We start from the raw sequence: 56,003 nt of genomic DNA on the forward strand, positions 1-56,003 counted from the left end.
AAACTGCAATCGGTCAGTATCCCGGCTTCACCGCTCCACTTATCCGTTCGAGTGGCGCAAAGCCCGCACGTCGATAGATGCGATGAGCGGGGCTGTCCGGATCTGCGGCGATCAGCACACTGACGCCGGGCGCACGGGACACGGCCCACTCATTGGCGATTGCCAGAAGCGAAGTGCAGATACCGCGACGACGGTATTCCATTCGAGTTTCGACCGCTTGGTATCGCGCGACACGGTCGTCATGAAAGATTCCCATGTCAGCCACCAAGCGGGTGTCGTCGAAAACGCCGAACCAGCAGCCCAAGCCAGTTTCGACCAAGCGCCGGTACCCGGCGACACGACGTGTTATGAACGCGCGGTGGTCGGAGCCGCTGTAACCGTCCTCCAGGCTGGTTTCGTATTGAAGGGCGGCAACCTGCGCCCAAGCGGAGGCGGTGTCTACGATGCCAAAACGTAGTCCCGCAGGCAGCGGGGGTGCGGCAATCGGTGCCTTCAGGACGAGGAATTCGACCGCATCCAGATCGAAACCTTGCGAAAGTAGATAATCTCCTGCCGAGCCGAGAGCGAGGCCGGGTATGTCCCATTCGAGACAGATATGCGCGCTGTCCGGAAATGCCCGCCTGGACAGCGCCACATGCGCTACCGGGTCATCCGGTCGGTCTCGGAGGATCACCCGATTTCCATACCAATAGCTGGGTTGGCTCGGCGTGCGTAGCACGAGATGATTGCCGCGATCCTCAAGCTGCGACAAGTCGCGCATGATCAGCAGATCGGTGGCGATACCGTAAGAGCGGACCGGAATATCAGGACCCATAGGCACCTCGCAGGCTTCTATTCTACCAGAAGGTAGTCGGAAGCATTCCTCCAAGCGCAATGACTGCTTTGAATTTGGAGGTGACGTTCGCTGCGGCGAGCACCTAGGTCCAGTTTGGCCGTTCCCGTTGCCACGCCTACCTACATTTGCCAAATGCTGCTCATCATGGTCTCCCTGCCTCAAATTTGTGGAAGAAGGCGTCCACGAGACACGGGGCTGTTCATCTCCAAGTTTGATCGGCGGCTAGGAAGGGCACATGATGGGCGGTGCCAACGGCTCCATGTGAAGGCGCTCGACATGTCATGTCACTCTCTGTCCGTCCGCCGGCTGGGCCTGGTGGTCATGGCGCTCGGCCTGACTTCCGCTGCGGCGTCGGCCGACGAGGACGTTCTACGCTGGCGCATGAACAGCCTGCTCTATCCGAAGCTATTCGGCGAAGCCGGGTCCTACTTCGCCGCCGAGGTCGAGCGCCTGACAGCGGGCCACTTTGTCATCGAGGTGCGGGACCGGATGGTCCTCGATCAGGATAGCTTCGGCGCGCTCGAAGCCGGTCTGATCGACGCGGTCTGGGGGTCGGCCGGTCATCACCACCGCGAGGACCCGGCGTTCGCGATCTTCAGTGGCTTCCCTTTCGGACCGGGCCCCGAGGGCTTCACGGCCTGGATGCGCGAGGGCGGTGGAGCCGAGGCGCTCGACGCGATCTATGCGCGCCATGGTCTCAGGAGTTTCTATTGCGGAGTCCTGCCGGCCGAGGGTGGCGGCTGGTTCCGCGCACCTGTCGAAACGGTCGCCGATCTCGACGGGCTGCCCATGCGTGCCTTCGGCTACGGCGCGCTGACGCTGAGGGCGCTCGGCGTCGTGCCCTACGAGTTACCAGCGGCCGACATCCGCCCGGCGCTGGAGACCGGGCTGATCGCGGCGGCGGAGTTCTCGTTGCCGTCGATCGACGCCGATCTCGGCCTGCACGAGGCGGCGGGGCATCTTTACATGCCCGGCTGGCAGCAGCCGGCGACCTCGCTTGAGCTGCTGATGCCCGAGCGCAGCTGGGTGGCGCTCTCGGATGACCGTCGGTCCGCGATCGAGGCGGCCTGCGAGGCGACGCTGACATGGTCGCTCGAGACGGCGCAGATGCGGCAGGTGGCGGCACTGGAGCGGTTCCGCGCCGAAGGGGTCGAGGTCCATGATTGGCCCGAGGAGATCCTTGCAGGGCTGCGACGGGCCTGGGCGAAGGTGATCGCCGAGGAGACCGCCCGCGATCCGCTGCTTGCCGCGGCCTGGGAAAGTTATCTGAACCATGCCGAAGGCCGAGGCGCTGCCTCGGCGCAGGGCCATATCGATTAGGGCGCATCAGTCAGGCAGCCCGGCCCGTCGCAGCCCGTCGAGGAACCGCTCCCGGCTGTCGCGATCGGACCAGCCGTCGAGCGACTGCGCCACCGCGGCGATGCTGCTTTCCGGGCGGCGGCCCTCGGCGGCCTGAATGATCGCGGCCGCCTCATCGGTGCGGCCTGCCTGCGCGAGGCTCGATGCCAGCAGCCAGCCGGGCCACCAGCGCGTGCCGGTGAATGTGCCGGCGCCATGCAGCGCACCGAAGGCTTCCGCCGCACGGGCCGGCTCCTGCGAGACGAGATAGCTCAGCCCGGCCACCTGCCGATACCACCCCGGCGGGGTCGGATCGAGACGCAATGCCTGCTCGATATGGCCCACGGCTTCAGCGCCATGGCCGGTCAGCGCCAGCACATGTGCCAGCACGGCGAGGTTATCGGCCTCATCGGGCTCGATCGTCACCGCCGCCCGCGCATTGGCCAGCGCATCGACCGGAGAGCGCATCTCGGGAAAGGGGGAGAGCAGCCGCATTTCGGCCAGCAACCGATGCGCGTCGGAACCGCCTCCTCGGGCCACTGCACGCTTCACCATCTCGATGGCCCGCGCCATCTCGCGGCGGCCTCCGCCCCATGCGAGATGCTGGACTTCGAGCCAGTAGGTCAGGCCAAGGTCAGCCCAAGCCACCGCGTCGTCGGGATCGTCCGCGACCGCTGCCTCGAGCAACGCGCGCGCCTGCTCGTTGTCCTCTCGTCTCTGCCAGTTCCGCCCGTCGAGCAGCGTCTCGGCGGCAATGGCCCGGCCCTGCATCACAGGCGAAGCGTCCGGTTCGGCAGGCTTCGTCAGCCATCCCAGACCCACCAAGACGACGGCCACGACGACGGCCGCGCCGAGCCGAACCGTGCGCTGCGGTCGGTTGTCGGGCGGCGCATTCCCTGTCTCTTTCTCGAGCACGTAGCCACGCCGGGGCACCGTGCGCAGCAGCGCTGCACCGCGCGGTCCCAGCGCGCGCCTGATGTCGCTTATGCATTGCGCCAGAGAGTCGTCGGACACGATGACGTCCGGCCATGCGTCGCGCAGGAGATCGTCCTTGGCCACCAGTTCCCCGCGCCGCGCCAGCAGGAGTTCGAGCACGCGAAAGGATTTGGCGCGCAGAACCCGCTCGGCGCCGGTCTCATCCACGAGCCGACCGCGCTTGGGGTTCAGCACGATGTCGCCAATCCGGATGGTCTCACATGCCTCCACGACGATGACCCGGTGCTGGACCTGCCGATTTTAGCACAATTTCAAGCGCCCTTCAGGCCGTTTTCAGGACTTGGGCCCCGCTTGGCCGCAGCTTCAGAAGACACCGTCACGGCCTTGGGAGGATCATCATGTTCCGCACTGCCCCTTACATCGCGACGCTTGCCTTGTGCTTCTCAACCATCACCGCAGCGCCGTTTCCCGCTTCCGCAGAGGAGGGCCAGATGCGCGACGCACCGCCGCTTCTCGACACCCTCGCGCTGTGGCTTGAAGTCAATTTCGACCTGCCACCCGCCGAGCGCGAGCCGCGTCTCGTCACCTTGCCCGGCCCGGAGCTGGTCGCGATGCGCTATGGCGACGGGGCACGCGTCGCCCCGGACCGGGTGGTCGCGCTCTATGACGAAGCCACCGGCACCATCTACCTCTCCGAGGGTTGGACTGGCCGCAGCCCGGCGGAGCTGTCGGTCCTGGTTCACGAATTGGTCCACCACATGCAAGCCATGGCCGCGCACCGCTTTGCCTGCCCGGCCGCGCGCGAGCGGCTGGCTTACCAGGCGCAGGACGCCTGGCTCGCCCTGTTCGGCGAGGATCTGGAAACCGCCTTCGACCTTGATCCGGCGATGCTGCTGGTCGGCACGGTCTGCATCCATTGACGGTCCCGGCATTGCCGGAGGTGAAACCCGACCTGCAATCGCGAAAGGAAACGATGTGTCCGCATACTGTGTTGGCGCGCGTCACGGCAGAGGGTCATGATCTCGACCTCATCAGCCTGAACCTCCGAGATTTCTTCAGTGAGGCGGCGCATATCCGCACCCTCGCCCATGGTCGGGAACCACCTGCGCCATATCGATGGCGGCTTGACCATGAGCGATCATCCCGCAGGCAAAGGCGCTCTGCCGCCGACGAGGAACCTCGCTTGGCCCAGCCGGTCCATCAGACGCCACGCGATCCATGTCGCGAGGAAGACGAAAGCCGAGACGAGACCGAATTCGATCCACCATGGCGCTGGAAACTGTGCGACCACTGCCAGCCCGACCAAGGTCAGTGGAAAGTGGAGCACGTAGAGCGGAAACACCGCACGGTTCAATTCGGACAGCACCGGGCTTGGCCTGTGGAGATACCGCGCCGCCAGCCCGAGAGCGGCGATACACCAGCACCAGGCCGTCGCCGCTTCGACCACCGAAAAGGCGGTCGCGTTCGGAGGAGCCAGCCCTGCCGGCCGCCAACCGCCGGCCGCGAGGGCTTGGCCCGCAGCGGCATCCTCCAGCAACGCGATCGCGAGAAGCGTCACCTTGCCTCCGAACAACAGGACCGCGCCGGCCAGCAGCCACCATGCCCGTCTGCCTGCCCACTTCAGGAAACGGTCGTGGTCGGCTCCGATGAGATAGCCACCCGAAAAGAAGAGAAGGTAGAGCGCGAACTGATAATTGTCACCGGTGAGCGCTGCCGCATGCGGCTTCAGTAGAACGACGGTTCCCGCCGACAGAAGGATCAGGATTGTGCACAGGATGCCCGGCTGCGGCATGGAAGTTCCGAGGCGTTCCCGAAACCGGAAGACCGGCCAGCACAGCATGGTGTAGAGCGCGAGATTGATCAGGAACCACAGATGCTGAACCTGCTGAAGCTCTGGGGTTGTCGTCCACGTCCACCAAAAGGCGGAGAAACCGGCTGCGTCGCCAGTCATGACGGCGATCGCATAGCCGCCAAAGACATTGATGAAGATGGTGCCGAACAGAAGCGGCCCTCCGAGCCGCAGAAGCCGCCGGCCAATGAACCGCGGTCCTGCGCCCCTCGAGGTCAGGAACCACGTGCCGATCCCGGCTATCATGAAGAGCGAGGGGAGCCGCCAGCTGTGGCTCCAGTAGATGAACAGGGTCAGTCCGTCGCCGGCCAACCGGTCGTTCACGAACCGGTAGATGTCGACGCCCCAATCCACGAACCCAACAGCGACATGATGCGGAACCAGCAAGGCAAAGAGAATGATCCGCAACCAGTCGAGTTCATGCCTTCGGGTCATGGGAAAACTCGCATCAGCCGGGTGGGTCGGCCTGTCTTCATGAGCAACCCAATCGGGCGCTCTCGCATGGCCGATGCACCACCATTCGCAGCCTCACCCCTTGCGCTGGCTTGGCCAGCAAGTTCGCGGCCCTACTTGGCCAAGGGTAGCATACGCCGGTATCAATACGTCAGCTGCGGGCTCGAAGCTGACTTGCGGCAGCGAGGCGACGCCCAAGGCAGCGGCATGCCCGCCGGGCGCAACGGCTCTTACGCGAAACAGAGCGGTCGTTTGCCGCAAGTGACGATCCCCAATTGCCAATTCGAGTCTATCGGAGATCGTGTTGCGCCGGGCGCCGACGAGCAATCTTCTCGGTCATTCCAGCTTTGCCAAGCTGCGGGCGCGATTGGGCGAGAGGGCGAGGGTTGCGCGATAGGCTTCAAGCGCGTCGTCGGGGCGCCCCAATGCGCTCAGCATGTCGCCGAAAAGTTCACGCGCCGGCAGGACATGACCGGGGGTCACGGGGCTCTTGCCGGCCTCGTCTTCCAGATCCGCCGCCGCCCGCTGCTTGGTCAGCGCCGCGTCACCATTGCCCTCGGCCAGTTCGACCCAGGCCTCGACCGTGAGGATCTGACCCTCGGTGAGACGCGCCCAATAGTCCTGCCCATCCTCTCGCATGGCGTCCCGCAGACTGCCCAGTTTCTCGACGGCGGCGCGCGCCGTCTCGACGTCGTCGGTGCGCGCGGCTCCCAAACCCTTGGCGAACCAGCGCATCGCGACGGTCTGGGGGAAGTTTTCCCACGGAATCGCGCCGTGCATGTCGGGCGACAGCGCCGCGGCCTCGGCCCAATTCTCCTGCTCCAGCAGCAGACGGACCGGCGCCGCCGCCAGGGCATAGGCGCCGCCGAAGCTGGCCTGGTGGTTGTCGATGGCGAGCATCTCGTCCACCAGCCGCGCCGCCTCCTCGGCCTGTCCCATTTGCAGGTGGCCATAGACCATGTAGTCGACCGCATGGGCGTAATGGGACTGGATCACGTCACCGGAGGTGTCGAGAGCGGCTTCCGCCGACCGGCGATTGAGGTCGATCGATTTCGCCCAGTCCCCCGTCCGCGTGTAGATATGCGCCGGCATGTGCAGCGCGTGAGCCGCCTCCGGGGCCGCCTTGTCGTAGATCTCGGCATAGGGGAGACCGCGCTCCTTGAGCGGCGGGTTGTCGTAGGCATGGATCGCGTAATGGATCACGCCGGGATGTTCGGGCGCGGTTTCGTGCAGGGCGTCGAGCGCGTCGCCCACGCGCGCGTTCACCTCGAACCGCTCCGCCCCGCCGGGCGCCGTCGCCAAGCGGGCGAGCGCGGCAAGGGCGGCGGCGTCGATATTGTCGGGATTGCGCTCGTGGGCGGTCTGCTGCGCCTCGGCCCAGGCCGCGAGGCGGGCGGGGTAGCCATCGTGGTCGGGCGCGTAGAAGGCAGCTGCCGCATCGACCAGCGCCTGTTCGAGATCGCTGCCTGGCGTCATGGTGGCCAGCCGCCCGGCGGCATCATTGCCGCGTGCCGTTTCGGCTTCGGACGGTGTCCCGGGCCAGAGGGGATGAAAGTTGGCCATGGCGATCCCCCACTGCGCCATGGCGCAGTCGGGATCGGCCTCGGCAGCCTGCCCAAAGGCCGCCTCGGCTTCGATATACATCATGTTGTGCAGCAGGGTCAGGCCCCTGTCGACCGCAGCATCGGCCTCGCTGGCACATGTGGTTGGAAGATCGACCCCCTGCGCGGCAGGCGAGGTGGGAATGGTGAGTGCGCTGGAAAGTGCGACAACGGCGGTTCCGGTCATGTTCGAGAAGCGTAGCATTTCAGACCCTCCAGGAAATCGATTTGGTCAATTTTCCACTCTGACTGCGAGGGGTTCATCGATCACCGCCGTCGGCATGAATCCTCGAAAGGATGGGCGCAGGCCCGAGAGCCGCCGGGGCCTGTGATGTTTCCAGTCGGAAATCTCGAACCGAACGCACCAATGACGGCGACAATTCGGCCTGCAATGATGATGCGACAACCCTACGATCGGGCGCTATTGACGTAAGGTAACACAGGAGGTGGGGTCATGTCCCGTGGCGTGGTGTAGCTGAGGCGGCCGTCGGGTTTCTCGGTAGGGTCGGTTTGCGAAAGCCAACCTGAACCGAGGGATGCCCCCGATGACCAAACCCATGATGGACCTGAGAGAGCTCGTCGAGAAGAGCGGTGAGGCGGATCTTCTGCGGGAGATGATCGGCTTTGCGGCCGAGCGCCTGATGGAGCTCGAGGTAGGTGGCCAGACCGGCGCCGCCTACGGCGAGAAGAGTCCTGAACTGCCTGCGCGGCCGCGGCCATGCGGTCGTGAACTGAGGGAGGAAGCCATGCATGATGTCCGCACCCGCATGGAGGGCCTGCACCACCTGCTGACCGGGGGGACGGGCCACCCGACAGGGCGCCGCGCGTCTCCGCCCCGGCACCTGTGGGGCGATCTCGGCCTGCCCGAGGGGAGGCCGCGCAGCCCGCGGCGGTCGCTTCCGGCGCGCTTGCTGCGGTGGTGAGGGTCCCGTCCATGACCCAGATCCTCGCCTTCGCCTATGCCGGGCTGACTGCACTGCCCATCCTGATGCACTTGGGCGTCGCCGCCGGTGCCCCGCTCGGCCGCCTGACGGTCGGCGGTCGCTTTCCCGGCCGCCTGCCGCCGGCCTGGCGGGCGCTGGCGCTGGTCCAGGCCGCGCTGCTTGCAACCATGGCCGGGGCGGTGCTCGCCAGGGCCGGCATCGGCGCGTCGCCTTTGGCGCTCCTGTTCTGGCCCGCCCTCGCGCTCACGCTGCTGTCGCTCGCCGCGAACGCTGCCAGCCCCTCGCGCCCGGAGCGCCTGCTCTGGACGCCGGTCCTCTTTCTCATGGCCGCCGCCGCGCTCGGCGTCGGCCTGTCATGAACACCGGAGACGACCCATGAACGTTCTCGTTGCCGGCGCGACCGGCTATCTCGGGCGCTTTCTCTGCGCCGAATACCTGCGACGCGGGCACCACGTCACCGCGCTGGTCCGCGACACCACGCGGGCCGGGGATCTTGCCGATCTGTCGATCGAGGCCGAGGCCACCCGGCCCGAGACGCTCGAGGGGATCATGGACGGCGTGGACCTCGTCGTCTCGTCGCTTGGCATCACCCGGCAGGCAGACGGGCCCGGCTACCGGGAGGTCGACTTCCAGGCGAACCTGAACCTGCTGCGCGAGGCCGAGGCCGCGGGCGTCGGACGCTTCGCCTATGTGCATGTCCTGAATGCCGACGCCATGAAGGGCGTGCCGCTTGTCGATGCCAAGAGCGCCTTCGTGGACGCGCTCCACGCCTCCGACATGCCCGCGACCGTGATCGCGCCCAACGGCTTCTTCTCGGACATGGGCGAAATGTTCGCGATGGCGCGCAAGGGCCGCGTCTGGCTGTTCGGGGACGGGGCGCAGCGCCTCAACCCCATTCATGGCGCCGATCTGGCGGTGGCCATCGCCGACGCGACCGACGCCGGCCGGGGCTGGGCCGAGATCGGCGGCCCCGACGTGATGACTCAGGGCGAGATCGCCCGCGCCGCCTTCGACGCACTCGGGACCGCGCCGCGCATCACCTGTCTGCCGGACGCCCTGCGCCGGACCGCGCTCGCCGTCCTGCCGCTCCTGCCGCGCCGCGTGAGCGGCCCCGCGCGCTTCTTCCTGACCGCGCTCGGAATGGACATGGTCGCGCCCCGCTTCGGGACGCGGCGCCTCACCGACCACTTCGAAACCCTCGCCGCGGAAGCGGCGCGCCAACCGAAAGGAACTCGCTCATGACCCTCCGCAAAGCCGGCGGCCTCGCCGCCCTGACCTGCGCCGCCACCTATCTGTTTGGCTTCGCCTTGCTTGTCACCGTGCTCGCGCCGCTGGGTTTCGGCTCGGACGAGATCGACGTCGCCGCCGTCGTGGCCTTCATCGCGGACCGCCCGGGCGTGCTGATCGTCTGGAACACCCTGATCTACGTCGTGAACGCGCTGGCGCTCGCGGTTCTCGTCGTTGCGCTCCGCCGGCAGATCGCCAATTCGCGGCCCGACGCCGCCGCCCTGACCGGGGCGATCGGGCTGATCTGGGCCACCCTCGTCCTCGGCGCCGGCATGATCGCGAATGTCGCCGTCGAACGGACACATGCGCTCGCCGCGGACCCGGCGGCCGCGGCCTCCCTCTGGCAGACGCTGCACGCGGTCGAACTGGGCTTGGGCGGCGGCAACGAGATCGCCGGCGGCGCATGGATCCTGGCGGTCAGCCTCGCAGGGCTTGCGAGCGGCCTTCTCGGCCGCGTCACGGCCGGGATCGGCGCGATCAGCGGCTTCGCCGGGCTCGTGACCATCCTGCCGCCGCTCGGGGAGACCGCCGGCGCCGTCTTCGGCCTTGGCGCTATCGCGTGGTTCGTTGCCGTGGGGATCGTGCTTCTGCGGGGCGGCCAGACGGCGTTGGGGAAGGAGGTCGCCGCCTGACATCGCTTCGAATTCTGATCGTCGCCAGTCTCAGGGCTGTGCCCCGGCCCATGACCCGACCAGCCCTGCCGAGTGACAGGGCTGGTCACCGGGTCGCCAAGGGTGGCCGATCGGCCTCGTTTCCTCGCTGCAAAGGCCGAAGACCCGTGGTTCTCGCAGGCGGATGATCACAGTTCCGGGATGGCGGCCGAGCTTGGTGGCGAGGGTGGACTTGCCTGAAGCGATCCGACCGTAGAGCAGGACGAGGGTCGTTTGTCCGGCCATGTCTCGCCCCCTTTGCGTCACGCAGGCTGCGACTGGGACAGCGTCGTCAATCCGACGAGCAGAAGCGCCGCCATGGCTGCTGGTGAGCAACAGCGAATGCATGATGAAATCGGAAAAGGCGAGGGAGACGCCACCGACCAGCGCGTAGGCGAGAACGGCGAAGGGGCGAGGTAGAAGACGAGGGGCGACATCGGTCTGGACTCCTTCGGCTGAAGGGGCGGCGCGGCGAGAAGAGCCGCGCCGCGCGCGTGGTTAGCGCATGGGGTATGCCGCGAAGGGCGGGGACGCTGGCTGCCGGAGTCGGCGTCGGAACGCGGCGATAGCGATCTCGACGATGAGAGCGGCGATCACGCTGCCGGACGGCATGCCGTCGAGGACCAGGCCGACCAGTCGCACCGCCGGAAAGGCGAGGAAGGCCGTCAGGGCCACTGCGACCGAGATTGGCAGGATCGCGCGCCGCCAGATGCCGAGCAGCATGAAGATGTCGAAGCCGGCGAGTCCCGTGCCGGGCACGCGAGGCTCGCCGAGCAGGGACGCATCCTGCCTGAGCGCAATGCCGTAGCTCGCGTAGAACGCATGCGGCGCGCTGACGATGAAGCTGCCGATGGCGAGCGTGGTGAGGCCGGAGGCCCCGAGCGCGACCTTTTCGAAGAGGGTGGTGGACATGTCGTGGTCCTCTCTAGAGTTGGCGATCAGGCGGCGCTGGTCCCTGCGCCGCTCGCATCACGCCATCGGTCATGTGCGCGTTCCGTCCATCGAGCAGGATTTCGGTTCGCGGCGAGAGGCACAGAAAAAGGTTGGATCCCTGGTTTGGGGCGGACTGAGGGAGCCGTTTTGGGAAGTAGAAGACCCGCCCCCGGCGCAGCAGATAGGGCCCGGCATGGTGCTTGGCTCTACGACGACCGGAAGGGCGGGAAGATCGGGGCAGTGTCACATCATGTGTCACACGCTGTGTCACAGTCGCAAACGGCTGTAGCACATGAGTCGATCCAGAGCGCTTGGAGGCTCTGATTCCGTTAGGTTTTGGGAAAAACCTGGCTGGGGTGGTAGGAGCCCCAGTAAGATTTCGAGTTTTCCTAAGTCCCTGATGGATCGAGGGAAAGTCCGGCAACCACCTGCGTGTATGACATCGCAGTAGGGTAGCTCGGTGTTTATCCTATGCAAGAGATTTTGGTGCTGTAGAAGCGATCGGCTGGATCGCGCTCTTGATAGAATCCGCAGGACGATGCCCGGACCCGCATCTTCATTTTAGGGAACCGGTCGAGGACCGCTCAGTGGTGATGTCGGAACGCTGATCAATCCGCATCATCAGACAGCCGCACCTTTGTTTCACGGCCTGCTGAAGGCGTCTCCTTGAGCTTGGGGCAGGGCTGCTGCCAGGTCGTTCACGCTATCGATCAGAAGTTGCGCCGCATAATGGGGATTGTGGGCATGGCTGCCCCCGTCTTTCGCGACGAACTGGTAGTTGTAGGCTGCACGCAGTAATCGCGGTGTCCAGTTGGCATAGCGGTTGTCGCGCATTGTTTCCTCCGCGCTGGCCTGACCATCGTCGTCGAGATCGGTAAAGAAGTAGGGATAGCTGTCCGGCGCGTAGAGAATGGCCGCGTCAGGGATGGTTTCGGCGTAGAGCCGGATCATCATGTGCAGATGTTCGTGCAGGGTTGCGATCTCCGAGGCGATGCCTTCGGCGGTATCACCGTCGCCGTCTAGATCCGCCGAAGTCGTTCGGATCGCGCGCGAGTCCGTCACACCTGCGTGACAGCTCGTGCAGTCCGCGATTTCGATCGCCGTGTCATGTGCGCCGTGGCAGCCTGCGCAGTCGTCGAATCCCGGGACATGCGCGAAACGTCCCGAATAGCTCTGACCCGGGTACTCGTAGCCGCCACCGACCTCGGCACCCAGCAATGTTGCCGCAGCCGCGGAATAATGGACATTGATGAAACTCAGCCGGTCAGACACCTCGTCGTCGTCGAGATCCGAAACGGCCGTTTCGACAGCCTCCCCGGACGCGCGGCCCTGATGGCAGACCGCGCATACCGCCATGCCCGACCCGAGAGAAACCGCCGCGCCTGAGGGGAAGGGTACTGTGGCGAGCGACGCCGCTTCGGGAGCATGACAGGAGGTGCATTCGACTAGCTCCCCGGTGGGAACGGGATGGTCGATGGCGCCGACGGTGGTCATCGGCGAGGCGAGGTAGTCTGCGAAACCCGTTGTGGAATGGCAGGCCGCGCAGGCGCCGGGGATTTCGCCCTCCTCGTCCCAGTGGCGGAACGCCTCTGCCATGGCATCGGCGTGACCCGAGGCCATCCAGTCCTCGACGATCTCCTCGGGCGTGGGTTCGGTGCCCTGCGCCTGTGACCAGATCGGAACGAGGCTGCCGGTCAGCAGCGCGGGCAGGAGGAAAGCAGGATGGCGCATGGCGTCTCTCCACGGCTCTGGAACCACATGCCCCGATGATGCGCGGCATGATCGAGGCGATCCTTGATGCAGATCAAGGTCGCGGGCCGGCTTCTGGCGGAAGCAGGGAAAAGACGCCGCCACGGAGGTCATCATGTCCTGTCTCGAGCCGGATCGCCAAGACCCCTTCGGCACGCCAGCCCGCACCCCTCGCATGGTCAGGCTGGAGGCAAGCGATCTGCCGGGCCTGCGCCCGGTGGCCTGTATCGAGGAGGGGGCGGAGGTCGTGCCCGGTACGCCGGTCATGCATGACAGGGCGCGGCCCGAGATCCGGGTGGTGGCGACGGTGGCGGGCCGTGTGGAGCGGGTCGAGACCGGGCTCGGCCGCCGCGCCGTCCGGGTCGTGATCCGGCCCGAAGGTCGGGCGATGGCGGTCCCGGCGACGGCTGCGGGAGATACCCGTGACGTGATGCTGGCGCATGGGATCTGGCCGGACCTGCGCACCCGGCCCTTCGGCCGCGTGCCTGATCCGGAGGCGCGACCCAAGGCGATCCTCGTGAACGCGCTGGATGGCGCGGGGGTCGCAGCGGCGCAGGGCGCCCCTCGCGCGCTGGGACACGGCTTGCGCGCGCTGTGCGATCTGACCGAGGGGCCGGTGATCCTGTGCCAACATGGCGGGGTCGCGTTGATCCCGGCGGAGGGGCGGATCGAGATCGACACGGCCGCGCCGCGCCATGACGGCATGGCCTTCAGGCTGCGGAGGCGATGCAGCGTGGCCCATGGGGGCGAGGTCTGGATTCTCGACGTGCAGTCGGCGATCGCGCTCGGGCGGCTCCGTGGCGAGGGCCTGTTCGACACCACGCGTCTCGTCGAGATCGTCGCAGCTTCGGGCGAGGTTGTAGGGCTGCACCGGATGGCTCTGGGCGCCGACCTTGCGGACGCGATTGAGGAGGCTGGCTGGCCACGCCCTGTGTCCCGTTCGCTCAGGCGCAACGAATCGCGGATCGACCCGCGCCATGAGCCCGGCCCACCATCCGAACAGGTGCTCGGGCCGATCGTGCCGGTGCCTGCCTTGACCGCGACGCTTCCGATGCGGCTGCGCGCGATCCCGCTGCTCAGGGCGCTGCAAATCGGCGATGCCGAGGCGGCCCGCAGGCATGGTTGTCTCGATCTGGTGGAGGAGGACATGCGCGCGGCGAGCGCGATCTGCGCCAGCGGCGCGAATTACGGCGCGCTGCTGCGCCGAGTCCTTGATGAGCTGGAGGCCGGAGGATGAGGGGCGGCCCCGTCATGCGGCTGAGGCGGCGGGCCGCCCGCGACGCCGTGGCGCTCCGACTGATCGCTCTCGCGCCGCCCATGGCGCTCCTGTTCCTGCAGGCACCGGGTGCGGTCTGGCCGCGCGCCCTTGCGGTGGTCACGGCGGCCTTGGCCTGCGCCTTCGTCTTTGCCGAGATCCGGGGCCGCGGGCCGATCCTCGAGGTGCTGGTGCCGGCGCTGCTCGTGATGCTGTTCGCTCCGCCCGAGGCGGCGTCCTGGCAGCTCGCGCTGGCCTTGTCCCTGGCGATCGTGCTGGGCGCACTCGTCTTCGGCGGCGCGGGCTTCGGGTTCCTCAGCATCGCCGCGCTGGCTTTGGTGCTCCTTGCCTTCTCGTTCCCGCCGCTCGCACCCGTCATGCCATCACAGTCAGTCATATGGTTCGCCTTGCCCGGTGGTCTGCTGCTCATGTTGGCGGGGCTCGCGCCGTGGCGGGTCGTGTTGGCCGGGGCCGTGGGCGTTGTGCTGGCGACAGGGCCGAGCGAACTCGATCCCGCGCTGGCCGCGCCGTTCGCCATTCTCCTGATACATTTCGCGGCGGATCCCTTCGGCGCGCCTGTCACCGGGCCGGGGCAATGGCTGTCGGGCCTGATGGTGGGCGGGCTGATCGTGCTTCTGGGCGCGCCGGAGACACGCGGTCTCGACATGTCGGCCGGCGTTTTCGCGGTGCTCCTCGCGGGCCTTTTCGCGCCGCTGGTCGATGCGGGCGTGATCGCGATCGCCGATTGGCGCGATGGGTTGCGCCATGGCTGAGGTGCGGAACCCATGGGCACGGTTTCTGGCGCGGTCCAACGAGGACCCGGTCAAGGCCCTGGGCATGGCCGGACTGGTGGCGCTGGGTGCGGCGCTTACCGTGTCGACCACGGCGATGCTGCTGGAGCCACGGCAGGCCGCCAATCTCGAGGCCGCCCGCGCCGCCCGGATGCAGGCCATGGTCGACGCTCTGCCGGGGCTGCGCATGGTGATGGAGGAGGCGGGGGTGACAGAGCTGCAAAGCCACCTCGTCGATCTGGAGACGGGCCGGGTGCTGCCCGGCGCGACATCCGGTCTCGATCCCGTGCAGGCGGCGCGTGGTCCCGACACCGGGGTCGAATTGCCGCCCGAAGCCGACATCGCCGGGCTCGGGCGACGCGAGAAGGTGGCCGCGATCCACCTGCTCGAACGTGATGGCGTGCCGGTGCTGCTGGTGCTGCCGATGCGTGGCACGGGCTACCAGTCGACCATCCACGCGCTGCTCGCGCTCGAAGCCGATCTGGATACGGTCGCGGCGCTGACCGTGACCGAGCAAGGCGAGACGCCAGGCCTCGGCGCGCAGATCGAACGCCCCGACTGGCAGGCGCTCTGGCCCGGCCGCCGCATCACCGACGACAGCGGCGCGATCCGCATCGAGGTGGTGCGCGGCGCGGCCACCACGCCCTTCGAGGTCGACGGTATCTCGGGCGCCACCCGCACCGGCAACGGCATCACCGCCATGCTGCGCTTCTGGATGGGGCCATGGGGCTATGGCCCGTTTCTCGACCGACTGGCAGAGGAGGGGATGGGATGATGCGGCTGTCGCACCACCTGACGGACCCGCTGATCCGGTCGAACCCGGTGACGCTGCAGATCCTCGGCATCTGCTCGGCGCTTGCGGTGACCACGGCGCTGGCGACGGCTTTGACCATGGCGGCAGCGCTGATCTTCGTGCTCTGCGCCTCGGCCGCGATCATCAGCGCGATCCGGCGCCATATCCCGCAGGCGATCCGGTTGATCCTGCAGATCACCATCATCGCCACGCTGGTCATCGTCACCGACGAGGTGCTGCGCGCCTATGCCTTCGAGATCAGCCAGAGGCTGTCGATCTTCGTCGGGCTGATCGTGACCAACTGTATCGTTCTGGGCCGGGCCGAAAGCTTCGCCATGCATCATCCCGTCAGGGCTTCGGTGCTCGACGCGCTGGGCAATGCCTTGGGCTACGGCTTGGTGCTGGTCATCGTCGCGACGATCCGCGAGCTTCTCGGTACCGGCAGGCTCGCGGGCATTCCGGTGCTGCCGCTGGCGGATCAGGGGGGATGGTTCGAGCCGCTGCGGCTGATGCAGCTCGCGCCCTCGGCCTTTTTCATCATCGGGCTGCTCGTCTGGGCGATCCGCGCGGCGCGTCCCGAGCAGATCGAACGACCGGATCATCGCCTTCTCCTGCGGCAGGACGGGACGTGGCCATGACCGAGATCCTGTTCGCCGCGATCCTCACCGACAACCTCGCGCTGTCCTTCTTTCTCGGCATCTGCACCTTCCTCGCGGTGTCGCAGCGGCTCTCGACGGCGCTGGGCCTCGGCATCGCGGTGATCGTGGTCCAGGGCGTGACGGTGCCGGTCAACGCGCTGATCCATGCCGTCCTGCTCGCCCCCGGCGCCCTGCACTGGATCGGACTGCCGGAGATCGATCTGAGCTTTCTGCGGATCATCGTCTTCATCGGCGTCATCGCCGCGATGGTGCAGCTGATGGAGCTTCTGCTCGACCGTTTCGTGCCGGCACTGCACCGCGCGCTGGGGGTGTTCCTGCCGCTGATCACCGTGAACTGCGCGATCCTCGGCGGCAGCCTGTTCATGGTGGAGCGGCGCTACGATCCGCTCGAAGCGGTGGTCTGGGGGATCGGCAGCGGTATCGGCTGGGCCCTCGCGATCATCGCCTTCGCCGCGATCCGCGAACGGCTGCGCTATGCCGACATGCCAGAGGGGCTGCGCGGGCTCGGCGGCGCCTTCATCGTCACCGGTCTGATGTCGCTCGGGTTTTCGGGGTTCGGAGGGCTGGCCCAATGACCGGGGTTCTGGCAGGCGTCGTGTTGCTGGTGACACTGGTGCTGGCGCTCAGCACCGCCTTGCTGATCGCAAGGCGGCGGCTGGTGCCCGACCTGCCCGTCGCCGTCACGGTGAACGACCGCGCGCCATTCGAAAGCCGCTTCGGCACCGACCTGTTGGGCGCCTTGGCCGCGCAGGACATCCTGTTGCCGGCCGCCTGCGGCGGGGCAGGGACCTGTGGCCAGTGCCGTGTGCGGGTCCGCGGAGAGATCGTGGCACCGATGCCGGCGGAGCGGGCCCGGCTGTCGCGGGCGGAGCGACGCCAAGGCATGCACCTCGCCTGCCAGATCCGGCTGCGTGCGCCGCTCACGATCGAGCTGCCGGAAGCGATCCTTGGGGCGCGTGGCTTCGAAGGCACCGTTCTGCGCACACGCTTCCTGACGCCGCTGATCCGCGAAATCGTGCTCGACGCGCCGCCCGATGTGACGGCTTCGGTGAAGGCCGGGGCCTTCGTGTCGCTGACCGCGCCGCCGCATGATCTCGGCTTCGACGCGATCGAGGTGCCGGAGCGATTTTCGGAGGACTGGGCCGAGCTCAGGGCATTGCGCGCCATCGTGACGGCACCGGTCACCCGCGCCTATTCCATCGCCAGCACCCCCGCCGATCGCAGGCAGGGTCAACTCGTACTCCTTATCCGCCTCGCCCTGCCGCCGCCCGACCGGCCTCGCCTGCCGCCGGGCGCGGTGTCGTCCTGGCTCTTTCATGTGAAGGAGGGCGCCCGGATCGCGGCGAGTGGCCCGCATGGCGATTTCCGTGCGCAGCAGGGAACGCGCGAGATGGTGTTGGTCGGCGGTGGCGTCGGTATGGCACCGCTTCGGGCGATCATCCATGAGCGGCTCGACCAAGGCGCGCCGCAGCCGATCAGCTTCTGGTACGGCGCGCGCCGCCGCGACGACCTGTTCTACGCAGAAGAGTTCACGGCGCTGACCCGGCACCATCCGAATTTCCGCTTCGAGGTCGCGCTTTCGGATCCGCGTCCCGATGACGGCTGGGAAGGACGGACGGGCTTCGTCCATGTGGCCTTGCGCGAAGGCTTCCTGCGCGATCACCCGGAGCCCGAGGCGTGCGACTACTACCTCTGCGGGCCGCCGCTGATGATCGCGGCGGTGATGGGTGTCCTGAACGAGGCGGGCGTGCCGCCGGGCCGGATTTTTTTCGACGATTTCGGGAGTTGAGCCATGCGGATCGGACGGCGGGGATTTCTGGCAGGCGCGGGGGCGGCGCTCTTCGCCTCGCCCGCATGGGCCGCGACGATGAGCCTCGGCGGCCCGGCCTTCGGCAGCTACTGGCGCTGCCTCGTACCCGCCGGGATGGACCGGGCGGCGCTCATGGCGGCGGCGACCGGCCTGATCGCCGAACTGACCGCGGAACTGTCCCCTTGGCAGGAGGACAGCGCTCTCGTCGCGCTCAATCGCGCCCCGGCGGGGCGGTGGATCCCTATCGGGCATGCGACCCGGACCTGCCTGCAGGAGGCCGAAGCCCTGCATGGGCTGACCGTGGGGGGATTCGACGCACGGGTCGGGCCGTTGGTGGCGCGCTATGGTTTCGGTCGGATCGCGGGGGGCGTTCCGAGGGACGGGCGCTTCGAACTGAAGGGCCGCGCTGTCCGCAAGAGCCACGACACGCTGACCTTCGATCCCTGCGGCTTGGCCAAGGGGCACGCAGTGGATCTGCTGGCCGCACGGATCGCGGGTCTGGGCGCGAGGGAGGCGCTGGTCGAGATCGGCGGTGAAGTCAGGGCTCTCGGTCGCCATCCCTCGGGCCGGGCATGGAGGTTGGCGGTCGAACGCCCCGGGGAAGACGGGCCGCAGGCGCAGCGGGTGATCCGGCCGGGATCGCTGGTTCTGGCGACCTCTGCTCATGTCCCGCAGGGTCATGCGGGGCCCGCGACGACCAGCCATGTCATCGATCCGGCCAGCGCCCGCCCCGCCGCGCAGACGCTCCTGCAGGTCTCCGTATTGGCCCAGACCGGCCTGCGCGCCGATGCCTTGGCCACGGGCCTTCTGGCGCTCGGACCCGAGCGGGGACCCGCACTCGCGCGCAGGGCCGGGATCGCGGCCCTGTTCCTGCGCCGTGGACCTCAGGGGCCGGTCGAGGCGATGACCGGCGGCTTCGATTCCCGCCTCATGACATGATGGGAGGCCTTGGATGACGCTTCTGTTCGTTCTCATTCTGGTGTCGCTGTCGATGGCGGGGCTGGCTCTCGGGCTTCTGCTCGGGCGCGGCCCGCTGCGCGGTGGATGCGGCGCCGCCTGCGACACGTGTTCCAAGCGCTGCGCGCGCCGCTCTGCGCCATGAAGCCGTTGCCCGATATCGCGCGGATCATGACCCGGGAGGTGATCACCGTGACGCCGGGCACGGACTTGCTGCGCGCCATGCAACTCATGGCTTTGCACGGCATTTCGGGCCTGCCGGTCATCGACGCCGAGGACCGTCTCGTCGGAATGCTGTCGCAACGGGACTGCCTGAAGGCGGCGTTGCACGCGTCCTATCACGACGCACAACCGGGCCGGGCCGCCGAGGCGATGCATGCGCCGGTCGAGAGCCTGCCCGCCGATCTGGATATCCTCTCGGCGATCGAGAAATTCCTCGACAGCCGCTACCGCCGCTTTCCGGTCCTCGAAGAGGGAAGGATCATCGGCATTCTGACACGCGGCGATCTCGTCAGGGCCTTGGCGGAGCTGGGCGGCCTCTCCGATCCCTGATGCGGCGATCCGCGGTGTCAGGATTGCAGAAGGTCGGCCGTGGCGGTTCTGCCTGCGTATGAAGGAGAGAATGGTGGGCCGCATCTCCTGAAGCTGCGCGGCACTGGCGGCCAAAATTTTCAGCGATCCTTTATGTGTCGCGAGGCTGATCTGGCCCGGCGGGAAGTGGTGCAGTGCTATCTTTGACAGGAGATCGCCTGTCCCGATGACAAACGAAAGATCGCCCACGGTCGAGACCGATGACGCTCAGCCCGCGTTTCGAGTGCCGAGGCCCCATGAGAACCGATGGCAGGATTGGCGACGGACAGAGTCCTGTTCGGCCTCAGCGGGCGAGAATGAGCGCGACACGCGCGTCGGTCAGCATCTCGCGTGTCGTGCCACCGAACAGTTGTTCGCGCAGCCGTGAATGGCCGTAGGCGCCCATCACCACGGCCTCGGCCCCCGTGTCGAAAGCATGGCGCCTCAGGATCTCCGAAACGCGGAACCGGCTGCGCGCCAGGACCGATACCTCGACCCGCGCCCCATTGCGCGCCAGGAACAGCGCGAGGTCGCCGCCCGGGTCGGAGCGATCACCTGTCTGCACCTCGGGATCGACGATCACCACGTCGACGCAACCCGCCCGACGCAGCATCGGCAGGGCGGCGCGCACCGCCACCATCGCCTCGCGGCTGTCGTCCCATGCCACCATCAGCCGGGCCGGGCGGGCCGCGATCTCGGCGCCGCCATCGGGAACGACGATCACCGGCAATCCGCCGGTGAACAACGCCGCCTCCAGCGTCGCGACTTGCAGAGGGCGCGCGTCGTGGCCGTAGGGCGCTGCGGCCACGATCCGATCGGCGAGCCGGGCAATGCGACCCACGTCGTGACCGATGAGCCCCTCGCGGATGTGGTGGCGATGCAGTTGCACGTTGCCGCGATGCGCGGGGATCAGCGGACGGATCTCGGTTTCAAGTTCGCGGGCGCGTTCCCGCGCGGCCTCGGAGTCGGGCATGGTCAGCATCAGCGTCGGGCCCGCCATGAAGGCATCGGGCGGCGTGCTCTCGATCCCGAGACAATGAATGTCGAGATGCGCCTCATCGGCTTCGGTGAGCGCGAGCGCTGTGGCAATGGCGCCGCGATCCACGGTGGCGTCGGTGGCCAGAACGGCAACGGTTCCTCGGGGCATCGGTCCCTCCTGTCTTCGAGATGCCCCAAAGCTGCCGCGCATCAGGCGGTTGCGCCTTGATCGGGATCAAGAAACCAGATGCCCGCGCTTGATCCAGATCAAGGCGCCCTCGAGAGCAAGCGGCGAGTGCTGGGGGCAGGGGCCGGGACAGGCTCGGAGGCATTGATGGAGCAGCACATGAAACGGATCATCGCCGCAGCGGCATTTACGGGAGCGGCGCTACTGGCCGCCTGCGCCGTAACGGAGCCGGAGCCGGAATTGCCGAGCGGCCGCGCGCTTTTCATGGAGAACTGCGCCGCATGTCATGGCGCGGGCGGGCGCGGCGACGGGCCGCTGGCTGCCGGGCTGCCTCGGGCTCCGGCCGACCTGACGCAATTGCGACCGGCCGGCGAACCCTTTCCGATGGTCCATGTCATGTCCTATATCGACGGCTATTTTCGGCAGGACGACCCGGCGCAGGTGATGCCCGAGTATTCTCAGCTCTTCACCGGCCCGACCCTGTATGTCGACACCAGTGACGGCATTCTCACGCCGACGCCGCATCCACTGGTCGCGCTGTCCGACTATCTCGAAACCTTGCAGGAGGGATGACCCGGAAGGTGATGCGGGCCTCTTTGCGCCTGCGATGTGGCGAGGCGCAGGGACAATCCTCACGCTATAGCAAGATGACACGAGTGGCCCGGCCCTGTTTCCACCCCACGACCCCGGTGCCGGTGACGTCGGCTCCCAAGGCAAAGGCCATTCCGGTCGGGGTGTCGTGCCACGCCGCTGCATATCGGCGTCGCCAACTGCATGCATTTGGTGGCGGATCGGCCGGTTCGTCATTGCATCCAGCCGATGACGCCCCCGGCTTCGCGCCCCGCGCTGCAAAGGCAACGCGGCGTGCTGCTCGGCCGGAGGGGGCGCCGCGCCTGTTTCAGCGGCCCAGCAATTCACCCTGCCATCGCGGCACGGCCCCCTTCTGGCAAAAACCCTTGCCGATCGAGCCGTTCGCTAGGCAATGGTCGGACACACCAGCAGGTCGCATGGCGGCGTTCTGATGAAACTGTCCTTCAGATCCAGTACCGCCCCTGCATTGACGAAGACGATCAGTTCGGTCCGGTCGGACGAGACTTTTTGACGTATCTTGATGCGAGGATCGCCCTTGAGGTCAGGCATCTCGGTGTTCAAGGCGAGGCCCATCTTCTCGCGAAGATCTTCGATCGCCCTTGTATCCTGCTCCGGCGTGACGCTTGTGGCGGCGCCGGAGGCGCTGCCGCACAAAGTTTCGGCGTCCCGATCGAGCGGCACGACCTGTATCAACTCGATGGCCGAATGCGGCGCGATCGCGCGAATGACCGGAATGGCCGTTTCGCTCGCCGGACCGGGGGCCACCGCTACCAGCACGCGACGATAGGGCGTTTCCGGGGCGGAGAGCGAGACGAGGACCGGCACGGGGCAGTCGGCGGTCAGGCGCTCCACGAATGTCCCGTGAAACATGTCGATCCCGTTCGGATGGACATGCTGGCCTGCCACGAGCAGGTTGGCCTTCTTCCGCTTCAAGATCGCGTAGATATCCTGCCAATCTCCCGAATAGGTGTGGCTGACCTGCAGTGACGATCCGTAGCGGCATTGGATCCGGGCCCGCAGCGTATCGAAGTAGCCTTCCACGAGCGCATTGAAATGCGCTTTCTGCTCGGCTGCGATCCGGAAGTTCGCGGCATGAAAAATATGCAGCCGTCCACCCGTATGGGCGGCGATGGCCGCGCCCCGCAGGACCGCCTGATTGCCTGCCTTGGAGAAGTCCGTCGCAGCGACGATCGTTTTCATGTGCTTCACCCGTCGGTCGGTTGCGATGCGTGCTAGCTTCCCCGGATTTCGCTCTTCGCGCCTTGCGCCAGATCAATCGTGGCTACGTCCAGCCGGGGCGCCTCGGGGTTAGGGGCGAATCCGGAGGCCTTCGATCTCATTCGACCCCATGATCTGCGCGGGCCGATCGACAGGTGTTTCGGACGGAAGGCAGGGCAGGCGCCTCCGGTTCGGCCCATTTACATTTGCCGATCGGGAACGGGGTGGAGAGCGGCGCCGTCGCACTCAAAGGCGGTGATGTTCGCGAGGGTGGTTTCGGCGATGGCGGTGAGCGCTTCGGTCGTGAAGAACCCTTGATGGCCGGTGATCAGCACGTTGGGAAAGGTCAGCAGCCGTGCGAAGACGTCGTCGGGGATGATCCGGTCCGACAGGTCTTCGAAGAAAAGCTCCCCTTCTTCCTCGTAGACGTCGAGGCCGAGGCTTCCGATCCTGCCGCTCTTGAGTCCACGGATGACCGCGCTTGTGTCGATCACGGCGCCGCGGCTGGTGTTGATCAACATGACCCCGGTCTTCATCCGGGCAACCGCCCGGTCATCGACGAGGTGATGCGTCCGTTCGGTCAGCGGGCATTGAAGCGTGATGATGTCACTGGCCGAGAGAAGAGGCGCGATGTCGAGATACGCGACGCCACGGGCGAGGCAATCCGGATCGGGCTTCGGGTCATGCGCGATGACCCGGCAACCGAAGCCCAGCAGGATCTGCGCGAGGACCGATCCGATCCGCCCAGTGCCTATGACACCGACCGTCTTGCCGTACAGATCGAAGCCCATCAGCCCGTCGAGCTCGAAATTGCCCTCCCGCACCCGGGCCCAAGCGCGGTGCGTCTTGCGATTCAGGGTTAGGATCAATGCGAGGGTATGCTCGGCGACCGCGTGCGGGGAGTAGGAGGGCACGAAGCATACCTCGATGCCGACGGATCTGGCCGCCGCGAGATCGACGTGATTATAGCCGGCGCTGCGAAGCGCCACCAGCCGCACACCGGCTGCCGCGAGACCCTCGAGCACCGGCCGGCCGAGCCTGTCATTCACGAAGGCGCAGATCGCCTCCGCGCCTTGCGCGAGAGCCATGGTACCGGTGGCGAGCCTCGCCGCATGGAAATGCAGGTGGTGCCCGGCCTGCGCCGTGTTGGCCCTCGTCAGGAACGAGATGTCATACGGCTTGGCCGAAAAGATGGCGACATGCACGATCTGCTCTCCTTGCCCGGACATCTTGATGAAGGCCGTCGGTAGTGGATCTGACCTAGCATAGCATGAGCCCTTCATTCGGATGGAGGGCACGGGCCGGGCCGCTCTCGGGATGCCGCGTGCCGAGGGAGGATGGGTAAATGGCGCCGCATGCGGGATGCCGGGCTGAGTAGCCTCGCGCTACTTCTCTTCGCCATTCGGTGGTAACCTTGAGCTGCCAACAAGGAGACCCGGAATGACTCCTCTATTGAACCTGCGCTGCGCCGATTGCGGGATCCGTCACCGGGCCGTCTGCGCGCGGTGCGACGAGGCCGAGTTGGCTCGGCTTGAGGAGATGAAATACTATCGCCGCTACGAAGCCGGGCAGATGATCGTCTGGGCCGGCGACGAGCTGAGCTTCGTGGGGTCGGTGGTTTCGGGCATCGCTACCATGTCGCAGACGCTCGAGGATGGGCGGGTGCAGATGGTAGGGCTGCTGCTGCCATCGGACTTCATCGGTCGGCCGGGCCGCGATACGGCGCCCTACGACGTGACCGCCGCGAGCGACATGACCCTGTGCTGCTTTCGCCGCGTGCCGTTCGAGCGGCTGCTCGCCGAGATGCCGCATGTCGCGGGACGGCTCCTTGAGATGACGCTCGACGAGCTGGATGCCGCGCGGGACTGGATGATGGTGCTGGGTCGCAAGACCGCGCGCGAGCGGATCGCCAGCCTGCTCGTGTCGGTCGCCCGGCGCGAGGCGAGCTTCGATCTCGTACCGCGCACCCGCGACATCCGACTCGACCTGCCGCTGACGCGCGAGGCGATGTCGGAATATCTCGGCCTCACCATCGAGACGGTGAGCCGCCAGATCAGCCAGCTTGGCCGCGAAGGGGTGATCGTGCTCGATGACAAGCGGCGCATCCTGATCCCGGATCTCGACCGGCTCCTTGCCGAGACGGGGAACGACGCGAACGTGGCCTAGCGCGACCTGCGATCATATGGCCTTGCGGCAGAGGAACGCTCATGACCGTTCGAATGCGTGCGATGGTTCTGGAGCGGCAGAGCGCGCCGCTCGAATGGCGCGAGGTGGAGCGGCCCCGGCCCGGGGCGGGCGAGATCGGCCTTAAGGTCGAGGCCTGCGGCGTCTGCCGGACCGATTTGCACATTCTCGACGGTGAACTGGCGGACCCGGTCCTGCCCCTCATTCCGGGCATGAGATCGTCGGGCAGGTCGATGCGCTGGGTCCGGGTGTGACGGCCCCTGAAATCGGACAAAGGGTCGGGGTCGGCTGGCTCGGGCGCAGCTGCGGACGCTGTAGCTATTGCGAGGCGGATCGCGAGAACCTCTGCGATGCCCCGGTCTTCACCGGCTATACGCGCGACGGCGGCTATGCCGAGCATTGCGTGGCCGATGCCCGCTTCGTGTTTTCGCTGCCGAACGAGGCCGATCCCGTGGCGCTTGCGCCGCTGCTCTGTGCCGGTCTGATCGGCTACAGAACGCTGCGGCTGGCCGGCCCCGCCCGGCGGATCGGGATCTACGGCTTCGGCGCGGCGGCGCATCTGTTGTGCCAGCTCTGCACGTCGCAAGGGCAGGAGGTCTACGCCTTCACCCGGCCAAGCGACACGCAGGCGCAGGCCTTCGCGCGCGAACTCGGTGCGGTCTGGGCCGGGGAATCCGGTAGCTCGCCTCCGGTGCCGCTCGACGTGGCGCTGATCTTCGCCCCGGTGGGGGCCTTGGTGCCACTGGCGCTCAGGGCGCTGCGCAAGGGGGGCACGGTGGTTTGCGGCGGCATCCACATGAGCGACATTCCCGCCTTTCCCTATGCCGATCTGTGGGAGGAGCGGGTGATCCGGTCTGTCGCCAACTTGACGCGCGCCGACGGACGCGAATTCCTCGAACGCGCCGCCACCGCGGGTATTGAGACCCGCGCCATTGCCTACCCGCTGCGATCTGCGAACGAGGCGCTGGAGGATCTGCGGTCCGGGCGGCTGCAAGGGGCGGCGGTGCTCGTGCCCTGAGCCGGGCTTGGTTCGGACAGATCGACCATGGATCAACCCTGCGCCGCGCGCGAGCGAAGCCCTGCCCAGCGTCGACGCAGCAGCTTCTCGGCTTCGAGCACGAGCAGAAGCGTGACGCCGATCCCGAAGACAACAACGCCGTCTGCGAAGGTCACAGGCTGGCTGCCGAACACGGCCTGCAATGGCGGGGCGTAGGTGAAGAGAAGCTGCGCCGCGATCGCCAAGGCCACGCCGAACCAGACGGCGCGGGTGCCAAGGAGCCCGGTCCGGGTCATCGACGCCATATGCAGGTAGCGCACCGAGAAGAGGTAGAAGATCTCCATCACCACCAGCAGGTCGACGGAGAGCGTCCGGGCATAGGCGAGGCTTTCGCCGCGTGAAGCGATCCAGGCGGAAAGGCCGAACACGGCGAGGCCGAACAGCACCGAGACCAGCACCACGCGCCAGATCATCTCGCCGTCGAGCAGCGCCGCGCCGGGGCGGCGCGGCGGGCGGCGCATGACGCCCTGCTCGGGCGGCTCGAAGGCCAGCGTCAGTCCCAACGCCACGGCCGTCACCATGTTGATCCACAGGATCTGGATCGGGGTGATCGGCAGCGGCAGTCCGATCAGGATCGCGAGGATGATGACCAGCGCCTCGCCACCATTGGTGGGCAGGTTCCATGCGATCACCTTGCGGATGTTGTCATGGATGGTCCGGCCCTCGCGCACGGCGGCAACGATCGAGGCGAAGTTGTCGTCGGTCAGCACGACGCGCGCGGCCTCCTTGGCGGCTTCGGTGCCCTTGATCCCCATGGCGATCCCGGCATCGGCGCGCTTCAGCGCGGGCGCATCGTTCACGCCGTCGCCGGTCATCGCCACGACATGGGCCTCGGCCTGCAGCGCCTTGACCAGCCGCAGCTTGTGCTCGGGAGCGGCGCGGGCAAAGACGTTGGTGTCGCGCGCCATGCGACGGAGTTCGGTATCGTCCGCGGCCTCGATCTCGCGCCCGGTCACGGCCCCGCCGCGGGTGTCGAGGCCCAGCTCCTGCGCCACCGCCAGCGCGGTCAGGGCGTGATCCCCGGTGATCATCTTCACAGCGATGCCGGCGCGATGGCAATCCGCCGCCGCCGACACGGCTTCGGGCCGGGCGGGGTCGATGAACCCCGCGAGACCGAGCAGCGTCAGCCCGGTGACGTCGGCATGGCCGATCTCGCGTAGGTCGGAGGTGGGTTTGGTCGCGAAGGCGAGCACGCGGTACCCGCTGGCCGCGAGCGCCTCGATCCGCCCCGCCCAAGCTGCGTGGTCGATCGGCGCCGGACCCGAAGGCCCGACCTGTTTCGTGCAATGCGGCAACAGCCGGTCGGGCGCGCCCTTGACGTGAAGCATGGCTTCGTCAGCCTCGCCGACCAGCACGGCCATGTAGCTCCAAGCGGCATCGAAAGGGATCTCATGCCTGCGGTGATGCGCGGCGCGTTCGGCCTCCGCATCGAGACCCGCCTTGACCGCGAGCGCCAGCAGCGCGCCCTCCATCGGATCGCCCTCGATCCGCCAGCCGGAGCCGTCCTCGCGCAGATGCGCATCGTTGCAGAGCAGACCGGTGCGCGCCAGCGCAGTGACGGCCGCTTGGTCGCCCTCGACCTTGCCGAAGGGCGCGTAGCCCTCGCCGCCGATCTGCGCTGCGGCGGCGACTGGGTCGGTCACGACACGCCGCACCACCATCTCGTTGAGGGTCAGCGTGCCGGTCTTGTCGGTGCAGATCACCGTCACGGCGCCCAGCGTCTCGACCGCCGGGAGCCGCCGCACGATGGCGCGCCGCGCCGCCATGCGCTGCACGCCCAGCGCCAGCGCGATGGTGATTACCGCAGGCAAACCTTCCGGAATTGCGGCCACGGCCATGCCGACCATGGCGAGGAACGCGTCTTCCCGGGAGTATCCGCCGAAGCCGACCGCGTAGCCGAAGACAAGCAGGCAGACTCCAAGAATGACCGTCGTCAGTCGCCGCGCGAAGCGGTCGATCTGGCGCAGCAGCGGCGTCGCCGTCGTCTCGACCCCACCGAGCAGCGCACCGATCCGGCCGATCTCGCTGCGTGACCCGGTGGCGAAAACCACGCCGGTGCCGCGCCCGGCGGCCACTAGAGTTCCGGAGAAGGCCACGGAACGACGATCGCCGAGCGAGGCGTCCGGCGCGACCGGATCGATGCCCTTGTCGACGGCGGCGGATTCTCCGGTGAGCGCGGCCTCCTGCGTTCGCAGCCCACGCGCCTCGATCAATCGCAGATCGGCCGGGACCCGGTCGCCGGGTTCCAGAAGCACGATGTCGCCCGGCACCAGCTCGGCGGCGTGAATGCTGTCTCGTCGGCCCTCGCGGCGCACCGATGCGGTCTCCGACAGCAGCCGGCGCACCCCGGCCAGAGCGTTTTCGGCGCGGCCTTCCTGCCAGAAGCCGATCGCCGCATTCAGTATCACCACGGCGAGGATGACGCCCGAGTCGGTCCAGTGGCCGAGCAGTGCGGTGATTGCGCCCGCGGCGACCAGCACGAGGATCAGCAGGTTCTCGAACTGCCCGCGCAACCGGGCGAGCAGGCTCCGACCGGGTGGTTCGGGCAGGCGGTTCGGGCCGTGCCGCTGCAATCGCAGCGCCGCCTCCGATTGCGACAGCCCGTCCGGTCCCACATCGGCCTGTGCCAGAGCCTGTTCGGCATCCAGCGCATGCCAGAGGGCCGTTGCGTTCGCCGCGTCCTGCGGGGGCATGGAAGTCATCGCGTCCTGCATCCTGACGGGCCGCCGATCCGGCCGACGGCAGTGGCAGGATATGCGGGTCCGGGCCGCGTGTCGCTTGCGCCAGATCAAGGCGGGGGACCGAAAACGGGTCTTCCATGCAGGCGCGCGTGTCGCTCTTGCACGCTGCAACACCGGGAGAACGAACATGGCGACCAAGAACCAGAAAGTCGAAGTCAACAAGGATCCGGCAAAGCAGACGGTGGAGCCGGGTGCGATGGTGCAGAAGAAGCCCTCGGATTCATGGGAGCCCTTCGCATCGCTGCGCGAGGAGATGGACCGGCTGTTCGATGAGTTCAGCCCGGCCTTCTGGCGGATGCCGCTGGCCCGGCAGGCCTTCGGACCGATCCGGGAGGCGCGCGGTCACGTGCAGGTGAGCCCGGCCGTCGATTTCGTCGAGCGCGAGGACGCCTTCGAGATGCAGGCCGAGCTGCCGGGCCTGACCGCCGAGGATGTCGAGGTCAAGCTCTCGGACGGCAAGGTGACCATCCGGGGCCAGAAGAGCGCCAGCCGGGATGAGAGAAACAACGAGTATCATCTCAGCGAACGCAGCTATGGGGCCTTCATGCGCAGCTTCGGACTGCCCAAGGGGATCGACGAGGACAAGGTCGAAGCCCGCTTTGCCAACGGGGTGCTGACGGTCCGGCTGCCGAAAAGCCAAGACGCGATGCGCCATGAGAAGCGCGTGTCGATCAAGACCTCCTGAGCCCATGACCCGCAGGGCCGGTCGGAGCGCCGAGGCCGAACCGACCGGCCCGATGGCTGAACCGTGCCGCGAAGGGTGTTAGGATACGGATCATCCCGCCCCGCCGCGGGGCTGCCCCGATGGGGGGACGGCCTGACGAAGAGCTACTGATGCGCCCGATCCTGACGCTGACCCTGAACCCCGCGCTCGATCTCGCGACCGAGACCGGGGCGCTGCTGCCCGGCCGCAAGCTGCGTTGCACCGCGCCGAGGCTCGACCCCGGCGGTGGCGGCGTGAACGTGTCGCGCGCGATCGCCCGGCTCGGCCGGGCTTCGACCGCCATGATCGCGCTAGGCGGCGCGACCGGCGACACGATCGCGGCGCTTCTCGCGGCCGAAGGCATCGAGATCGCGGTGCTGCCGCTGCCGGGCCTGACCCGGCAATCCGTCGCCGTCACCGCCCGCGACACCGGGGCGCAATACCGCCTCGTGATGCCCGGACCGGATTGGCCGGCCGAGGCGACCGTCCGGCTGTTCGGGGAGCTTTCGAACCGGATTGGCTCCGACCATGTCGTCGTAGTGTCCGGCAGCCTGCCGCCGGGATTGCCGGGAGCCACGCTCGTGCAGCTGGCGGGATTGTGCCACGAGCGCGACGCGGAGATGTTTCTCGATACGTCCGGACCGGCATTGTCCGAAGCATTGAGGGGGACAGATGGCCCGCCCTTCGACCTGCTTCGGACCGATGGGGAGGAGGCCGGGCAGCTCGCGGGGCGCGACTTCGAAGATCCAGGAGACTTGGCTAGCTTCGGTCGCCACCTGATCGACACCGGCCGGGCTCGGCAGGTGGTCATGGCGCTCGGGGCGCGCGGCACGGTGGGCGTGACCGCGACGGAGGCGTTCTTCTGTCACGCGCCCGAGGTCGAGCTGGTCAGCGCGGTCGGGGCGGGGGACAGCCTGCTGGGCGCCGTCGCGCTGGCGCTGGCGCAAGGACAGACCTTCCGAACCAGCGTCCGCGCTGGAACCGCCGCCGCGGCGGCGGCCGTGACCACGCCCGCCACCCAGCTTTGCGACGGCGCGCTGGCGCGGCGGCTGGTGGGCGAGGTGGAGGTCTCCGATCTGGCCTGATCGGAGGCCGCAAGGGTTCGATTTTCGTATACCGGCCTTTTCCCGTGACGGTGCCAGTATCGCCCGGGCCGGCCTGCGGGGCCTTGATTTGCAACCAGCCCGCGCCGGTGGGGCCGCGTGCATCGGTTTGACCTGTGTCAAGGTCGGGGAAGCGGTCATCCGGTAGGCCTGCCCCGTAACCTCATGCGCAGGGAGACCCGCGATGACCGACAAGGGCGAGCGCTCTCCGGACACCGGCCCGGGCTGGCCCCCCGGCAATCAGTGGCTATGGATCGGGGCCTTCTGGGCGCTGCTGATACTCGGCTCGATCTGGTTCCTGCCAGACACGGCGCCCGAAGAGATCTCCTACAGCGAGGTCAAGCGCATGATCCAGGCCGGCGACGTCACCAGCGCCGAACTGCAGGAGCATGGCATCACCGTTGCGATCACCCAGACCACGGGCGACGGCGAGACGCTGTATCGGGCCGTGACGCCGACGCAGGGAGATCCCGAGCTCCTTCCCCTGCTTGAGCGTCAGCGTGTCGAAGTGAGCGCCAAGGCGCCACGGGACATCTCGTTGCTGGGCCTGTTGTTGCCATGGGTCGTCATCCTCGGGGTGTATTTCTGGCTGCAGCGCCGACTGATCGGGCGCATGGCCGGCGGCCTCGGCCCGGGGGCGGGGGGCTTCGGCCCGGGCGGGCTGCTGGGCGGCCGATTTACCAAGCCGAGCCAACCGGCGCAGAAGGTCACGTTCGACGACGTGGCCGGGCAGGATCAGGCCAAGCGCGAGGTGGCCGAGCTGGTCGAGTTCCTGCGCGACACGGACCGGTTCCAGCGCTTGGGGGCGGAGGTGCCGCATGGCGTCCTGCTGGTCGGGCCGCCGGGCACCGGCAAGACGCTTCTGGCCAAGGCGCTGGCCGGTGAGGCCGACGTGCCCTTCTTCTCGACCTCGGGCTCCGAGTTCATCGAGATCTTCGTCGGCGTGGGCGCAGGCCGGGTGCGCAAGATGTTCGAGGCCGCAAGGGCCGCCGCGCCTGCGGTGATCTTCATCGACGAACTCGACAGCATCGGCCGGACCCGCGGCACCGGGCTGGGCGGCGGGCATGACGAACGCGAGCAGACGCTGAACCAGATCCTCGCCGAACTCGACGGCTTCGGCGGGCGCGAGGCGGTCGTGGTCTTGGCGGCCACCAACAGGCCGGACGTGCTCGACCCGGCGCTGTTGCGGCCGGGCCGCTTCGATCGGCATGTCACGCTCGAACTGCCGGACCGGGCCGCGCGGCGCGCGATCCTCGCCATCCATGCCAAGCGCCTGCCCTTGACGAACGAGGGTGATCTCGACGCGATCGCGGCCGGCACGCCGGGCTTCTCGGGCGCGGATCTCAAGAACCTGCTCAACGAAGCGGCGATCATGGCGGCGCGGCGCAGCGGGACCGGTATCACCCGGGCCGATCTGGACGAGGCGCGCGACAAGGTGATGATGGGCACGGTGCGCTCGCTGGCGATCCGCCCGGAGGAGCGGCACAGGCTCGCGGTCCACGAGGCCGGGCACACCGCCGTGGCCTTCTACACGCCCGGCGCCGATCCGCTGTTCAAGGTGACGATCATCCCGCGCGGCCGCGCGCTGGGCGGCACACATATGCTGCCCGAGGCTGAGCGGCACACGCTCGACGAAGCCTATCTGCGCGGGCAGCTCGTCACCATGCTCGGGGGACGGGCCGCCGAGCGGACCTTGCTCGGCTCGGTCAGCTCCGGAGCCGACGACGACATCCGCCGGGCCACCGGGCTGGCCCGCGCCATGATCGCGCGTTGGGGTATGGACGAGGCGCTCGGGCCAATCGATCTGAAGCAGAGCGAGGATCATCCCTTCATCGGCCAGTCCATCGCGCAGCCGCGCAGCCATGCCGACGAGACGGCGGCCCGGGTCGACCGGGCGGTGATGGCGCTGCTCAAGGACGCGGAGCGACAGGCAACGGCGATCCTCGAGGCGCACCGCCCGGACATCGACGCTCTGGTCGAAGCTCTGGAGGCGCGGGAAACCTTGGACGCCGACGAAATCCGACGCTGTCTCGACCCGGACGCCAAGTCGGCCGGCATCGACCCGGTCTCCGCCAACCCGGACAGCGTCCCTGAGGTGAAGCGCAACGTCGCCGCGGCCGGAAGGAGCGGCGCCGCTTGAGCGGCCCCTCCGGGGATCGATCGGTGGAGGCTTGATCCGGATCAAGGCCCGACCCGCCTTCGAGGAGGATGCTGGGAGTCATCCAGACATCGAGGGGAGGTTGTCATGACCACGACGGGAATTACGGCGCTGGATCACGGGCCGCAGGTGGTGGCCGAGTGGTTGAACGAGATCTGCCGGGAGCTCGACTGGGCCGGCCGGAAGCCGCGCGCCTACATGCTGCTCCGCGCGACGCTGCACACGCTACGAGATTTCCTGCCACTCGACGAGGCGGTCGATCTCTCGGCTCAGCTCCCGGTTATGGTGCGAGGCATCTACTTCGAGGGCTGGGACCCTTCGAAGACCGTGCCACGCCCACGCGACAAGACCGAATTTCTCGACAGGATCGAGGCGCACTTTACCAAGGAGGCTCTGGACGATCCGGAAGCGGCGGTCTGCGCCGTCTTCGGATTGCTAAGACGCCGGACATCTACCGGCGAGATCGAGGATGTCGCCCATGCCATGCACAAGTCATTGCGCGAGTTGTGGGAGATGTCGAACCACCGGGTCGCGATGGGCGGGGTCTAGATCGCCGTCGGACGGACCTGAACGGTGCAGGGCGGAAGGCCGGTAGCTGCAAGCCCATGCTGTTCCGCACCGCCGAACGCGAGAGGATGCTTCGCGGTACGATCGCGATCCGTCCTGATCCGGAAGACATTCGGCCCGCCGATCGCCTACGACGACGGCGTGACCATCGCGCGCGAGGTCGAACTTCCGGACCCGGAGGAAAACCTCGGCGCTCAGCTCCCGAAGCAGGCGGCCATCAAGACCGGAGAAGCGGTCGGTGACGGCGCCAGCATTGCCACGATCTTCGCACAGGCCATCTTGGCCGACGGCATCCACCGAAAGCCATGATGACAGACGTCTCGACACCCGCATCCAAGAAGCGGCCGCCTGCCGCGTTCGGGCTGCGACAGGCCCGGCGTCTCGATCAGACGGCGCGAAACATCGCGCCGACGACATACGCGATCAAAGCCGCCATCCCGCCGATCAGCAACGTCTCGGCAGCCGAGCGCCACCATGGCGCAAGCGACCAGCGGCTCTTGAGCGCACCGATCGAGAAGAAGGTCGCGGCGGTCATGCCGATCGACAGGCCGAAGGCCGTGTCAAAGCCCAGCGCAAAGGGGGCGAGGGGCACCAGGCCGGCCATCAGGAACGCCGTGAAGGTCACCAACGCGGCGGGCAGGGGCGCCGGGATCTTGGGGCTGAGCCCGTATTCATCGACCAGCATCAGTTCGATCCACGCGCGACGGTTGCCCGAGATGGCGGTCACGGCGCGTTCCAGAACCGATCCGTCGAGACCCTTGGCGGCGAGGATCTGGCGGATCTCCTCGCGTTCGCCTTCGGGGTAGAGATCGATATGGCGCTCCTCGATGGCCCTGAGCCGGGCCGCGTCGTCGCGCTCGGCCTTGGTGCCGGAGTAGTTGCCCGCCGCCATCGAGAATCCGTCGGCCAACAGATTGGCGGCGCCCAGCGCGAGTATGATCGCGGGCGACAGCCCGGCGCCCTGCACCCCCGCGACGATGGCGAAGGTGGTCACCGCCCCGTCCATTGCCCCGTAGATCGCATCCTTCAGGTGCCCGCCATGCCTGGAGCGCGCCAGACGTTGCGCGATTTCGGCGCTGCCGTGGCCGTGGTCGGCCGGGGGGCTGCCGAAACCCAGCACGGTCAGCCCGTGACCTGGATGGTCTCGAGCCAGTGGATCAGGTCGGTGATCGACTGGCTGGTCAGCACCGGCTGGCCGGACTGGGTCGAAAGCGTGCCGAAATCGGTGTCGAAGACCGGCCCGAAGACCGGCATGTCTCCGCCATGGCCGGGCAGGGGATCGCGGCCATCGATCTGCCGCGTGGCGCTCGCGATCGGAAAGCTGCCGCCGTTTTGTTCGGACAGCCGTGTCAGGTCCGGCGGCGCGCGCTTGAGCATCTCCGCGAAGGGTCCGTCGCCGCGTGCCTCCGGGCCGTGGCAGGATTGGCAGAACACCATGTAGAGATCGTGACCGGCCTCGATCGAGAGCGGGTCCTCCACGTCCTGGGCCTGCGCCGCCCCGGCGATGAGCAGGATGATGGGAAGAAACGGTCGCATGTTCGGCTCCTGTGTTGCGGACCCAGCTTCGCCGGGGACCGCGCCGTTCACCTTGACCTGCATCAAGGCCGTTTGAGGGGGTTCGAACCAGAGTGGGCGGCAGCAGGGACGATGTTCGTCGCCTCAGGGAGGTCTCCGGAATGGAACGGATACTGGTCGCGACGGATCTGACGGCGCAGGGCGCCCGCGCCGTGCGCCGGGCGGCGATGCTCGCCGAGGCGCTGGGCGCAGAGTTGGAAATCCTGCATGTCCTGCGCGACGACCTGCCGGCCGACCTGCGGATCGAGTTCGAGCGCGTGGCAGGTGGACGGCTCGCGGCGGATGTGGGCGCCTTGCGCCTCAGGCTGGAGGACCGTGTCCGGAGCCGCCTCGAGTTCGGCACGCCTTGGATGGCGATCCTCGACGCCGCCTCTGACGCGGACCTGCTGGTCATGGGGGCGCATCGTCACGCCGGGATCGCGGACCTGTTCCGCGGGACCACCGTGGAACGCGTGGCCAAGGCCTGTGACACGCCGCTGCTTGTCGTTCGGGGCGATCCGGTGACGCCATACGCTTCGCTGCTGGCGGCCACCGATTTCTCGCTTGCCGCACGCGCCGCGCTCGAGGAAGCGCTACGTCTCGCCCCGAATGCGGCGACCTGTCTGCTGCATGCCTATGGTGTGCCGTTCCGCTTCCTGCTCGGGGGCGAAAGCCGACGTTCGTTGCTGCAGGCCGAGCGCCAACGCCAACGCAAGGCCGCGGAGCGCGACATGGAGACCTTTCTCGGCGGTCTGGAGGCGCGGCTGGCAGATGCGGAGCATGCCTTCGTCGATGACACGCCCGAGGCCGCGATCCGCACCGCGCTCGCGCGCGCGCCTGCGGGCCTGCTGGCCGTCGGCACTCATGCCCGGCCAAGGCTGTCAGAGGCGCTCTTGGGCAGCGTGGCGCGCGGCCTGATGGCGGACCCGCCCTGCGACCTGCTTGCCGTGCCGCCGCCGTTCCGGACCACCGGCTAGAAGGAGACCCAGCTATGACCATCAGGACCATCGCCCTGTGCTTCACCGACCCCGCCCAGGCCGAGACGCTCGCGCAGGCAGGGGCGGCGCTGGCCCGCGAAAAGGGCGCGCATCTGCTCGGGCTCTACGTGTTGCCCGATCCGCAGATATATCCGGCGGTGTCGCTGCACATCACGGGGGAGATCCTATCCCAGATCCGGGACCGCCAGCGCGCCGCCGCCCTCGAGGTGCAGGCCCGGTTCGAGGCGCGCCTCGACGCCGAAGGGGTCGTCGGCGAATGGCGCTGTCTCGAGGCGAAATACATTCCGCCCGTCGAGCGGATGGTCGAAAGCGTGCGCGCCGCCGATCTTGTGATGGTCGGGCGCCCCGATGGCGATCGTGCCGGCCACGGCGAGGAGGAGATCATCCGCGCCTCTGGCCGGCCGGTGCTGATGATCCCGCCGGGCTGGGAACCCGCGCCGCTGGGCCGGGCCGCGGTGATCGGCTGGAGCGAGACTCGCGAGGCCGCGCGCGCGGCGCATGACGCCGTGGATCTGCTTGAGGATGGCGCGGAGGTGACGCTGCTCAGCATCGCCAAGCAGCCCGAAAACGACGAGCACCACTACCCGGCTCAGGACATGGCCACGATGCTGAGCCGACACGGCCTGTCCGCGACGGTCGTGCATCGCGCCGCCGGGCAATCGAAGATCAGCGAGATCCTCGAGCGCGAGGCGTTCCGGACCGGGGCGGGCGTGATCGTCACCGGGGCCTTCGGCCATTCGCGCGCCTATGACTTCGTGCTCGGCACCGTGACATGGAGCCTGCTGCGGGGCGCCAAGAGGCCTGTGCTGTTTTCCAAGTGATGTCAGCTTCCGGGGCGGATCGCACCCAAGATCCAACTGGTGAACTCTTTCAGGGCATTGCGCGTGGCCCTGTCGAACGCCGCCGCAAGCGTCGGGGTGTCGGTCGAGGTCACCTCGACCGTGGCTTCGATCCGGCGCGTGGCGACGACCATCGCATCGCTTTCGCGAACGAGCCGGACCAGCATGCCGATCTCGACCTGCGCTTCATCCGGAGCGAAGGACTCGGCGTGGAAGTTCACGATCTCGGTCAGCACCGCGTAGTCGCCGCCGATCCCGAGCGGCCGGCGCCCGGCATAGCGCAGGGCGCCGCTGTCGTTCAGGCTGCGGACCATGAGAGTCTGCATAATCTCGGGCACCGGGTCGGCCCACCGCGCGTCGGGCAGGTACTGGGCCCTGAGCGGGTCCGGGCGGACCATGATCCGGTCGGTCGTGAGGCTTCCGCTGGCCTCGGGTCGCTCGACGATCACGTCGAGCGGCAGCGGGGCGGCGGCGGTGGCCACGATCTCGGGCGGGCGGAGATCGTAGACCTCGAGCGGCGTCGAGGCCCGGTCCAAGACATCCAGCGCACCGCAGCCCGAGAGCAGCAATACCAGCCCCAAGCCGGGCACGTCATGACCCCACCGCATCGCATGTCCTTCATCTGCGGAAGGCGGGGGCCCGGTCGTCCAGCAGGAAACGGGCGGGATCCCGATCCATCCGGCCGACCATGCGGTCGATGTTCCCGACGAGGCTGCGCGCTTCCTGTGCCAGCCGAGCATAGCCCGGCAGCGCCTCGTTCGTGAAGCCGTCCAACGCGGCCCCCGAGCGCGCCACCGTTGCGCCGAGCGTCTCGAACGCAGTGGCCGCGGCCCGGCTCGCGAGACGAAGGTCCTGGCCGATCCCCGGCAGTTCGGCGGCCACGGTGCCGACCGCGATCTCGAGCTCCGTCGCGGTGCGCCGGATATCCGCGACCAGGGGCGCGATCTCCTGCTCGGCGATCCTTGCCGTTTCCGCGAAGGTGCGGTCGACCGAGGCGAAGGCGGCTTCGCCTTGCTGCATGGCGGCCTCGAAGGAGCGCATGGCCTCCTGTGCGGTCGCGAGCCCGTCCGCCGCCCCTGTGACGAGGGTTTCAGCCGAACGGGCAAGCCGCCCGGCGCTGGCCGCGGTCTCTGCGATGTTGGGGCCCAGCCGGGTCGCGAGGTCGTTCACCGCGCGCCCGGTGCCGCGCAGTTCCGACAGGGCAGGCGCAAGCTCCTCCTCGACCAGACGATCAAGCCGCGCGACGAGGTCGGCGGAATTGCGGGACAGGAGCGCGATCTCGCTGTCGGCAACGATCTCGAATGCCTTGGCGGCGCGCTCGACAGCGCCCGTCGCGGCGCCGAACCGGGCCAGCACGTCCTCCGCGCCTGCCAACAGGTCTGCGGTCTCGTCGATCCGGGCGCGCGCCGCGTCCCCGGCGGCGGCGAGCGTCTCGATCATGCGCCGCGCCTCGGGCCCCAGTATCGCGATTTCCGCGCGAAGCGCCTCCAGCGTCGACTGCAAGGCCGCGCCGGCATTGCGTACCTCCCCGGTCATGAAGCGGTTGGCCTCTACGGCGAGTTCTTCGGCGGCCTGCAATGTCGCGGAGCCCTGCCGCATCGTTTCCGCGGTGTTGCCCGCCAATACATCGATCTCGTCCAAGGTGGCGTTGGCTCGGTCGGACAGGCGTGACAGCCGCGTCGCAAGGTCCTCCCAGGCATCGTTGAAGCGCCGGGCCTCGGCCGTGATGCCGGTGATCGCCCCGGTCGTGCCGGACAGGTCTTCGAGCGAGTCCGCAAGCGCGGCCGTCGCACGATCGCTGTTCTCGAGGATCCGCGCAACGCGGTCACGGTTCGCGTCATCGAGCAGCGCATCGAGCCGCTGCATGACCGAGAGCGCCTCCTCCAGCAGCTCCGGCGCACCGCGCGTGAGCGATTGCAGCATCGAGGGTCCGGCAGCGATGCGGGGGAGCAGGGCGCCCTGATCGGCTGTGAGCAACGGCGCATCGGGCGAACCCGCTTCGATCGCGACATAGGACACGCCGGTCACGCCCAGAGCCTCGATCCGGGCGATGCTGTCTTGCCGGACCGGCGTATCGGCCTGCACCTGCACCACAACGAGAATGGTGCCCGATCGGTCAGGTGCGAGCGCGAGATCGGTGACCTGCCCGACCAACAGCCCGCCGAAACGGACCTCCGAGGCGCGGCCGAGCCCGGAGACGCTTTCGAACTCGATCTCGTAGGTTGCGAATTGCCGGTCCAGCTCGATCCGGGCGAACCAAAGCAGGAAGGCGAGAATGCCGAGCAGGCCCGCGAGGGTGAAGGCGCCGACGAGCACGTAGTTGGCCTTGGTTTCCATGTGTCACCTCGCTTGCGGCGCGTTCGGGCTGGTCTTGCGGGCGGCTCGTCCCCGAGGCCCGTGGAAATAGTCGCGCACCCAAGGGTGCTCGACCGCCAGCATCTCATCGAGTGTGCCCGTCGCGAGAACGCGCCGCTCGGCCAGCACGGCGACGCGGTCGCACAGGGCGTAGAGCGTATCGAGATCGTGGGTCACGAGGAACACGCTGAGCCCGAGCGCCTGCACGAGGTCGCGCATCAGCCGGTCGAAGGCCGAGGCACCGATCGGGTCGAGCCCTGCGGTCGGCTCGTCGAGAAAGACGATCTCGGGGTCGAGCGCGAGCGCGCGCGCGAGGCCCGCGCGCTTGCGCATCCCGCCCGAAAGCGCGGCCGGATAGGTCTCGGCCGCGTCGAGCGGCAGCCCGACCATGGCGATCTTGAGATCGGCCAGAGCACGGCGTGTGTCCGGGTCGAGCCCCTCGACGCCGCGCAGCGGCACCTCAACATTCTCGCGCAGAGTCAGGGAGGAGAACAGCGCCCCGTCCTGAAACATGACCCCCCATCGCGCCGCGAGCCCGGCGCGGCGATGCTCGTCGATCCCGGTCATCTCCTCGCCGAACACCGCGATCCGCCCGGCGTCGGGCCGCCGCAGGCCGACGATGCTGCGCAGCAGCACCGATTTACCCGTGCCGGAGCCGCCGACCACGCCCAGCACCTCGCCGCGTCGCATGTCGAGATCGAGCCCCTCATGCACGACATGGGATCCGAACCGGTTCTCCAGCCCGCGAATGCGGATCACCATGTCCTCGGCCCCGTTCACAGGCCGACCTGTGCGAAGAGGATCGAGAACAGCGCGTCGGTCACGATGACCGCGAAGATCGCGGTGACGACGGCGCTGGAGGTCATCCGTCCGAGCGATTCCGCGCTATGGCCGACCTGCATGCCGGCGCGGCAGCCAACGATGCCGATGATCAGCGCGAAGATCGGCGCCTTGACCAGCCCGACCACGACATGGATCGGCTCCACGCCCTCGATCAGGCGGGTGCGGAACATCGCGGGCGAGATGCCGAGCTCGGCCCATGACATGAGCGCACCGCCCAGCAGCCCGCTCAGATCCGCCACCAGCCCGAGGATCGGCAGCGTGATCACCAGCGCAAGGATGCGCGGCAGGATCAGCGCGTTCGCCGGGTCGATGCGCAGGGTCTGCATCGCGTCGATCTCCTCGCGCATCTTCATCGAGCCAATCGCGGCGGTAAAGGCCGAGGCGGTGCGCCCAGCGACGATGATCGCCGTGAGAAGGATGCCGAGTTCGCGCAGAATCGAGATAGCGATCAGCTCGACCACGAAGATCTCCGCGCCGAAAGGGCGCAGCTGCGTGGCCCCCTGATAGGCGAGCACGACGCCGATCAGGAACGCCATCAGCGCCACGATCGGCACCGCGCGTAGCCCGACTTCCTCGCAATGATGCACGAGCGAGGTCAGGTGAAACCCGCGCGGCCGCCTGAGTGCTCCGAGCAGCCGTGCTGTGAACACCCCGAGATAGTGCAGCAGGTCGCGCAGGAAGGCACCGGCGCTGACCATTCTTCTGCCCAGCCGCTCGAGCAATTCGTGCGCGGTAAGCAGGGGCCGGGTCGTCGTCTCGGTACGGGCGCGCTTCGCCCGCACCGTCTCGATGAGCGGCACGGCATGCGGAGGTATCGAGGCGAAGGTCAGCTCGACCCCTTCGGATCGGAGCCTGTCCTGCTCGGTCAACAACAGCCATGCTCCCGCGGTGTCGAGACGCTGCAGCCCCGACAGGTCCAGCCTCGTCTGGCGACCGAAGGTCATATTCCCGAAACGGCGGCGCGCCTGATCCAGTTCGGTGAGCCCGAGCGTGCCCAAGATCGCGATCTCCGACTGCCCGGCCACAGGTGTGATCTCAAGGCTCATCGCTGCGCGCATCGCAACCTAGGCGCGACCGTCGACATGATGATTGGAGGCTGCTTGCTGGCCGCGCCGTCCACGAAGAAGGGGACGTGTATGGCTGGAAGCGTGGTCCCGAGCATGGAGGTGCCTCTGAACAAAGAATGTGGTGAGCATCACCGTTCGTTCGAGGCGTTGCCCTGATCTGGATCAAGGCAAGGGAGACACGAGCCGATATGATGCTGCCCCGCGGCGGCGCTCTGCCTAGCGGGTCGGTGGCCATGGGGTCATTCACGGTCCGCTGCCCGGACCGCGACGCCCTCGGCGATCTTCTCGCCGGGATGCGCGATGACCACGTCACCGACCTTCAGCCCGTCGAGCACCTGCGCGGCCGTGTCGTTGCGCTGGCCGATCTCCAGCATGGCGCGGCGAGCGCGACCGTCCTCGACCACGAAGCTCGCCCAATCAGGACCGTGGCGGAACAGCGCGGCGATCGGCACCTGCAACTCGTCCGGCGACTGCCACAGCACGATGCGCAGGCGCAGGGCATAGCCGTCCCCGAGCCCGACGGGCGGTGCGTCGGGCGTGGTGAAGTCGAAGATCGCCTCGACCCGCTGCTCTTCGAGCCCGAGCGCCGAGACCTCTGTGCGCGCCGACGGCTCGATCCGGCGCAAGTGGGCAGGCGGCTCGCCCGCGCCACCCCAGCGCGCGACACGGGCGAGGGCGTCCTCGGGAAGGCGGACGGCATCGCGCGACAGCAGGTCCGCGACGATCTCCAGGTCGTTCGGATCGCCGATGTCGAGCAGCCGCTGGCCGGCGGCGACCGGCCGCGCGCTGAGCTGGTCGATGGCGAGGACGACGCCGCTGGCCGGGGCGCGGATCTCGACGCAGCAGCTGTCGCCATCGCCGGACCCGTCGCCGGGACCGATCAACGCGGCGCGGCTCCGGTCGAGCGCGCCCTGTGCCATGATGCGCGTCGACAGCGCCGTGTCGCGGGCGGCCTGCGCCACCCTGAGCGCCTGCGTCGCCTCCTCCAGCCGGTCGGCCGGGGCGGCGCCGCGCTCGACCAGCGTCCGGGCCTGGTCGTGGCGCGACTTGGCGTAGCTGAGCTCCTGCAGGGCCTGCTGCAGCTGGCTTTCGGCGGCGGCGAAGGCGGCTTGTGCCTCCTGCGTGGCGGCCTCGGCCTCGACCCGGCTGCGCCGGTCGAGCAGGCTGGGTTCGATCGGCTCGACCACGGCGACCAGAGTCTCGCCGGCCACCACCGCATCGCCGACCCGAACGGGCAGGCGCCGGGCGGTCCCCGCGATTGGCGCCGAGACCTCCCAGACCTCGCGGATCCGCGCCTTTCCTTCGACCTCGAGCGTGACCTCCATCGGGCCGCGCGCGATCGGCACCAGCTCGGCGGTGACGGGCAGCGGTCGAAACGCGACCCAAAGAAGGCTCGCGACGATCAGCGCCGGGATGGCGAACAGGACGATCAGGCGGATAGGGCGGGCCATGGTCTCATTCCCTCGTCTTGAGGACGTCCAGAAGATCCAGTTGGTCAAAACGCCGCCGGACCAGCAGCGCGGCGGCCAGGATCGCGGTCAGCGTCAGCAGGCTCGCGCGCGCGAAATTGGCCGGGGTCAGCACCAGCGGAACCCGGTAGAGGTCGCTGTCGAAGCCCGAGACCATGCCCTGCGCGATCAGCGCGCCGATCCCCCAGCCCAGCGGCTGCGCCAGCAGCGCCAGTACGGCGGTCTCGCCGAGCAGAATCGACGCCGCCTCGGTGCGGGTGAAGCCGAGGATGCGCAGGCTGGCCAGCTCGCGCGCCCGCTCCGAGAGCTGGATGCGGGCGCCATTATAGGCGACGCCGGCCGTGATCAGCCCGGAGATCGCCAGGAACAGGATCGTGTTCCAGCGGATGTTCTGCCGGATCGTCCCGCGGAAGCTGTCGCGGACCTCGGTCAGCATGACGCTCGCCGCCAGCGTCGGCAGCGTCTTGAGCTCCGCCTGGAACTCGGGCAATGCGGCGGGGTCCAGCGCCAGATGTAGGGCCGTGACCTGCGGTGCCCGGCCCAGCCGCGCCGCGAGCGCGTCGTGGTCCATATAGGCCCCAAGGCCGAGGTATTGGCGCGTCACCGCCACGACCGGCTCCCGGAAGTCGCGCTCCCGGTCCCCGGCGACCTCGACCTCGACGACGTCGCCCGGTCCGACCTGCAGCTGATCGGCCAGCTGGCGCGACAGCATCAGGGCCGTCTCCGGGGCGGCGACGACCCGGCCCTCGGTGTCGAGGATCCGGACCAGATCGCCGTCGGGGGGCTGGGCGGTGATCGAAAGGCGCTTGGACAAATGCCCGTTGCGCAGCGTCACGGCGAGATCGAACTGCGGCTCCACCCGGAGAACGCCTGGCAGGGCACGGGCCTGCAGAGCCGCCTTGGCCGGCGCTTCCGCGCCAAGGACCAGCGTCGCGTGCTGGCGGTTCGCCCGGTAGAAGGCGCTGTCCATCACCAGGTTCATCGCGTCGATCATGAAGCTGGAGGCCACGAGGATCGCCACCCCGGCGGAGAGCCCCAGCGTTGTCATCGCGGCACGTACCGGCCAGCGCAGCAGCCCGCGCAGCACCATCTTCGCCGGCTGCGACAGCCAGCGCCCGGCCGTCAGCCGGTCGAGCGGCCCCTTGCCGAAGTTCGGCGGCGCAGGCGGGGCCATCGCCACCGCCGGGGCCAGCCGCGCCGCGGTCAGCGCGGCCCGCGCGGCCCCGAGCCCGGCCGCCACCAAGGCCAGAAGCCCCGAAATCGCGTAGACGTCGAGACCATCCGGGCGGATCAACCACGGAAAATCGAAGAACCGGGCGTAGATCCGCGCCATGCCGCCCGCCAGCCAGCTTCCGGCGAGCCAGCCGATCGCGATGCCGATGCAGGCCACCAGTATCGCGAGAAGCAGGTAGTGCAGCGCGATCTCCGACTTGCGGTAGCCCACCGCCTTGAGCAGGCCGATCTCGGCGCGCTCCAACGCCACGATCCGGCCCAAGAGCATGTTCACGAGAAAGCCCGCGATCACGAAGAAGATCGGCGGCAGTATGACGGTCATGTTGCGCAGCTGGTCGAGTTCGGCGGCGATGAAGGCGTGGCTCGGATGCTGGTCGCGCAGGCGGACGCCGGTGCCGCCCCACGGGGCGAGCAGCGCATCGACCCGGTCCGCGACCTCCGCAGTGACGGCGGTCGCGTGCAGGGTTAGGGCGATGTCGTTGATGGCGCCCTCGAGGTCGAGCACCGCGCCGGCGGCCCGCTCCGGCATCCAGATGATCGCGAAGCCCGCATCGTCGGGCATCAGCCCGCCGGGGGGCAGGCTGTACAGGAATTCCGGGCTGCGCAGCGTGCCGGTGATCGTCAGATCGAGCCGCCGTCCATTAGCAATCGTCGCGAAGCCGTCGCCGGGGCGAAAGCCGTTGGCCTTCGCGAAGCGGTCGTTGACGGCGATCTCGTGGTCGCTGTCGGGGTCCGGCATCCGCCCCGAGACCAGCAGGGGCGCGTTCAGGAACGGCGCGCCGGCGGGCAGGGACAACAGCTGGCCCGAACCCGGCGCCGGCCGATCCGGCAGGTCGAGCGTGACCGGACCGACCCGTCGGGCCTCGGCCGAGCGGACGCCCTCGATCGCGCGTATCTCCTCGACCAGCGCGCCGGGCGCGCGGCGGACCGAGGCGAACATCTCGGCGAAGCGCTGGCGGCCGTAATAGTCGTCGAGCGTGGTTTCCAGAGCCCGGATCATGCCGAAGGCGGTCAGCAGGATCGCCACGCCGCAGGCCAGCACGAGCGCGATCGCCGCGACCTGGGACCACAGCCGGCGCAGGTCGCGAAGCAGCTTGCGGTCGATGGCGCGCGCTCTCACCATCGGATGCCCTCGGCTGCGACGCGGTCGGGGTTGCGTGCGATGTCGATGACCCGGCCATCCTGGAAACGGATCACCCGATGCGCCATGCGTTCGATGTCGGCGTTGTGGGTGATCACGAGGATGGTGGTCCCGAAACGGGCGTTGACCGCTTCGAGCGCCGACAGCACCGCGACCCCGGTGCGGCTGTCCAGCGCGCCGGTCGGCTCGTCGCAGAGCAGCACCTCGGGGCGCTTGGCGATGGCCCGCGCGATGGCGACGCGCTGCTGCTCGCCGCCCGAGAGCTGGGCGGGGAAGTGATCGAGCCGTGCGTCGAGCCCAACCAGCGACAGGGCCTCGGCGGCGGGCATGGGATCCATGGCGATGTCGGTGACCAGTTCGACGTTCTCGCGAGCGGTGAGGCTGGCCACGAGGTTGTAGAACTGGAACACGAAGCCGACATGGTCGCGCCGGTAGCGGGTAAGCTGCCGGTCGGTCATCGCGGTCAGCTCCATCTCCCTGAACCAAGCGGTCCCGCGCGTCGCGTGGTCCAGCCCGCCGAGAATATTGAGCAGGGTGGACTTGCCGCTCCCCGACGGCCCGAGAAGCACGACGAGCTCCTCGCTGGGCAATTCGAGATCGACGCCATCGAGCGCCCGGACCTCGTTCGGCCCTCCGGCGCCGTAGGTCTTGCTTAGTCCTCGGGTACGGAACGCGGCCGGGCTGTTCGTGCCTGCGTCATCGGTCGGCGGGCCAATCGTCGGCCGCCCCGAGAGGTTGCGTTGTCGGCCGCCGAGATGATCCATAGCCATCCAGGCCTCCTGTTCCGAGCGCGCTCCGAATCCTTTCTTGAGGGCGTCTGACGATCCCGTTCCGCCTCGCAGGCGTTTTGCCCGGCACGACGTCTCGGTCATCATGGGCGTCGCGATTGAACCAGTGTTTTGCCCCATGCTGCCACCATCGGTCCGAAGCCACGTTGATCTACGTCAAATGACCTCGGTGTGGGTCCAATTCCGGCAAGCCCGACCCCCGACCTGAGCAGCGCTGCACAATCCAGTATCTGTATCCCGAATTGCAGGAGGCGATGTGCGACTGGCGGCTGGTGGTCGATGCCGGCGGTACCGATCTGTGCCGGGTTGATCCGGGCTTTGGCACCGATATCCTGATCACGGTCGATCTGCGCGCGATGGCCTCGGTCTGGAAGGGCGCGACCCGCTTCACCGACGAAATCTAGACCGGCACGATCCGGGTGGATGCTTCGCGAGTTCTGGGACGGCAGGTGAAAGCGTGGATGACGCTCAGCGTATTCGCACCGCAGGAGCCCATGGTCGAGTGGGCACAGATGCGCGGCAGATACTATACGAAACGGCGATCCGTCGGGTGATCCGCGACTTCGGGATGAGCGGGCGAGACGTCCGGACCCGTTGTGCCACCCAAGACCGGGTGCCCAGCATGAACAAGGAGCATCTCCCCAATTAGCCGCATCCGGGCCTCGCATGGGCCGGGCCCGACATAGGGGGCGAGGCGCAACTTGTGGCGCACAAAACGCGGCCCGAGGCGTCCCGTCGTCTCACGGGAGGTCGCGGAAGAACGCGGGGCGAAACAGCCTCGTCGCGATCGCCCCGATCCCCGAAAGAACCAATGCGAGGACGAAGAGCCAGCCCAGGAACGGAATGAGGCCGACGAATCCCGCTGCCAGAGCGCCGACGCAAGCTGCCGCCATTCGGCTGCCGATGCTGTCCGGCTCCCCCCTGCCGAACGCCAGCAACAGGCCCACCCCGAATGAATACGCTGCAACGATGTAGCCGGCGAAACCGCCCACGACAGCCACTACTATCAAAGCCGGCGTCAGCAGCAGACCGATGATCGTCATCGCGAACAGCAGGCCCGCGCCGATCACCGCCGATTGCGTCAGAAAGCCCAGCCACAAGGTGCGGAACGGCCGCGCGAGGAGCTGCCGCCGCATCTCGGCCAGCCGCTCAGGCACCAGCGCCGCGATCAGCGCGGCCAGTGCGGCCACCACGAGCACCCCCAACATGAACCAGAGGATCGCTCGGCCCCAGTTTGGCGGCTGCGGCCCATCCCATTCCTCGATCTCGCGTCGTTCGATCCGATCGGCAGGGATGACCCGGTCGGGCACCTGCAGGTCGCCGGGCACCGCCTCGTAGACGATCAGCCGTCCCGCGACCGAAGCGGCGCCGCCCCATTCCACCCGCTGCGCCGCGAGTCTCACATCGCCTGCCACCACCGCATCGAACGCGACGTCCTCGCCCATCACTATCGCATAGCCGCCGACATCGCCGCCGAGTTGCAATTCCGAACCGGCCATCCGCAGATCGCCGCCAACGCCTGCCACGGATACCGCACGGCCGACCGCAGTCACATCCCCTTGGACAACGCCACGGAGAGACACTTCTTCGCCCGCCGCGTAGGCATCGCCGCCTACCGCGCCTTCCATGGTGATCGCGCGGCCCGCCAGATGCACTGATCCCGTAATGTCGCCTTGCCCTGCGACTCTCTCCCCAGCCATGAATAGGTCATCCGTTCCGGCTACGGCATGGTTGACTGATCGCCCGGCGCGAAACGAATCCTGTCCGAGGTCGAAGGCTGCCGCGCGGTCCTGCGCCCAAACCGGCACAGCGAACATGATCATGATCAAAATCAGAAGCACGCGTGCCATGGATCGTCTCCCTTCAAGGTTCTCAGAAATCTTACGGCGAACGAACCTTATTGCCTTGCGCTGGATCAAGGGGCTGGGCTTGCCGCCCTCTTCGGTCACGCCCGGTCGCCCCCCCCCCCGGAACAGATGCGTCTGCTCAGAGTGGAAAGTTGGTCTTGCCCCCGTTTCACCGGACACTCAGGCGGTTACGGTTTGAGCTGCGATGAATTCGCGGGGCGAGCGCATCTTCAGCCCTGAGTGCGGGTGATGGGTGTTGTAGTCCTCGAACCAGCCGGCGAGCAACTCGAGGACAGTAGCGGCATCCGGAAGCGGCGTGACGTAGACGTAGTCGCGCTTCAGGGTTTTCACGAAAGCCTCCGCGATGCCATTGCTCTGGGGGCTCTTCACCGGCGTGTAGCAGGGCTTCAGGCCCAGCTGTCGGGCGAAGATGCGGGTGTCCTTGGCGACGTAGGGCGAGCCATTGTCGCTGAGTATCTCGACAGGATGCGGCGCTCGGTAGCTGCCGAAGCGGGCCTCGACGGCCTCCAGCATCATGTCGCGGATGTCCGAGCCGCTGATGCCGGCGTTCACCACGGCCCGCCAGGCGATGATCTCCCGGTCATGCGCGTCGATGAGGAAGGCTCCTCGGACGACATCGCCGTTCCAGCAGGTGAACTCGAAGCCGTCCGAGCAGTGAGCAGGTGCGGCGCCACTGGTTCAAGCCCACCGGCGAACGAATGTTCGAGCGTATCGTGATGACCTTGCCCTCATGCGTCTGCTCCGACCGCTCGGTGTATCTGCGCGCCAGCAGTAGGTCGTGCGCCTGCATGATGCGGTAGACCCGTTTATGGTTCACGGGCGCGGCGCCATCGGCCCGAAGCCGTCGGTTCAGAACCGCCGCGATGCGCCTGTAGCCATAGGTCGGCCGCGCCGTCACGATCGCCGAGATCAGCGGAAGCACCGCCGCGTCTTGCGCTTTGTGATAGCGCCGACGCGGCTTCGCACTCCCGTTCAGCCGGGCATTCAGGTTCGAGCGGGAGACGCCCAGCGTCTCGGCCACGGCCTTCACCGGGAACCGCCCTTGGGTTGGTGCGCAGCACGCGCGAGCCAGATCGGTTTTTTTAACCGCGACTTGTCCAAGGCTTCCTTGAGGATCTCGACCTCGAGCGTCTTGCGCCCGAGTTGCCGCTCCAACTCGCGGATGCGCTCTTCCATCTGCCGGACAGCACGGTTGCTGGTAACGTCGTCATCTCCGGACACGGCCACGGCTCCCCCATCCAGCATCAGGCGCCGCCAACGATACAACAGGTTTGCCGCCACGCCATTGCGGCGCGCGACCACCGAGATGCTGGCGCCATCCTCCAGAGTCTCCTCGACGATCCGAAGCTTTTCGGCCGAGGACCAGCGGCGCCTACGGCCGCCGTCGGTGATGATCTCGTAGTCAGACATAAGCACGTGCTTAGGCATATGCCTAAGCCTCCATGGTTATGCCTGAGTGTCCGGTCGAAACGGGGGCCAGTTCAAAGGTCAGGCTGACCTCTTGGCTTCGTTCGAAGACCGCGCCCTCTGGGAGCGCCGCGATCATTGGCTTCGCCATTCGACATCAATGCGGCCGTGCGCTTTGGGCTTGGACCGCGCTGGGCAGTGGTTGGCTGCCATGTGGTCTACGACATGGGAGGCAGTGGGGAAGGGATTGGCCAGTATCTGGCGCATCTCCGCGATAGCCAGGTGCGCCGTTGGAGTAACATCGGGACATCGCGGATTGATACTTCACTGCGCGATCTCTTCGCCTAAGGTATCAAGGAGAAGTCAAGACAGTGCTTGGGTGCCGAACTGGTGGTCGAACGCGACCAAAGGTTCGTCGAGATGTTTTTCGCCGTCAGGAAATGAAACTGCGGCGGAGCTGGCCGAGGCCGCACGGGCGGGCTTCCGACCTGCAGGCGCGGTTGGTCTTCGTAGGCCGATGCCCGGCAATGATCCCGACGATTAGGTTTTAGGACAGGGCGCGTCGGGTCTCGCTGCGAGCAGTTACCGGTGAGCTGCGGATCCCGTCGGAGCAAAGACGCTATAGTGACTATGATCAGGGGTTCATGAACTTGGTCTGGGACGCAACGAAGCCGCTCGTCAGAACTGAGAAGGCCATGGCGGCACTCGTGGTGCTGGATGCTGTACGGGTCAGCGCTGAAGCGTGGCGGGAGGTGAAGCTCGATGGCCGCGACTAACTTCGGCCATTTTTGCAGATTTGCTTGTAGGACGAGCCGGGGGGGCGCAGAACGTACGTGCGCTGTTGGCGTCATTTAGGCTGATCCTAGGTCCCCGTCGAAATCGATGTCGAAATCGGGAAGTTCCGCGCGCGGAAAGGCGTTCCCAATCGATGCTGCGTCTTGCTGTTCGACTGCCTCTAGACTCTCCTCGATACGAGGCGTTCCAATCCGCTTTCCGAGTAGGCGCCGTTCGAGTTTAGCGACGCCATCTTGTTCGGGCCGCTGAATTACAGCGAATATTCTTCCATCAGGGTGATGTTCGACCCGCACGAGCCGACCCTTCGAGGTCTGGATGAGTGGAGCGAGCTGTCGGAGGCGGTCAGCCAAGGTCAGGTGCTGACCTTGACACTGAAAAGTTCGGCCACTTCCCGTATGGTCTGTGCCATCCGAAGAAACTCCTCCCTCTGCGCATCCATGCTGGCCTTCAGCTCGTCTCGGTCTGTCTGGATCATGCGCAACTCCTCCTGCAGGTCTCGCAGGATCGTATGGACGCGGATCAGCATACCGTGCCCGCTCGGATCGGTCTCCGTTTCCAGCAGATCGAGCAGCGGCAGCAACTCGTCGAGCTTGCCGTCCATCGTGTTCATCTTCCGCAGCACGAGGCTGTCGTGCTCCAGCGGTTCGATCGGGGAGGGCGGAGGGTTGCTCTGAGACATGCGAAAGCCTTTTCTCTGGGGGAAGGGATGCGTCGTACTGGGCCAGCTGTCGCATGGCGTCGCGTAGTTCGAGCAGGCTGTTCAAGAGGCGGAATCGCTTTACCAACCGATACCTTCGCTCGAACTGTCGGGGATAGTAGGCCTCTCCGAGCTGGCCTAACCGGCCCTCGAAGCCATGGTTGCCGACCTCGAATGACATTGCACGATAACGATTGATGCTAAGTGTGGCGTCGTAGCCCGCCTCAGACAGGCCGGCGATCAACGCTTGGTGGGAGTCGGGTACCAGCCGGCGGAACAGGTCTGACAGCACGGCAACGAGCCGCGCTGCTCCGGGACGCGCTTGGCGTCGCTTCGGTACGTGCGGCACAAGCCGGGGCGGCGCTGCAGGATCGAATGCCTGCAATAGGGGCTGCCCGAAGGCTTCGCGCAGCTTGCGATCGTTCGCGTTCGACTGTGCGCACGTCAGGTTCAAGTTGATCGGTCGACCGAGAAACGTGACCTGCGCGACAGCGACATGGAAGTGGTCGCAGGTCCGGTCGGTATGGCGAACGGCTGCCCACGGGATGGCATGCGGGTCTATCCCGCGATGCGACAGCTCGGTTGCGATCATTCGTAGTGCGACGCTGTCGGCCGCACGTGTCCCCTCGGGCAGCGAGAGGGTGATGTGTAAGAACGGCCGATCGCCTCCCAACCGGACGAGGCGCTCGGCCAGGTCATCGCGGCCGCGCCAGTAGAGTGATCCACCTAGAGGCTTTGTTCCTGCTTTGTACATGTAGCCCGTCAGTTGCCGGGCATCCTCCACTTCCCTGTTATGTGCCCGCATCGGAATGCCTCACATGGTCGATGACCGCCTGCATGGTGACGTCGAGCCGATGGGCGAGATCGATGGTCTTGCGGCGGGAGAGGGGGCGGTCATCGGGGCGGTGGTGCAAGTCGCTGGCGAGCGCGAGGATGCGCCCGAGAAGCGCTTCGAGGTCATCGTGCCTCGGCATACTCATCGCCGCCTCGCAGTTGACGAGGTGTGTCGAAAGACTTGAACCGGCCGCATTTGCCCGCTCGGTCATGGCCCGATGACGCCTCGCCGTTATGCGGACCTTGACCATTTTTTCTTTCCGCCCGTCGTCTGGTCCGACGTCCGGCAGGATCGGCAAGACGCCCGGCGGCACCCAAGTATTGTCGCGATCCTCGAACACGATGGATGAGGTTACGTCCTGCTTGGTGTCATCTGACCCTGTCGTCACGTTCGCACCTGTTTCGTCAGCCATAGCTCACCTCCTGTCCGCCACCGTCGATCGCCCACCGGGATCATCGATATGGCCTACATCATAGAGGTCGCCCTCTGCGTGTAGGAGAGGGTATCGGTCATGCGACACGCGAAACCTGTGGATTGTCGGATTCCGTTCGACGCCCTTTGGATCGGAGCGACGGCACCTGCATCGTCTTGGCAGCTTGCCGCGACCGAACGTCCCCCCGGATCGGCGCGACAGGTCGTCGTATTTCCCTAGTATCGTATTTCGATTTTGATACCGGGTTTTTCTCCGCCTGGCCCGTCGGCGGGGGGTTGTAAGGACCTAGGAAGTGGGCCCTGTCCAGTCGCGGGAAACACTCTGGACACTGTCTTCTACTATGGAAACGCCCCGGCCGATGGTCAGGGGATCCGCCGCCCTTGCGAAGGCTGGCACCTGCATGGCGGGAAGTCGTCCCCGAGGGAAAACGCCCGGACAAAACGCCCGGGCCATATATGTTTTCCGCAGAAAGTCGAACGTCAGGGCTTTAGTTCGACGGGCTCTCCAAGCAGCGCTAGCAACGCCTCGCCCTCGATCTCCTCCTCGACCAACAGCCTCTGGGCGAGCCTCCGCAACGCATCGAGATGCGGCTTGAGCAGGTGGCTTGTCGCTTTCTCGGCCGCATCCAGCCGCTTCCGTACTCGAGCTGCAAGGGCGCAGTCGAGGGCAAGATGCTGAGTCGATCCCGGGATCCAGAGAGGTCCTTGGCCACCCAGACCGAACACGGTTTCGATTCGGAGTGCGGTCTCCGTGGCCATTGCGAGATCGCTTCCCTCGCCGCCGCCCGCACCAGCTGAAACGTCGCCGAGCAGCATTCGCTCGGCGGCGCGTCCGGCAAGTAGCGTCTGCAGCCGGGCTTCGAACTGAGCCAGCGTCTGCGGCTCGATCAACGTCTCGACCTCGACCATGCCGCCGGTGAGCGTCAGCCGCATCGCCGTGGGGCGAGTGATCTCGAGCAGGTGGTGCGCCAGCGCATGTCCCGCCTCGTGGATCGCGATGCGCTCACGATGCGGAGCGATACTCCGGGGCCGCTGGCCGTCGAGCGCCTGCTGCAGATCCATGTCGTCGATCGGTCGTCGAGCCGCTCGCGCCGTGGCTCTTGCCTGTCGAATGAGCGCGGCGATGCCAGCTGCTGAAATCCCCGCCGCCTGTCGGGCGAATGGCCGCAGATCAATGTCAGGTAGCTCGCACCCCAGATGATGGCGCAGCATACCCGCGATCTGAACCGGGCGCGGCAGCGGCAGTTCCAAGATGCGCCCGAGGCGGCCCGGACGGCGCAGGGCGGGATCGACGAGCTCGGGCAGGTTGGTAGCGCCGACGACGATCACGCCCTCGCGGCCGACGACTCCGTCGAGCAATTCCAACAGCGTCGCGACGACCTTGTTCTCGTAAGCAGCCCCGCGATCGCTGCCGGCCGCGCTGCGATTGCCGATCGCATCGACCTCGTCGACAAACAAGATGCAGCCGTTCGGCGCTCGCCGTGCCTCTTCGAATGTCGCCCGTGCCGCACGTTGCATGTCGCCGAGATGCCCGGTCGACTGCCACTGCGCATAGGAAGCGGCAATCAGCGGCACACCGGCGGTCCGGGCCAACGCTGTTGCGAGCATCGTCTTGCCGGTGCCGGGCGGTCCCCAGATGAGCCATCCGGTTTCGATGTCCGTCCATGGCAGATCGCCGGCGCGCCAGGCTTCAAGATCCGCCATGAGCTGGACGAGCGGATCATGCACGGCCTGTGGCAAGTGTAGATCCACCAAGCCCAGTCCGGCGCCGCCCTGATCCCGCTGCATGCGCTCGGCCTGACGCGTCAGTGCGTCGGTGGCCGCAAAGGGTGTCGATTGGCGTAGCGCATAGACCAGCCCGTCGGGCGAAATCGCCGCCAGTGCCGCGGGGGTGGGCAGCCGCCTACGGATCTCCGTTTCATGCAGGTAGCCAGTCGCGCTGCACAAGCGTCGCAGCATTGCCAGCAGCAGATCGGCGTCGAGCGGAGGAAGTGCCACGATGGGCAGACCAAGCGCTTGCAGCTGCGGGCTCAGTTGATCGCGGCATTCGACCATGATGACAAGCGGCTCTTGGCGGCGCAGCTCGGGCAGTGCGTCCTGGGGCCGATTGGCGCGGCGATGCCGCAGGCCTTCTCCGCAGTCGTAGATCAGCGATCCGAGGGACGGGATCGCGGCCGGCAGGTCTGTGCGCATCAAGGGGCCGAGTAGGACGATCTGCTCTTGCGGGGCCGTGCGGATCAGCCGGGCCAACTCCTTCAAAGCCGCCTCCGTCTTCACACTGGCGGGTCCGGGACCAGTCTCGATGATCGTCACAGCGGTTGGGGAGAACAGCTGCGCGATGTGATTCTCTCGGGCGAGCGCCACGCAGAGTGGTAGTAGGTCGATCAGATCCTCGAGCGTCGCGGGGGGGAGCGCCCGCATCTGTGCGCCATGCTTCTGTATGACAGCATAGAAGTCTACACCGCGTGTAGCGGCCGCGGCGATCTCGGTCGCGCTGCAACCGATGGCGGTGGGGCAGGGCGGACCGAATGAGACCTCCGCATCTGGCGCGACTGGAACGGGGCCTGGGTCCTCGATTTCCGGAAGAACGACCGGACCGCCGATGATCGCTTCGACGGCCTCATCGTATGCACCCATGGTTTGCCGGTACTGACGGTGCGCGGCGTCGTCGGCATGGTGCCAGTCAGCCAACGCGGTGGCATGCGCCTCGGCCGCTTTGCGCGCCATCAGCCAGTCGAAGAGCAGCAGACCCAGAGCTTGGTTGTCGAGGTTGGCGGGGACACCAGCTGAGCTGAGCAGGGCCATAGGGGTGATGCAGGTGGTCGAGGCAGGGCGAGCGATCAGGGGCATGGTGACCTCATCATGTTTGGAGGATGCAGGGGATCGGTCCGATGCCGTGGGGCATCAGTAGAGGTTGTTTCCGGAGAGTAGAGATTTGGTGGGCGGTCAGCGTGTAGGGGCGGCCAGCTTTTTTGTGGGCAAGTACGTGCGGCCGGTGTCAGTCTGGCAGTCGGGGAAACAGGCGCCGGAGGACGGGGCGCCAACGCTGCTCAAGGGCATCGGCGCGCCGTGGCACCTGGCCGATGGCTTGCAGGTTTCGCGAGACCTTGTCCCACGTGCTCCGGCGCGCCATCCGCCCTGCCGCCTCGACGGTCGAGTTGCCCACCACGGCGATCACCCGGCTCCAGTCGCGCAGGCTCGGCGCTTCTAGGGCCGAGTTCAGGATCGCCGCGGCCGCGTCGTCGGCATAGCCAGAGGGAGCGGCCTTGCGGCCGGTAAGTAACGTAACCAACACCGGCATGATACGATCAAACCCGTCCTGCCGCGCGTCGTACCAATTCGCCTTCACTCCGCAGCTTTGTGCGAGCAGGGTAAATGCGGCACCGGCAGCGCGGCTATCGCCTCGGGCTAGAGCATCGAGCAGGGCGCGGGCCAGCGGATCTGTGGCGATGCTTGGGTGCCTGTCAGGCTCGTCGAGACCGAGGAAGGCTTGCACGGCGTCGAGCCCGACCAGTTCGCTGGTCCACTCCAGCCGGTTGTCGACTTGGGTCACTGTCACGCGGTGCAGCCGCATCGCCCCCGCCTTCTTGCTCTCAGCTAACGCGTCGTCATCGAGTGCAAAAACCGTCCCGCCCTGCGGCCAGTAGATGTCTTGGAAGCCCTGCAGGGGCAGCGAAGCGTTCAACCTTGCCTCGTCCATGACCCACAGTAGGGCGATGCGGGCTTCTGCATAGAACTGTGTCCTCCCGGCAATGGTCGCCATCTGCGGCGAGGCGAGTTGCACCTCGAACGCGATGCGTTCGCCGGAAGCCAGCATGGCCAGCACGTCCGGACGGCGAAGCCGCCGATTGGCGATCACGGGCTGTTCGGTCGCGACCGAGGTGACCTCCGCATCCCCATGCAGAGCGTCAACCAAGCCCGCTTTCAACGCCTTGTGTCGCGTGCCCTCTTGGCGCCCTTCGAACTGGCGCGCATTGATCGCATCAGGTGTCATGCTTTCCTCGGTATTGAACAAGCAGCCTACGGCACGACTGTTCCTGGCATGGTAGAACCGGGCGCGGCGGCCGCCCAACTCGCGACTCGAACGGACGCTCTCGGTTCGTACGAGCAACGGGCTATTGCAGGACACGCAGCGGAACGCAGGCGTCTGTGCCACATGTGACAGCGTCGTAGTCCGGCGCAGCTTCGACAATTCGGGAGCATCGAGGGGATCAAGCAGGGAGGAGGCGTAGGCCATGTCGCCATCGGGAAAGCGGCGGCAATCGAGAACGACGTCGAGGAGGCGAGGGACGGCAGGGGGGAGAGGGGTCAGCACGGCGAACTCCTAGATTTCAGCAGGCCGCAGAAGCTCACCCGAAGTCGCCCAATAGGCGCTACGGCGTTTGCGTCTTTGAACCTCTTTCGTTATGTCTCATACATATCGATCTCGACTCGCGAAGTAAAGTATCAAACATCATAAAGTGCGTCCAAGACATGATGACTATCGAGCAGGTGAAAGCAGCCCGCCTATTTCTGCATATGGATCAACGGCAGCTGGCAGAGCTATCGGGTGTATCCCTTCCCACTATTCAACGGATCGAGAACCCGCAGTTCGGTCCGACCCGCTCGTCCGTTAAGATTGTCACTGCCGTGAAAGAGGCTCTGGAAAGAGCTGGTATAGAATTTTTGCCTATGACCGATGATGCAGGCGAGGGGGTTCGTCTAAAGGCGCGAGGGGAAGGGCCACGACTGGCTAGCCGTCAGTAGCCCGAATTGCCCAAGGGGAGAGGCATCTGTCCTACCTGT

General features: G+C 67.2%; 49 protein-coding genes and 4 pseudogenes. 27 read left to right on the forward strand and 26 right to left on the reverse strand.

What is annotated here, in order from left to right; all coding sequences use genetic code 11:
- Window positions 1-13: 13 nt before the first annotated feature.
- Entirely contained in the window at window positions 14-814 is an 801-nt protein-coding gene (locus LOKHON_RS07835; protein ID WP_026147543.1) for a GNAT family N-acetyltransferase, read from the reverse strand.
- Between the two features lie 282 nt (window positions 815-1,096).
- Here LOKHON_RS07835 and LOKHON_RS07840 point away from each other — a divergent pair, with 282 nt between their 5' ends.
- Window positions 1,097-2,155 carry a TRAP transporter substrate-binding protein gene (locus LOKHON_RS07840; RefSeq protein WP_017929070.1) on the forward strand — a complete coding sequence of 353 codons (1,059 nt, stop codon included), beginning with the start codon at window positions 1,097-1,099 and terminating at the stop codon, window positions 2,153-2,155.
- Window positions 2,156-2,161: 6 nt separating this feature from the next.
- On the opposite strand, the gene LOKHON_RS07845 is transcribed toward LOKHON_RS07840, so the two are convergent.
- Window positions 2,162-3,343 carry a winged helix-turn-helix domain-containing protein gene (locus LOKHON_RS07845; RefSeq protein WP_245631441.1) on the reverse strand — a complete coding sequence of 394 codons (1,182 nt, stop codon included), beginning with the start codon at window positions 3,341-3,343 and terminating at the stop codon, window positions 2,162-2,164.
- A gap of 257 nt (window positions 3,344-3,600) precedes the next feature.
- On the opposite strand from LOKHON_RS07845, the gene LOKHON_RS07850 reads away from it, so the two are divergent.
- Complete coding sequence (locus LOKHON_RS07850; protein WP_017929072.1) at window positions 3,601-4,029, forward strand: DUF6647 family protein; 429 nt, start codon at window positions 3,601-3,603, stop codon at window positions 4,027-4,029.
- Between the two features lie 218 nt (window positions 4,030-4,247).
- Here the strand turns inward: LOKHON_RS07850 and LOKHON_RS07855 are convergent, their stop codons facing one another.
- Together LOKHON_RS07855 and LOKHON_RS07860 are read right to left on the reverse strand one after the other, a co-directional pair.
- Window positions 4,248-5,393, reverse strand: a complete 1,146-nt coding sequence (locus LOKHON_RS07855; RefSeq protein ID WP_017929073.1) for an acyltransferase family protein — start codon at window positions 5,391-5,393, stop codon at window positions 4,248-4,250.
- 354 nt (window positions 5,394-5,747) lie between these two features.
- Window positions 5,748-7,199, reverse strand: a complete 1,452-nt coding sequence (locus LOKHON_RS07860; RefSeq protein WP_211205679.1) for a tetratricopeptide repeat protein — start codon at window positions 7,197-7,199, stop codon at window positions 5,748-5,750.
- Window positions 7,200-7,557: 358 nt separating this feature from the next.
- On the opposite strand from LOKHON_RS07860, the pseudogene LOKHON_RS15885 reads away from it, so the two are divergent.
- The 4 genes and pseudogenes from LOKHON_RS15885 to LOKHON_RS07880 all read left to right on the forward strand — a co-directional run.
- A pseudogene (locus tag LOKHON_RS15885) lies at window positions 7,558-7,710 on the forward strand (IS256 family transposase); the annotation flags it as partial.
- A 236-nt stretch (window positions 7,711-7,946) separates the two neighbouring features.
- Complete coding sequence (locus LOKHON_RS07870; protein WP_017929075.1) at window positions 7,947-8,315, forward strand: hypothetical protein; 369 nt, start codon at window positions 7,947-7,949, stop codon at window positions 8,313-8,315.
- 16 nt (window positions 8,316-8,331) lie between these two features.
- Window positions 8,332-9,198: an SDR family oxidoreductase gene (locus tag LOKHON_RS07875; protein WP_036082417.1), complete on the forward strand. Its 867-nt coding sequence runs from the start codon at window positions 8,332-8,334 to the stop codon at window positions 9,196-9,198.
- Window positions 9,195-9,875, forward strand: coding sequence for a hypothetical protein (locus LOKHON_RS07880; protein WP_017929154.1), 681 nt, complete (start codon window positions 9,195-9,197; stop codon window positions 9,873-9,875). The genes LOKHON_RS07875 and LOKHON_RS07880 overlap by 4 nt, the downstream gene beginning before the upstream one ends.
- A 516-nt stretch (window positions 9,876-10,391) precedes the next feature.
- On the opposite strand, the gene LOKHON_RS07885 is transcribed toward LOKHON_RS07880, so the two are convergent.
- Together LOKHON_RS07885 and LOKHON_RS07890 are read right to left on the reverse strand one after the other, a co-directional pair.
- Window positions 10,392-10,805, reverse strand: coding sequence for a DUF4345 domain-containing protein (locus LOKHON_RS07885; RefSeq protein ID WP_017929153.1), 414 nt, complete (start codon window positions 10,803-10,805; stop codon window positions 10,392-10,394).
- Between the two features lie 663 nt (window positions 10,806-11,468).
- Entirely contained in the window at window positions 11,469-12,557 is a 1,089-nt protein-coding gene (locus LOKHON_RS07890; RefSeq protein WP_017929152.1) for a hypothetical protein, read from the reverse strand.
- Between the two features lie 133 nt (window positions 12,558-12,690).
- Here LOKHON_RS07890 and LOKHON_RS07895 point away from each other — a divergent pair, with 133 nt between their 5' ends.
- The 9 genes from LOKHON_RS07895 to LOKHON_RS07930 are packed head-to-tail and all read left to right on the forward strand — an operon-like array spanning window position 12,691 to window position 19,392.
- Window positions 12,691-13,812 carry a hypothetical protein gene (locus tag LOKHON_RS07895; protein ID WP_081610615.1) on the forward strand — a complete coding sequence of 374 codons (1,122 nt, stop codon included), beginning with the start codon at window positions 12,691-12,693 and terminating at the stop codon, window positions 13,810-13,812.
- 14 nt (window positions 13,813-13,826) lie between these two features.
- A complete protein-coding gene (locus LOKHON_RS07900; RefSeq protein ID WP_017929150.1) occupies window positions 13,827-14,603 on the forward strand; it encodes an RnfABCDGE type electron transport complex subunit D in 777 nt (258 codons plus the stop codon).
- Window positions 14,596-15,396 carry an NADH:ubiquinone reductase (Na(+)-transporting) subunit C gene (gene nqrC, locus LOKHON_RS07905; RefSeq protein WP_017929149.1) on the forward strand — a complete coding sequence of 267 codons (801 nt, stop codon included), beginning with the start codon at window positions 14,596-14,598 and terminating at the stop codon, window positions 15,394-15,396. Before LOKHON_RS07900 ends, nqrC begins: the two co-directional genes overlap by 8 nt.
- On the forward strand, window positions 15,393-16,052 hold the full coding sequence (locus LOKHON_RS07910) for an NADH:ubiquinone reductase (Na(+)-transporting) subunit D (protein WP_017929148.1): 660 nt from the start codon (window positions 15,393-15,395) through the stop codon (window positions 16,050-16,052). The genes nqrC and LOKHON_RS07910 overlap by 4 nt, the downstream gene beginning before the upstream one ends.
- Complete coding sequence (gene nqrE, locus LOKHON_RS07915; RefSeq protein WP_017929147.1) at window positions 16,049-16,648, forward strand: NADH:ubiquinone reductase (Na(+)-transporting) subunit E; 600 nt, start codon at window positions 16,049-16,051, stop codon at window positions 16,646-16,648. The genes LOKHON_RS07910 and nqrE overlap by 4 nt, the downstream gene beginning before the upstream one ends.
- Window positions 16,645-17,862, forward strand: coding sequence for an NADH:ubiquinone reductase (Na(+)-transporting) subunit F (gene nqrF / locus LOKHON_RS07920; RefSeq protein WP_017929146.1), 1,218 nt, complete (start codon window positions 16,645-16,647; stop codon window positions 17,860-17,862). Before nqrE ends, nqrF begins: the two co-directional genes overlap by 4 nt.
- A 3-nt stretch (window positions 17,863-17,865) precedes the next feature.
- Complete coding sequence (locus tag LOKHON_RS07925) at window positions 17,866-18,822, forward strand: FAD:protein FMN transferase (RefSeq protein ID WP_017929145.1); 957 nt, start codon at window positions 17,866-17,868, stop codon at window positions 18,820-18,822.
- A gap of 13 nt (window positions 18,823-18,835) precedes the next feature.
- The gene (locus tag LOKHON_RS16085; RefSeq protein ID WP_017929144.1) at window positions 18,836-18,985 is read left to right on the forward strand and encodes a hypothetical protein; all 150 of its coding nucleotides are present in this window, start codon (window positions 18,836-18,838) and stop codon (window positions 18,983-18,985) included.
- Window positions 18,986-19,011: 26 nt separating this feature from the next.
- Window positions 19,012-19,392, forward strand: a complete 381-nt coding sequence (locus LOKHON_RS07930) for a CBS domain-containing protein (RefSeq protein ID WP_281177647.1) — start codon at window positions 19,012-19,014, stop codon at window positions 19,390-19,392.
- A 322-nt stretch (window positions 19,393-19,714) separates the two neighbouring features.
- Here LOKHON_RS07930 and LOKHON_RS07935 read toward each other — a convergent pair whose 3' ends face one another.
- Window positions 19,715-20,557: a universal stress protein gene (locus LOKHON_RS07935; protein ID WP_017929142.1), complete on the reverse strand. Its 843-nt coding sequence runs from the start codon at window positions 20,555-20,557 to the stop codon at window positions 19,715-19,717.
- A gap of 177 nt (window positions 20,558-20,734) precedes the next feature.
- Between LOKHON_RS07935 and LOKHON_RS07940 the strand changes: the two genes are divergently transcribed.
- Window positions 20,735-21,148, forward strand: coding sequence for a c-type cytochrome (locus LOKHON_RS07940; protein ID WP_026147551.1), 414 nt, complete (start codon window positions 20,735-20,737; stop codon window positions 21,146-21,148).
- A 402-nt stretch (window positions 21,149-21,550) separates the two neighbouring features.
- On the opposite strand, the gene LOKHON_RS07945 is transcribed toward LOKHON_RS07940, so the two are convergent.
- Window positions 21,551-22,366, reverse strand: a complete 816-nt coding sequence (locus tag LOKHON_RS07945) for a universal stress protein (protein WP_017929140.1) — start codon at window positions 22,364-22,366, stop codon at window positions 21,551-21,553.
- Window positions 22,367-22,584: 218 nt separating this feature from the next.
- The gene (locus LOKHON_RS07950) at window positions 22,585-23,589 is read right to left on the reverse strand and encodes a 2-hydroxyacid dehydrogenase (protein WP_017929139.1); all 1,005 of its coding nucleotides are present in this window, start codon (window positions 23,587-23,589) and stop codon (window positions 22,585-22,587) included.
- Window positions 23,590-23,824: 235 nt separating this feature from the next.
- Between LOKHON_RS07950 and fnrL the strand changes: the two genes are divergently transcribed.
- Together fnrL and LOKHON_RS07960 are read left to right on the forward strand one after the other, a co-directional pair.
- On the forward strand, window positions 23,825-24,550 hold the full coding sequence (gene fnrL / locus LOKHON_RS07955; protein WP_026147550.1) for a transcriptional regulator FnrL: 726 nt from the start codon (window positions 23,825-23,827) through the stop codon (window positions 24,548-24,550).
- Window positions 24,551-24,612: 62 nt separating this feature from the next.
- Window positions 24,613-25,586, forward strand: a pseudogene (locus LOKHON_RS07960) (zinc-dependent alcohol dehydrogenase family protein).
- 32 nt (window positions 25,587-25,618) lie between these two features.
- Here LOKHON_RS07960 and LOKHON_RS07965 read toward each other — a convergent pair.
- Window positions 25,619-28,318 carry a cation-translocating P-type ATPase gene (locus LOKHON_RS07965; protein ID WP_017929136.1) on the reverse strand — a complete coding sequence of 900 codons (2,700 nt, stop codon included), beginning with the start codon at window positions 28,316-28,318 and terminating at the stop codon, window positions 25,619-25,621.
- On the opposite strand from LOKHON_RS07965, the gene LOKHON_RS07970 reads away from it, so the two are divergent.
- From LOKHON_RS07970 to LOKHON_RS16090, 5 genes are all read left to right on the forward strand, one after another.
- On the forward strand, window positions 28,317-29,051 hold the full coding sequence (locus LOKHON_RS07970; RefSeq protein WP_211266221.1) for an Hsp20/alpha crystallin family protein: 735 nt from the start codon (window positions 28,317-28,319) through the stop codon (window positions 29,049-29,051). The genes LOKHON_RS07965 and LOKHON_RS07970 overlap by 2 nt on opposite strands.
- 149 nt (window positions 29,052-29,200) lie before the next feature.
- On the forward strand, window positions 29,201-30,154 hold the full coding sequence (locus LOKHON_RS07975) for a 1-phosphofructokinase family hexose kinase (RefSeq protein WP_017929134.1): 954 nt from the start codon (window positions 29,201-29,203) through the stop codon (window positions 30,152-30,154).
- 202 nt (window positions 30,155-30,356) lie between these two features.
- On the forward strand, window positions 30,357-32,312 hold the full coding sequence (gene ftsH / locus LOKHON_RS07980) for an ATP-dependent zinc metalloprotease FtsH (protein WP_017929133.1): 1,956 nt from the start codon (window positions 30,357-30,359) through the stop codon (window positions 32,310-32,312).
- Window positions 32,313-32,417: 105 nt separating this feature from the next.
- Window positions 32,418-32,879, forward strand: coding sequence for a DUF2267 domain-containing protein (locus tag LOKHON_RS07985; RefSeq protein ID WP_017929132.1), 462 nt, complete (start codon window positions 32,418-32,420; stop codon window positions 32,877-32,879).
- 159 nt (window positions 32,880-33,038) lie between these two features.
- On the forward strand, window positions 33,039-33,206 hold the full coding sequence (locus LOKHON_RS16090) for a hypothetical protein (protein ID WP_017929131.1): 168 nt from the start codon (window positions 33,039-33,041) through the stop codon (window positions 33,204-33,206).
- Between the two features lie 76 nt (window positions 33,207-33,282).
- On the opposite strand, the gene LOKHON_RS07990 is transcribed toward LOKHON_RS16090, so the two are convergent.
- Window positions 33,283-34,017, reverse strand: a complete 735-nt coding sequence (locus LOKHON_RS07990; RefSeq protein WP_245631442.1) for a VIT1/CCC1 transporter family protein — start codon at window positions 34,015-34,017, stop codon at window positions 33,283-33,285.
- 2 nt (window positions 34,018-34,019) lie between these two features.
- Window positions 34,020-34,433: a c-type cytochrome gene (locus LOKHON_RS07995; RefSeq protein ID WP_017929129.1), complete on the reverse strand. Its 414-nt coding sequence runs from the start codon at window positions 34,431-34,433 to the stop codon at window positions 34,020-34,022.
- Window positions 34,434-34,573: 140 nt separating this feature from the next.
- Here LOKHON_RS07995 and LOKHON_RS08000 point away from each other — a divergent pair, with 140 nt between their 5' ends.
- On the forward strand, window positions 34,574-35,428 hold the full coding sequence (locus LOKHON_RS08000) for a universal stress protein (RefSeq protein WP_017929128.1): 855 nt from the start codon (window positions 34,574-34,576) through the stop codon (window positions 35,426-35,428).
- A 14-nt stretch (window positions 35,429-35,442) separates the two neighbouring features.
- On the forward strand, window positions 35,443-36,270 hold the full coding sequence (locus tag LOKHON_RS08005) for a universal stress protein (protein ID WP_017929127.1): 828 nt from the start codon (window positions 35,443-35,445) through the stop codon (window positions 36,268-36,270).
- Between the two features lie 2 nt (window positions 36,271-36,272).
- On the opposite strand, the gene LOKHON_RS08010 is transcribed toward LOKHON_RS08005, so the two are convergent.
- The 7 genes from LOKHON_RS08010 to LOKHON_RS08040 form a co-directional block, all read right to left on the reverse strand.
- Window positions 36,273-36,896: an ABC-type transport auxiliary lipoprotein family protein gene (locus LOKHON_RS08010; protein ID WP_017929126.1), complete on the reverse strand. Its 624-nt coding sequence runs from the start codon at window positions 36,894-36,896 to the stop codon at window positions 36,273-36,275.
- Between the two features lie 10 nt (window positions 36,897-36,906).
- Window positions 36,907-38,625: an MlaD family protein gene (locus LOKHON_RS08015; RefSeq protein WP_017929125.1), complete on the reverse strand. Its 1,719-nt coding sequence runs from the start codon at window positions 38,623-38,625 to the stop codon at window positions 36,907-36,909.
- 3 nt (window positions 38,626-38,628) lie between these two features.
- A complete protein-coding gene (locus tag LOKHON_RS08020) occupies window positions 38,629-39,405 on the reverse strand; it encodes an ABC transporter ATP-binding protein (RefSeq protein WP_033315587.1) in 777 nt (258 codons plus the stop codon).
- A gap of 14 nt (window positions 39,406-39,419) precedes the next feature.
- On the reverse strand, window positions 39,420-40,532 hold the full coding sequence (locus LOKHON_RS08025; RefSeq protein ID WP_110549251.1) for an ABC transporter permease: 1,113 nt from the start codon (window positions 40,530-40,532) through the stop codon (window positions 39,420-39,422).
- Window positions 40,533-40,792: 260 nt separating this feature from the next.
- The gene (locus LOKHON_RS08030; RefSeq protein ID WP_017929122.1) at window positions 40,793-42,004 is read right to left on the reverse strand and encodes an efflux RND transporter periplasmic adaptor subunit; all 1,212 of its coding nucleotides are present in this window, start codon (window positions 42,002-42,004) and stop codon (window positions 40,793-40,795) included.
- A gap of 4 nt (window positions 42,005-42,008) precedes the next feature.
- Entirely contained in the window at window positions 42,009-44,378 is a 2,370-nt protein-coding gene (locus LOKHON_RS08035; protein WP_017929121.1) for an ABC transporter permease, read from the reverse strand.
- Window positions 44,372-45,160 (reverse strand): ABC transporter ATP-binding protein, encoded by a 789-nt coding sequence (locus LOKHON_RS08040; protein ID WP_017929120.1) that lies wholly within the window; start codon window positions 45,158-45,160, stop codon window positions 44,372-44,374. The genes LOKHON_RS08035 and LOKHON_RS08040 overlap by 7 nt, the downstream gene beginning before the upstream one ends.
- 278 nt (window positions 45,161-45,438) lie before the next feature.
- Here LOKHON_RS08040 and LOKHON_RS16095 point away from each other — a divergent pair, with 278 nt between their 5' ends.
- A complete protein-coding gene (locus tag LOKHON_RS16095) occupies window positions 45,439-45,588 on the forward strand; it encodes a hypothetical protein (RefSeq protein ID WP_017929119.1) in 150 nt (49 codons plus the stop codon).
- 336 nt (window positions 45,589-45,924) lie between these two features.
- Here the strand turns inward: LOKHON_RS16095 and LOKHON_RS08045 are convergent, their stop codons facing one another.
- The 7 genes and pseudogenes from LOKHON_RS08045 to LOKHON_RS08075 all read right to left on the reverse strand — a co-directional run bounded on the left by LOKHON_RS08045 (window position 45,925) and on the right by LOKHON_RS08075 (window position 55,533).
- Window positions 45,925-47,034 carry a DUF8173 domain-containing protein gene (locus LOKHON_RS08045; protein WP_017929118.1) on the reverse strand — a complete coding sequence of 370 codons (1,110 nt, stop codon included), beginning with the start codon at window positions 47,032-47,034 and terminating at the stop codon, window positions 45,925-45,927.
- A 177-nt stretch (window positions 47,035-47,211) separates the two neighbouring features.
- Window positions 47,212-48,480 (reverse strand): annotated as a pseudogene (locus tag LOKHON_RS08050) (IS3 family transposase).
- A 1,126-nt stretch (window positions 48,481-49,606) separates the two neighbouring features.
- Window positions 49,607-49,933: a hypothetical protein gene (locus LOKHON_RS08060; RefSeq protein ID WP_017929115.1), complete on the reverse strand. Its 327-nt coding sequence runs from the start codon at window positions 49,931-49,933 to the stop codon at window positions 49,607-49,609.
- Window positions 49,934-50,408: 475 nt separating this feature from the next.
- Window positions 50,409-50,756: pseudogene (locus LOKHON_RS16680) on the reverse strand (relaxase/mobilization nuclease domain-containing protein); the annotation flags it as partial.
- Entirely contained in the window at window positions 50,743-51,198 is a 456-nt protein-coding gene (locus LOKHON_RS08065) for a hypothetical protein (RefSeq protein ID WP_017929114.1), read from the reverse strand. The pseudogene LOKHON_RS16680 and the gene LOKHON_RS08065, both read right to left, overlap by 14 nt.
- Window positions 51,199-51,698: 500 nt before the next feature.
- Complete coding sequence (locus tag LOKHON_RS08070) at window positions 51,699-54,023, reverse strand: AAA family ATPase (RefSeq protein ID WP_162561770.1); 2,325 nt, start codon at window positions 54,021-54,023, stop codon at window positions 51,699-51,701.
- A 193-nt stretch (window positions 54,024-54,216) separates the two neighbouring features.
- Entirely contained in the window at window positions 54,217-55,533 is a 1,317-nt protein-coding gene (locus LOKHON_RS08075; protein WP_026147548.1) for a DUF6035 family protein, read from the reverse strand.
- Window positions 55,534-55,694: 161 nt separating this feature from the next.
- On the opposite strand from LOKHON_RS08075, the gene LOKHON_RS15650 reads away from it, so the two are divergent.
- The gene (locus tag LOKHON_RS15650) at window positions 55,695-55,964 is read left to right on the forward strand and encodes a helix-turn-helix domain-containing protein (protein ID WP_281177648.1); all 270 of its coding nucleotides are present in this window, start codon (window positions 55,695-55,697) and stop codon (window positions 55,962-55,964) included.
- Window positions 55,965-56,003 lie beyond the last annotated feature (39 nt).

It is taken from the genome of Limimaricola hongkongensis DSM 17492, from assembly GCF_000600975.2.
Taxonomy (GTDB): Bacteria; Pseudomonadota; Alphaproteobacteria; order Rhodobacterales; family Rhodobacteraceae; genus Limimaricola; species Limimaricola hongkongensis.

Excerpts from the sequence above, each read along its gene's own strand:
- LOKHON_RS15650 (WP_281177648.1), top strand. The coding sequence starts at position 55,695 with ATGACTATCGAGCAGGTGAAAGCAGCCCGCCTATTTCTGCATATGGAT.
- nqrE (WP_017929147.1), top strand. The coding sequence starts at position 16,049 with ATGACCGAGATCCTGTTCGCCGCGATCCTCACCGACAACCTCGCGCTG.
- LOKHON_RS07855 (WP_017929073.1), bottom strand. The coding sequence starts at position 5,393 with ATGACCCGAAGGCATGAACTCGACTGGTTGCGGATCATTCTCTTTGCC.
- LOKHON_RS07970 (WP_211266221.1), top strand. The coding sequence starts at position 28,317 with ATGGAAGTCATCGCGTCCTGCATCCTGACGGGCCGCCGATCCGGCCGA.
- LOKHON_RS08010 (WP_017929126.1), bottom strand. The coding sequence starts at position 36,896 with ATGCGGTGGGGTCATGACGTGCCCGGCTTGGGGCTGGTATTGCTGCTC.
- LOKHON_RS08045 (WP_017929118.1), bottom strand. The coding sequence starts at position 47,034 with ATGGCACGCGTGCTTCTGATTTTGATCATGATCATGTTCGCTGTGCCG.
- LOKHON_RS08040 (WP_017929120.1), bottom strand. The coding sequence starts at position 45,160 with ATGGATCATCTCGGCGGCCGACAACGCAACCTCTCGGGGCGGCCGACG.
- LOKHON_RS08015 (WP_017929125.1), bottom strand. The coding sequence starts at position 38,625 with ATGGAAACCAAGGCCAACTACGTGCTCGTCGGCGCCTTCACCCTCGCG.
- LOKHON_RS07965 (WP_017929136.1), bottom strand. The coding sequence starts at position 28,318 with ATGCCCCCGCAGGACGCGGCGAACGCAACGGCCCTCTGGCATGCGCTG.
- LOKHON_RS07995 (WP_017929129.1), bottom strand. The coding sequence starts at position 34,433 with ATGCGACCGTTTCTTCCCATCATCCTGCTCATCGCCGGGGCGGCGCAG.
- LOKHON_RS07910 (WP_017929148.1), top strand. The coding sequence starts at position 15,393 with ATGATGCGGCTGTCGCACCACCTGACGGACCCGCTGATCCGGTCGAAC.
- LOKHON_RS08030 (WP_017929122.1), bottom strand. The coding sequence starts at position 42,004 with ATGGCCCGCCCTATCCGCCTGATCGTCCTGTTCGCCATCCCGGCGCTG.
- LOKHON_RS07835 (WP_026147543.1), bottom strand. The coding sequence starts at position 814 with ATGGGTCCTGATATTCCGGTCCGCTCTTACGGTATCGCCACCGATCTG.
- LOKHON_RS07985 (WP_017929132.1), top strand. The coding sequence starts at position 32,418 with ATGACCACGACGGGAATTACGGCGCTGGATCACGGGCCGCAGGTGGTG.
- LOKHON_RS08060 (WP_017929115.1), bottom strand. The coding sequence starts at position 49,933 with ATGTCTCAGAGCAACCCTCCGCCCTCCCCGATCGAACCGCTGGAGCAC.
- LOKHON_RS07885 (WP_017929153.1), bottom strand. The coding sequence starts at position 10,805 with ATGTCCACCACCCTCTTCGAAAAGGTCGCGCTCGGGGCCTCCGGCCTC.
- LOKHON_RS08025 (WP_110549251.1), bottom strand. The coding sequence starts at position 40,532 with ATGAGCCTTGAGATCACACCTGTGGCCGGGCAGTCGGAGATCGCGATC.
- LOKHON_RS08000 (WP_017929128.1), top strand. The coding sequence starts at position 34,574 with ATGGAACGGATACTGGTCGCGACGGATCTGACGGCGCAGGGCGCCCGC.
- LOKHON_RS07940 (WP_026147551.1), top strand. The coding sequence starts at position 20,735 with ATGAAACGGATCATCGCCGCAGCGGCATTTACGGGAGCGGCGCTACTG.
- LOKHON_RS08065 (WP_017929114.1), bottom strand. The coding sequence starts at position 51,198 with ATGGCTGACGAAACAGGTGCGAACGTGACGACAGGGTCAGATGACACC.
- nqrF (WP_017929146.1), top strand. The coding sequence starts at position 16,645 with ATGACCGGGGTTCTGGCAGGCGTCGTGTTGCTGGTGACACTGGTGCTG.
- LOKHON_RS07935 (WP_017929142.1), bottom strand. The coding sequence starts at position 20,557 with ATGCCCCGAGGAACCGTTGCCGTTCTGGCCACCGACGCCACCGTGGAT.
- LOKHON_RS08070 (WP_162561770.1), bottom strand. The coding sequence starts at position 54,023 with ATGGCCCTGCTCAGCTCAGCTGGTGTCCCCGCCAACCTCGACAACCAA.
- LOKHON_RS08035 (WP_017929121.1), bottom strand. The coding sequence starts at position 44,378 with ATGGTGAGAGCGCGCGCCATCGACCGCAAGCTGCTTCGCGACCTGCGC.
- LOKHON_RS07925 (WP_017929145.1), top strand. The coding sequence starts at position 17,866 with ATGCGGATCGGACGGCGGGGATTTCTGGCAGGCGCGGGGGCGGCGCTC.
- LOKHON_RS08020 (WP_033315587.1), bottom strand. The coding sequence starts at position 39,405 with ATGGTGATCCGCATTCGCGGGCTGGAGAACCGGTTCGGATCCCATGTC.
- LOKHON_RS16085 (WP_017929144.1), top strand. The coding sequence starts at position 18,836 with ATGACGCTTCTGTTCGTTCTCATTCTGGTGTCGCTGTCGATGGCGGGG.
- LOKHON_RS07975 (WP_017929134.1), top strand. The coding sequence starts at position 29,201 with ATGCGCCCGATCCTGACGCTGACCCTGAACCCCGCGCTCGATCTCGCG.
- LOKHON_RS07860 (WP_211205679.1), bottom strand. The coding sequence starts at position 7,199 with ATGACCGGAACCGCCGTTGTCGCACTTTCCAGCGCACTCACCATTCCC.
- LOKHON_RS16095 (WP_017929119.1), top strand. The coding sequence starts at position 45,439 with ATGTGCGACTGGCGGCTGGTGGTCGATGCCGGCGGTACCGATCTGTGC.
- LOKHON_RS07900 (WP_017929150.1), top strand. The coding sequence starts at position 13,827 with ATGCGGCTGAGGCGGCGGGCCGCCCGCGACGCCGTGGCGCTCCGACTG.
- LOKHON_RS07945 (WP_017929140.1), bottom strand. The coding sequence starts at position 22,366 with ATGAAAACGATCGTCGCTGCGACGGACTTCTCCAAGGCAGGCAATCAG.
- LOKHON_RS07850 (WP_017929072.1), top strand. The coding sequence starts at position 3,601 with ATGCGCGACGCACCGCCGCTTCTCGACACCCTCGCGCTGTGGCTTGAA.
- nqrC (WP_017929149.1), top strand. The coding sequence starts at position 14,596 with ATGGCTGAGGTGCGGAACCCATGGGCACGGTTTCTGGCGCGGTCCAAC.
- LOKHON_RS07875 (WP_036082417.1), top strand. The coding sequence starts at position 8,332 with ATGAACGTTCTCGTTGCCGGCGCGACCGGCTATCTCGGGCGCTTTCTC.
- LOKHON_RS07930 (WP_281177647.1), top strand. The coding sequence starts at position 19,012 with ATGACCCGGGAGGTGATCACCGTGACGCCGGGCACGGACTTGCTGCGC.
- ftsH (WP_017929133.1), top strand. The coding sequence starts at position 30,357 with ATGACCGACAAGGGCGAGCGCTCTCCGGACACCGGCCCGGGCTGGCCC.
- LOKHON_RS07890 (WP_017929152.1), bottom strand. The coding sequence starts at position 12,557 with ATGCGCCATCCTGCTTTCCTCCTGCCCGCGCTGCTGACCGGCAGCCTC.
- LOKHON_RS07895 (WP_081610615.1), top strand. The coding sequence starts at position 12,691 with ATGTCCTGTCTCGAGCCGGATCGCCAAGACCCCTTCGGCACGCCAGCC.
- fnrL (WP_026147550.1), top strand. The coding sequence starts at position 23,825 with ATGACTCCTCTATTGAACCTGCGCTGCGCCGATTGCGGGATCCGTCAC.
- LOKHON_RS07880 (WP_017929154.1), top strand. The coding sequence starts at position 9,195 with ATGACCCTCCGCAAAGCCGGCGGCCTCGCCGCCCTGACCTGCGCCGCC.
- LOKHON_RS08005 (WP_017929127.1), top strand. The coding sequence starts at position 35,443 with ATGACCATCAGGACCATCGCCCTGTGCTTCACCGACCCCGCCCAGGCC.
- LOKHON_RS07870 (WP_017929075.1), top strand. The coding sequence starts at position 7,947 with ATGACCCAGATCCTCGCCTTCGCCTATGCCGGGCTGACTGCACTGCCC.